Below are 56,669 nucleotides of genomic sequence, written 5' to 3' on the forward strand. Positions count from 1 at the left end.
AAAGCCTGGCAACGGCAGCCACCGAAATCCTTTTCCTTTTCATCGCACGAACGACACGGCTCGGGCATCCAGTCGTAGCCGCGAAAGCGGTTGAACCCGAAAGAGTCGTACCAGATGTGCTGCATGCTGTGGTCGCGCACATTGGGAAACTGCACCGGCATCTGTCGGGCGCCGTGGCAGGGCAGGGCGGTGCCGTCCGGCGTCACGGTCAGAAAGATACTGCCCCAGCCGTTCATGCAGGCCTTCGGGCGCTCCTCGTAGTAGTCCGGTGTCACGAAGATCAGCTTGCACGGATGGCCTTCGGCTTCGAGCTTGGCGCGGTATTCGTTGGTGATGCGTTCGGCGCGCACCAGTTGTTCCTTCGTCGGCAATAAACCCACGCGATTGAGTTGCGCCCAGCCATAGAACTGGCAGGTGGCAAGCTCGACAAAATCCGCTTCCAGCGCAATACACAGCTCGATGATGCGGTCGATCTTGTCGATATTGTGCCGATGGGTGACGAAGTTCAGCACCATCGGGTAGCCATGCGCCTTCACTGCGCGGGCCATTTCCAGCTTTTGCGCGAAGGCTTTTTTCGAACCGGCCAGCAGGTTGTTCACCTGTTCGTCGCTGGCCTGGAAGCTGATCTGGATATGGTCCAGGCCGGCTTTCTTGAAGTCGCTGATCTTCTGCTCGGTCAGGCCGATGCCCGAGGTGATCAGGTTGGTATAGAACCCCAGCTTGCGCGCCTCAGCGATCAACTCGGCCAGGTCCTGGCGCACCAGCGGCTCACCGCCGGAAAACCCCAGTTGCGCCGCGCCCATCTCGCGGGCCTCGCGAAATACCTTGATCCACTGCTCGGTGCTCAGTTCCTTGCCCTGCTCGGCAAAGTCCAGCGGGTTGGAGCAATACGGGCATTGCAACGGGCAGCGGTAGGTCAGCTCGGCGAGCAACCACAGCGGCAGGCCGATGGCGGGTTTTTCAGGCAAGGGTGATCCAGTGCTCAGCACGGGCGACCTCCATGAATTGCTCGATGTCGTCACCCAGCTCAGGTACGCCGGGGAACTGTTCTTCGAGCGCGGCAATGATCGCCGCCACGTCGCGCTCACCGTCAATCAGGCCACCAATCAGCGCGGCGCTGTCGTTGAGCTTGATCATGCCTTCGGGGTAGAGCAAGACATGGCCTTTTTGCGCGGGTTCGTACTGGTACCGGTAGCCCTGGCGCCAGGTTGGTTTTCTGCTGCGATCGAAGCTCATAGGGTGATCCCTTTATGCCACACCCGCTGCTCGGTCACGCTGTGATACGGCGGGCGTTTCAGTTCGTAGGCCATGCTCATGGCATCCAGCATGCTCCACAGGATGTCGAGTTTGAACTGGAGGATTTCCAGCATGCGCTCCTGGCCTTCACGGGTGGTGTAGTGCTGCAAGGTGATTGCCAGCCCATGCTCAACATCGCGCCGCGCCTGGCCCAGGCGGGTGCGGAAATACTCGTAGCCGGTGGGGTCGATCCACGGGTAGTGCTGCGGCCAGCTGTCGAGGCGCGACTGGTGGATCTGCGGCGCGAACAGCTCGGTGAGCGAGCTGCTGGCGGCTTCCTGCCAGCTGGCGCGGCGCGCAAAGTTGACGTAGGCGTCTACCGCAAAGCGTACGCCGGGCAGCACCAGTTCCTGGGAGCGCAGCTGGTCGGGGTCGAGGCCGACCGCCTGGCCCAAGCGCAACCAGGCTTCGATGCCGCCATCCTCACCCGGTGCGCCATCGTGGTCGAGCAGGCGCTGAATCCACTCGCGACGGATCTCGCGGTCCGGGCAGTTGGCCAGGATCGCCGCATCTTTCAGCGGGATGTTCACCTGGTAATAGAAACGGTTGGCGACCCAGCCCTGGATCTGCTCGCGGGTGGCACGGCCTTCATACATCGCCACATGGTACGGGTGATGAATATGGTAGAAGGCGCCTTTGGCCCGCAAGGCGGCTTCGAACTCGGCGGTGCTCAATGGTGTGTCAGTCATGTCGTCTGCTCCTACAATTCAATGCTCATGCCGTCGTAAGCGACTTCGACATTGCGCCGCACCAGTTCTGCGCGCTCGGGAGAGTCTTCATCGAGGATCGGGTTGGTGTTGTTGATGTGGATAAGCACCTTGCGCTGCTTGGGCAACTGCTCCAGCACTTCGAGCATGCCGCCGGGGCCATTCTGCGCCAGGTGGCCCATCTCGCGGCCGGTGCGGGTGCCGACGCCACGGCGCTGCATTTCATCGTCGTCCCACATCGTACCGTCCACCAGCAGGCAATCGCTGCCGGCCATGATCTCCAGCAACGGCGCGTCGACCTTGCCCAGGCCCGGGGCGTAGAACAGTTTGCCGCCGGTGCGCAGGTCTTCGACGATCAGGCCGATGTTATCGCCAGGGTGCGGGTCGAAGCGGTGCGGTGAGTAGGGCGGCGCGGCGCTGCGCAGTGGCAGCGGGGTGAAGCGCAGGTTGGGGCAGGCCGGGATGGTGAAGCTGGCATCCAGCTCGATGCGGTTCCAGGCCAGGCCGCCGTTCCAGTGGGTGAGCATGGTGAACAGCGGGAAGCCGGTGCTCAGGTCTTCGTGGACCATGTCGGTGCACCACACCTGGTGCGGGCAACCTTCGCGCAGGCTCAACAGGCCGGTGGTGTGGTCGATCTGGCTGTCCATCAGGATGATGGCACTGATGCCGGTGTCGCGCAGTGCGCGGCCGGGCTGCATCGGCGCAAAACCCTGGAGTTGCGCGCGGATATCCGGCGAGGCATTGCACAGTACCCAGTTCACGCCATCGTCGGAAATGGCGATGGACGACTGGGTCCGCGCCTGCGCCCGCAGGCTGCCGTCACGAAAACCTGCGCAGTTCACGCAGTTGCAGTTCCACTGCGGGAAGCCGCCGCCAGCGGCGGAACCTAGAATCTGGACAAACATGGCCGCTCCATCAAGCAAAGCTCAAAACAAAAACGCCCCGGGCGAACCGAGGCGTTGTATTACCCAGCGGCTTAGCGGCTGGCGAAGTACATGGTGACTTCGAAGCCGATGCGCAGATCAGTGTAAGCAGGTTTGGACCAGGTCATATTCTTACTCCTACGAAGGGATGGGACGTTTACTACCAAGTAATACATATAGTCCACCTCCAGTCGGAGATGTTCAGATGTGTGCGTGGGAATGTTACGCAATTCTTCTCAAGTTAGCGCTGTCTTGGTGGAAAAAGCCTGTTGCAGGGTTGGCAATGATCAGCTCGCTGGTTGCCAGCTCTCGTCGACAGGTGGGCCGTTGGCGATGCAGCGCCAGCCGCCGGTCGCGTCCTGCAGCTGTTGGGCCGCGTGTTGCAGGTCCTCCCGTGTGCGGGCCTGGATCAGCTGTTGAAGCTGGTACAGATAATCCGACGGATGGCCCGCCAGGCGCGCATGCCAAAGCAGTTCGGCGCTTTGGGTGATCGGTAACGTCGCGGTGCAGAACTGCTGTGCCAAGGCGTGATTGCCCGAGTCATCGCTGCTGTCGATCAACAACGGTAGGTGTTTCAGGAAGGCTTGCAGGTGATCGACGATACCTGCCAGTGAAACGCTGGGTGATTGCACACCCAACAGCAGGCCGGTTTGCCCGTTGATCTGTCGGACACCGCTGAATACGGCGTAGCCCAACTGCAACTCGACCCTCAGGCGTTGGTAAAACGGCCCTTGGAGCAGGTGCCCAAGCAGCCGCCATGAGGCTTCATCGGCCGGGGATTGGCTGGGTGCCGGGCAAAACAGCAGCACGGCGGCTTCGGTTGAGTCAGTTTTAACCGTATGCCACACACGTTGACCACCGAGGTGTTGAAGAGAAGGTTCGAAGTGTGCAGGTTGCCCAGGCAGACGGGCGGCGGCTGCCTTTATCAACGTTTCACATGCGGCGGGCAGACTCAGCCCCAGGCCGTGCCAGCGGGCAGTGGCCCAGGATCCAGGCTGTTCGCTGGCGTCGGCACGGCCGGTGGCGCAGCACGCGGGCAGGGCCTGGAGCAGTTCCCGGATAGCGATCATGGGCGCAGGTGCCGGGGCAGTTTCCTGCGGCAGGTTCAGGCGCTGCGCCAACGCCTCCAGCACGGCCGGCATCGGCTCGTGCAGCCCGGTCATCTTCACCAGCCAATCATGGCCGGTGGCTTCGAGAGATAATTCGACGCCCGCCTGGCGCGCATATTCACGCAATGGCTGCAAGGTGTTTTCCAGCCCGGCAGGCGCTGGCGCGTCGAAGCGCCACTGCACGTACAGCGCGCCTTCATCGCCGTCATCCGCCAAGGCCTGGCTGAAGGTCAGCGCCGATACGTCCCTTCGCCCCCGTGAACGATCCTGGGCAAACGTGCGCAAGCCTCGGTGAGCGCTGGTTTGGCCACGGATCAGGCCGGCGCGTTCTTCTTTGACCGGTGGGCGCAGGAACGGGTTGTTCGGGGGCAGTTGCCAACGGTGTTCGGCGGGCGGCAAGTGCAGTGAATCAAGCAGGGCCTTGAGCGCGGCGACGCCCAGTTCACTGAGGTCTTCGCTGTTGTTTCGAGCCAATGCCAGGGCGCCCTGGACCTGTTGTTGGCGAGCGTTCAGCAGGGCGAACTCTTCGCGCAGTGGCGTCCAATCGCTGTGTGCGAAAAAGCTCAGCCAGTCGTGCAGCAGCGCCTCAATGGGTGTGGTCGGTTCGTCCTTGCTGTCGAGTGTAAAGTCGATGTCCAGCACGGCTTGTCCGGCGAAGTGGTACAGCACCGATGCCTGCAGGGCGCTGGCCAAGTGTCGGGTTTTTAACTCGGCGAGCAGCCCGCCCGGCGCAGAGGCATTGAGCCAGGTGCAGAGGAAATCCAGGGCTTCACGGGGCGCGTCACAGGTGATGATGTGGTGCAGGTGGTTGTTGTCGATGTGTTGATAGCGCCGAGCCTGGCCTTGCATCAAGGCCGGTGGTGAGGCCTGCGGATGCAAGGGGCCAGCGATCAGTTGCGCGCTGAACCGCTGCGCCAGGGCTTCCAGTTCTTGCAGCGGTTGCGGGCCGGCGAGGCTCAGTGTCATCTGCCCGCTTTGATAGAAATGCGTGTGGAATTTCCGCAGTGCTTGCTGAAACGCCTCGCGCTCCACCGGCAGGCTGTCACGGTTGCCCGCGTGAAAACCGCGCAGCGGATGATCCGCTGCCAAGCCTTCGAGCAGTGCCACCTGCTGCTGTGCCTTGGCATCCTGGGACCACGCGACGTACTCAGCGTGCAGCACTTCGCGCTCGCGCCGTTGATCTTCCGGGGTCAGGCGCGGATGGGTCAGCATGTCCGCCAGCCGCTCCAGCCCGTGCGCAAAGACTGAAACCGGTAGTTCAAAGAAGAAGTCCGTGGTGCGTTCGCGGGTGCTTGCATTCACTTGGCCGCCGTGGCGCTGCACGTAGGCCATCAGCCCTTCGCCTGCAGGAAATCGCTCGGTTCCCAGAAACAACAAATGCTCAAGAAAATGCGCCAGCCCCGGCCAGGCCAACGGCACGTCGTGGCTACCGGCAGCCACCCGCAGCGCCGCCGCGCAACGTTTTAAGCGCGGTGCATGGCGCAGGGAAACCCGCAGGCCATTGGCCAGGGTTAGATGAACGGGATAAAGGTGGGCCGGGGCGGGCATGGGCACTTCCAGAACGGGGCAAGTGCCTATGCTAACAAACCCATTCAATCAGGGCTTGTGCAGCGGGCCGTAAAGCTCGGGACGCCGGTCTTGCAGGTAATGGTTGGCGGCGCGGGCGTCGAGGATCGATTGTCGATCCACTGTCCCGACAATCAAGGCTTCATCCAGGCCCGCTAGGGCGATTCGCTGGCCATCCGGTGCGGCAATGCTGCTTTGCCCGCAGTACTGGATATCGCCTTCGTGCCCGCAGTAATTGGCGTAGGCCACGTAGCACTGGTTCTCGAAGGCCCGCGCCCGCACGGTGACATCGGCGACAAAGTCGAACGGCACCATATTGGCGGTGGGCACCAGGATCAGCTCGGCACCGGCCAGGGCCAGGCGTCGGGTGTTTTCCGGGAACTCCAGGTCATAGCAGATCAGGAACCCCAGCTTCCATCCGTTGAGTTCCACCAGCGGGAAATCATCGTCGCCGGCACTGAACATCGAGTGATCCAGATCCCCGAACAGATGGGTCTTGCGGTAGTTGCACAGGCGCTGGCCGTGGGCGTCGATCAACTGCACGGCGTTGTATATCTGCCCGTCTTCGGTCCGCTCCGGGTAGCCGTACAGAATCGCCAGGCCGGCGCTTTGCGCCAGTTCGGCAATCGCCTGTGCAGACTCCCCGTCCTGAGCTTCGGCCAAGGCCCCCACGGCTTCGGCACCGATGTTGTACCCGGTGAGGAACATCTCCGGCAGCACCAGCACGTCGGCGCCGGACGCTTCATGCGCCAGTTGGTGCAGACGCTTGAGGTTGCCTGCGACATCCAGCGGCAGCGGTGGGCATTGGTACAGGGCGACGCGCATGTTCAACTCCTTAGTCAGCCAGGGCAATCGGCCCGATCTCATCGAACACATCACCCGGCCCCGGGTTCTCGGGGTGAGTGCTGCCACCAAAGTGGGTCATGATGCCCCATACCGCGTTCAGTGAGGTTTGTACCGCGCCCTCCACCCATGCTGGAGTCCAGGACACGTCGTCACCGGCGATAAAAATCCCGCGTTGTTCAGCGGGCATGTCCTTCTGCATGAAGTGCGCATACATGCGCTGGTTGTAGCGGTAATGACCTGGCAACGCGCCTTTGAAGGCCCCGAGGAAATGCGGGTCGGCCTCCCAGGACACAGTGATCGGGTCGCCGATGATGCGCGCCTTGATGTCGACTTTCGGGTAGATCTTGTTCAAGGCGTCCAGCGCCAGTTTCACCCGCTTGTCGATGGGCTGCGGGAGCATTTTCAGCGCGTCGCTCATCCACGAGTACGACAGGCAGATCACCCCTGGTTTGTCGTCGCCGTTGTCGAAAAGGTAAGTGCCGCGCGTGAGGCGATCGGTGAGGGTCATGCTCATCAGGTCGCGGCCGGTCTCCGGGTCTTTGTCTTTCCAGAATGGGCGGTCGACCATCACGAAGGTCTTTGACGATTGCATGTAGCGCGTACGGTCCAGGGCCATCCACATCTTTTGCGAGAACAGGGTTTCATCGCACTCGATCTGGGTGGTCAGCAGCCAGCTTTGGCAGGTGGTGAGCACGGCCGCGTATTCGCGGGTATCGCCGTAGTTGTCGGTCACCGCGAAACGGCCCTCGGCAGCATGGGCGATGCGTTTTACCCCGGCCCGTGGTGCACCGCGGTGCAGCGAGCTCAGGCTGGTACCGGCGGGCCAGTGGGCGCATCGTTCCGGCACATGGCGCCAGATGCCCATCGGCACCTGGGCTACGCCGCCGACCACCAGATGCTGGTGATCGTCACAGTTGGTCATGACCACGCGGAATATTTCCAGCATGGAGTTGGGGAAATCCGAGTCCCAGCCACCGGTGCCGAAACCTACCTGGCCAAACACCTCGCGGTGGTGGAACGATAACTGTGCGAAAGCCTTGGAGGTCGCGACGAAGTCGTAGAAGGTGCGGTCGTCCCACAAGGGCACCAGCTTGTTCCACAGCGCTTTGAGGCGCGGCACATCACGGTCGCGGATGGCTTGCTGGATATCGCCGAACTGCGAGCCGGCTTCCAGGGCGTCGGCCCAGGCGTCAGCCACTTCCTGGAACAGCGCAGGCAGATCGGACAGCTTTTGTGCGTAGTGGGTCTGGCCTTCGAGATCGATCACCGTACTGCCGGAAGCCGGCGTCAGCGGGTTGGGGAAGGGTTTGGTTTCCAGGCCCAGCTTGTCGACGTAGTGATAGAACGCGGTAGATGACACCGGAAAACGCATCCCACCCAACTCGGCGATGATGCCTTCGGCGCCTTCGAAGGCCTGGGAACGCAAACGGCCGCCCATCTTCGAGGCCTCATACACCACGGGCTTGAGGCCCAGCTTCATCAACTCGTAGGCGGCGACCAGCCCGGCGATACCGGCGCCGACGATGGCCACTTCTGCACCATGATTGGCGGCGGGGATACTGCCGAGTCCGGCGGGGTGTTCGATCCAGTCATCGAAGGCGAACGGGAAATCCGGGCCAAAGATGGTGATGGGTTTTTTACCGTCGGCAGGGTGGCGATTGGTCTTGCTGATAGTGCTGGACGGAATGCTCATGGCGGGCCCTTGCTGACGACTCGGCGGGAAGTAACCCGCTGAGTATAGGAAAAGATGGCAGCCAGTTTAGGGAGCGTTGCGTTCGTTAATAAGACGCAAAGTGTCGTCGGAATGAATTGTTTTTAGTCATAGTGACGAATTAGGTGGTCAGATTGGTTGGCCGCGGTCCAATTTGTTACTGAGGATGATCGATGTGGTGGTTTTCTCCACGCCATCGACACTGCCGATCTGGTCCAGTAATTGATCGAGCTGTTCCGGCGAATCGGTGCGCAACCAGGCCACGTAATCGAACTCGCCGCTGACCGCGCACAATTGTTGAACCTGGGCCATGGCGCTCAGCCTGCGCAGCACTTCTTTGCCCGACCGCGGTTGCACGGTGATCCCCACATAGGCCTGCAAGCCGCCATCTGCCACGCGTTGACCCAGGCGCACACCATAACCGGTGATCACCTGGGTTTTCTCCAGGCGCGCAAGGCGCGACGTCACCGTGGTGCGCGCAATGCCCAACTGCCGGGCGAGCATGGCCACGCTTTCGCGTGCATTGATCTGCAAGGCGGCGATCAACTGGCGATCGATTTCATCTAGAACAGGCACGTGGGGCTCCGTGACGGGCGGCAATGGGAACGCATGTTACAGGCTTGGATCGGCCAGCAGGCAGCGGGCAAACAGTTGTGGTACCGGCAGGTGACGTTGGCTGTAGCGGCCCAGCAGGATGATCTCGCGGAAAAAAGTCAGCTTGCCCAGCGGGATTATTCTTACTTGGGGCGAGCGCTCCAGCCACAAGCCTGCCTTTGGAATCAACGTTACGCCCAGGCCACACTCCACCATCCTGACGATGGCTTCGAGTTCATCCAGCTCCAGCGCCACTTGCACCTCAAGCTTCTGCTCGCGCAGAAACCGGCTCACGAGTCGGCCGCCAAACGAAGCACGGTCATAGCGCACATGGGGCTGGGTGTTGAGTAGGTGCAAAGGGTCGTCGCCCACCAATGTGTTCGGCACGACCAACACGAACGGCTCCTTGCGCAGCACCTGCACATACAACTCCTTGGGCAGGTCGAAGGGCGGTCGAATGATGATTGCCGAATCCAACTCTCCAGCGTCGACCTGGTTCAACAGTTCCAGGGAGACACCAGGCACCAACTTGCACTCAACCGTTGGCGCGGCCTGGCGCAAGCGCACCAACGCCTGGGGCAGCAAACCGGTTTGAGCCGTAGTGATAGCACCGACTTTCAACTCACCCCGGTATTCATTGGTATTCACCGGCACCGCCATGCGGTTGAAGGTTTCCAGAATCTCCTTGGCCAAGGGTAATGCGCGCAAACCGGCGGCATTCAGGGTGGCCTGGCGGCCGGTGCGGTCGAACAGCTGCACGCCCAGCGCTTGCTCCAACTGACGAATCTGGGCACTCACCGCTGACTGCGTCAGCCCGATATGCATGCCCGCTGCCGCAAACGTCCCGTGGCGCGTTACCGCAATAAAGGTCTTCAATTCACGCAGCATGGATGTCCCGATTCATCAAATTTTTTTGAGCTCGACGCAAAAACTATCGTCTTTTCATCGTTGGGAGCAAGGCTAAACTCGGCTTACTAACGCCCATAGAGGTTTGAACTGATGACACTCGCGCCCTTTCACCTGGCAATTCCGGTATTCGAACTCGCCGCTGCACGGCACTTCTACGGCGACGTCTTTGGGTTGGAGGAGGGCCGCTCCAGCGAACACTGGGTCGACTTCAACTTCTTCGGCCATCAACTGGTGATCCACGAACACCCGAAAACCGCCTCCCAGGAAGCCGCCCACACCAACGCCGTCGACGGCCACGACGTACCCGTGCCGCATTTTGGCGTGGTGCTGGGCTGGGAAGATTGGCACGCCCTGGCAGACCGTTTACAGGCGCGGCAGACGACGTTTGTGTTGGAACCGCATATTCGGTTCAAGGGACAGGTGGGGGAGCAGGCGACCTTGTTTCTGTTCGACCCGTGCGGCAATGCGTTGGAGTTCAAGGCATTCAGGGATATTGGGCAGTTGTTTGCGAAGTAAGGTTGTGGGCAACCCACCCACGCAAAACGTCTAGGCCAGACACACAAAAGCCGCGCAATGCGCGGCTTTGGAGTTGGTGGGCCCACACGGACTTGAACCGTGGACCAAAGGATTATGAGTCCTCTGCTCTGACCAACTGAGCTATAGGCCCTCAGTAGGTCGCGGATTATAACGATGGTTTCTCCACTGTGCTATCCGAAAAATCCTCAATGCTCCTGCGAAGGAAGGAAGCAGCAAAAAGCTCGGGCGGTAGCGGCAGGCTGACAATGTAACCCTGCATCTGTTCGCAGCCTTCAGCAGCCAGGAAGGCTTGCTGCGCGGGGTTCTCCACGCCTTCTGCGATGATGGTGAATTGCATGCTGTGGCCCAGGGCGATGATGGCGCGCACGATGGCGGCGTCGTGGGGGTCGTCAGGCAGGCCGCGGACGAAGGACTGGTCGATCTTCAGGAAATCCAGGGGCAGGCGCTTGAGATAGCTGAGGGACGAATAGCCGGTGCCGAAATCGTCGATCGCCAGTTGTACGCCCAGGCGCTTGAGTTGGTGCAGGACTGCCAGCGCTTCTTCGGCCTGGCTCATGATGAAGTTTTCAGTGATCTCCAATTGCAGGCAGCCCGGCTCGAGGCTGTAGTCGCGCAGTAACTGTTCGATACGAGCCAGTAAACCAGGGTGGCGCAATTGCGCGCCGGCGAGGTTGACCGATAGTGGGCCAAAGTCATCGAAAGTGGTTTGCCAGGTGTGCATTTGCAGGCAGGCCTGTTCCAGGACCCAATCTCCAATCTGCAGGATAGTGCCGTTCTCTTCGGCGAGGGCGATGAAGTGTTCGGGCGGGACCTCGCCAAACATGGGGTGCCGCCAGCGAATCAGCGCTTCGGCGCCGATCAGTTCCTGGGTCGCCAGGCTCAGTTTTGGTTGGTAATACAGGCTCAATTCATCACGCTCAATGGCGCGGCGCAATTCGTGCTCCAACGCTACGCGCTCATTGGCCTGTACAGTCAGATCACGGGTATAGCTTTCGACTCGGTTACGCCCCTTGGCCTTGGAGCGGTACATCGCGGCGTCGGCGTTCTTGACCAGGGTGGCCACGTCGGTACCGTCCTGGGGGTACAGGCTGGTGCCGATGCTGGCGCTGATGAAGAACTCGTGTTCGCCGGCCTGGAACGGTGGGGTGAAGCAGGCCAGCAGCTTGTTGGCCAGTTGCTCGGCGTCGCTGGCGTGTTGCAGGCCGGGCAGCAGGATGATGAATTCATCGCCGCCCAGGCGCGCGACGGTGTCGATGTCACGCAGTTGCTCCTTGAGGCGTACGGCGATGTCTTTGAGTAGCAGGTCGCCGATCGGGTGGCCGAGGCTGTCATTGATGTGTTTGAAACGATCCAGGTCGAGAAACAGCACCGCGCCTTGTTTGCCGGTTTCCTGATGGCCGTTGAGGGCCGCCTGCAGCCGACTTTCAAACAGCATGCGGTTCGGCAGGCCGGTCAGTGGGTCGTGGTGCGCCTGATAGTCGAGGCGCGCCTGGGCCAGCTTGAGGCTGGAGATGTCGGCAAACACCGCGACAAAATGCGTGATCAATTGATCGCGGTTGCGCACGGCGCTGATGGTCAGCCAACTGGGGTACAACTCGCCGTTCTTGCGGCGGTTGGAGATTTCGCCCTGCCAATGACCCTGGGCCGTCAACTGGTGCCACATGGCGGCATAGAAGGCGCTGTCATGCAGGCCGGAGGCGAGCAGGCGCGGTGTCTGGCCCAGGGCTTCGGCTTCACTGTAGCCGGTGATCTCGCTGAAGGCGCGGTTGACGGCGCTGATGTTCTGGCGCGTGTCGGTGATCAATACGCCCTCGGCGGTACTCTCGAATACCGTGGCGGCCTGTTGCAGTTTTTCCTGCATCAGCTGGCGCTCGGTGATGTCCCGGGCGATGGTGAGCATGCAGTCTTCACCGGCGATCGGCAGTGGGCGGCTGGAGACTTCGCACAGCCGGATCTGCCCGTCGCTGCGGCGTATATGGCAGATGAAGTCACGCACGTATCCATCTCGATGCATCAACTCCAGCATGTGCTTGCGTTCGTTAAGATCGACCCAGATGCCCAGGTCAAGGGTCGATTGGTCGAGGGATGTCGTACTGTTGAAGCCGGTGATGCGACTGAAACCATCGTTCACTTCAATCAGCAGGCCATCTCGCTGGCGGCTCAGCAGCAAGCCATCGGGAGAGGCGTGGAAGGCCTTGGCGAATTTCTCTTCGGAGATTTGCAGTTGTTGCTGGGTTTCCTTGAGCTGGGTGATATCGCGGACCACCACCACAATGGCTTCAGTGGTGTCGAGTTGAAACGGTTCGGCGGAAATCAGCCCGATAAAGGCCTGGCCATTGCTGCGCAGAAAGGGCATTTCCAGGTTGCGAATGCTAGTGGTTTGCACGCGTTTCAACAGATCGGTGCCGATACCGGGGATGCCCCAGATATTCAGGGCGGTCGCGGTTTTTCCGATCACCTGCGCGGCTTTCAGACCCACTTGGTCCTCAAATGCTTTGTTGACCTCAAGCAGGCAGCCATCGGACAGTCGCGCGATCACCAGGATGTCCGGGCATTGCTGAAACACGGAAGCAAACTTTTGCTCGGAAAGCTGCAGCGCCTCTTCAGTGCGTTTGGTTTCGCTGATGTCGATCATCAAGCCCCGTAACACTGGCTCATGGCCATGTTCGATCAGGCTGACAATGTCGCGCACCCAAAGGCAGCGGCCGTCCGCCGTGATCACCCGATAGTCGATGCTGTGGTCGCGGTTGGCGCGGGTTTCCCGGTAGCAATAGGCTTCGGCGCGGATGAGGTCGGCGGGGTGAATGATGTTGCGCCAGAAGCCCGGAATCAGCCAATGGGCGCGCGGGTAACCGAGCAGATCCTCGGCGTGGGGTGACACATAGCTGTAGGTGAAATCGGTAACGCTGGCTTCCCAGGCGATGGCGGACAGGCTCTCCACCAGGCCGCGATAATGGTATTCGCTGCTGCGCAGTTCCTGTTCGAGGGCGACGCGGCGGGAAATTTCCGAACTCAGCCGGCGATTGATCCGAATGACGATGGCCAAAACGGTGCTCAACAACAGCACGGCGGGCAGGCCGTACATCAGTAGGTCGGTCCAGAACGTACGGTGATCGGTGAGGCTGCCCACCCAGCGTTGCTGGATGGCTTCGGTTTCGGCCGGGCTGAGGTCGGCGAGAACCTTGTCCAGGATGCTCACCAGTATTTTGTTGTCCCGTGGTACACCCATCGCCAATTGATAGCGGTACGGCGTTTCGCCACTTACGTACAGGCCATCGAGCTTGAGCTGGCGCAGACTCCAGACGCTTGACGCGAGGTCGCCCACCACGGCGTCGACTTCGTCGGTGGCCAAGGCCTGCAGCGTCGAACTGACATTGGGCAGGGCCACCAGGTTGAGGTCTGGATGATGGGTGCGTAGCAGTTCATGGGGAGCATAATTTTCCACCACGGCAATCTTCAACCCATAAAGGTCTTTGAGGTTGCGTGGTCGGGCGCCGCCTTCATGGGCGAGGATGACAATGGGAAAGTCCAGGTAAGGGCGGGTGAATGCCATGAAGTCCTGGCGTTCGGGGGTAGACATGATGCCCGGCAGCAGGTCGAGTTGGTTGTGGCGTGCCTGCTCCAGCAAGGCACTCCAATTGACCGGCTCAATCAGTTTGATCCTGACCCCCAGGCGTTCCTGGATCAGGCGTACGTAGTCCGCCGCCAAGCCTTGGTAGCGGCCCTCTTCATCACGGTATTCGAAGGGTGGCCAGGAGGCGTCCACCCCCACGCGCAACTCCTGATGGTCCGCCAGCCAGCCACGCTCATCATCGCTAAGAGTCAACGCGCCAGCCGTTGCGGTCCAGGTCAGCAGCGACAGCAGTAACACAGTCGGCAATCTGGGCATAACGGTCTCGTTATGGCACGGGGAATGTTTCGAGTGTAGACGGGCATTGCGGGGGAGGGGATTTGCGCGGGATTTTATCTGTACAAAGCAAAACCCCCGGCCTGGGCCGGGGGTTCTGGTGTCACTCGTCGAGGAAGGAGCGCAGATGCTCGCTTCGCGTCGGGTGGCGCAACTTGCGCAACGCCTTGGCTTCGATCTGACGGATCCGCTCGCGGGTCACGTCAAACTGCTTACCGACTTCCTCAAGGGTGTGGTCGGTATTCATGTCGATGCCGAAACGCATGCGCAGTACCTTGGCTTCACGGGCAGTGAGGCCGGACAGTACGTCGCGGGTCGCTTCTTTAAGGCTCTCAACAGTGGCGACATCGATTGGCGACTGCATGGTCGAGTCTTCGATGAAGTCACCCAGGTGGGAGTCTTCGTCATCACCGATCGGGGTTTCCATGGAGATCGGCTCTTTAGCGATCTTCAATACCTTGCGGATTTTATCCTCAGGCATTTCCATGCGTTCGCCCAGCTCTTCCGGGGTCGGTTCGCGACCCATTTCCTGCAGCATCTGCCGGGAAATGCGGTTGAGCTTGTTGATCGTCTCGATCATGTGCACCGGAATACGGATGGTGCGGGCCTGGTCGGCGATCGAGCGAGTGATCGCCTGACGGATCCACCAGGTGGCATAAGTCGAGAACTTGTAGCCGCGACGGTATTCGAACTTGTCCACAGCCTTCATCAAGCCGATGTTGCCTTCCTGGATCAGATCGAGGAATTGCAGGCCACGGTTGGTGTACTTCTTGGCGATGGAGATCACCAGACGCAAGTTCGCTTCAACCATCTCTTTCTTCGCACGGCGGGCCTTGGCCTCACCGATCGACATGCGACGGTTGATGTCCTTGATCTCGGCAATCGTCAGGCCGGTTTCGGTCTCGAGTGCGGTCAGCTTCTGCTGGCAACGGATGATGTCCGGCTGCAGGCGACCAATGGCTTCAGCGTACTTCGCCTTGCCTTTGGCCAGGGCGTCGCTCCAGCTTTCGTCCACTTCGTGGCCCGGGAACTGGCGCAGGAAGTCGGTACGCGGCATGCGCGCATCACGGACACAGAGCTGCATGATCGCACGCTCTTGTGCACGCAGACGCTCAAGGGCGCTACGAACCCGTTCAACCAGGCCTTCGAATTGCTTCGGTACCAGCTTGATCGGCATGAACAGCTCAGCCAGCGCCAGCAGCTCGGCAATTGCCAGCTTGTTGGAGCGACCGTGCTTTTTCAGGGCCTTGCGGGTGATTTCCATTTGATCGGAAACCGCGCCGAAACGCTGGGCAGCAATGATCGGGTCTGGGCCGCTTTCGACTTCGTCTTCGTCGTCGGTGCTGGCTTCGGCATCGTCGTCTTCGGTGTCATCGTCCGCTTTCGCGGCTTTGGCATCGACAGGCGGCGGTACTTCGGCGGCAGGCGGCGCGATGCCGTCGTCCGGGTCGATATAACCGCTCAGGACGTCGGACAGGCGGCCACCTTCGGTGGTGACGCGAGTGTACTCGGAGAGAATGTGGTCAACCGTGCCAGGGAAGTGCGCGATTGCGCCCATCACTTCACGGATACCCTCTTCGATACGCTTGGCGATTTCGATCTCGCCTTCGCGTGTCAGCAACTCGACGGTACCCATTTCACGCATATACATGCGCACAGGGTCAGTCGTGCGACCGATGTCGGTCTCCACCGCGGCCAACGCGGCAGCGGCTTCTTCAGCGGCTGCCTCGTCGGTATCGGCGTCGGCCAACATAAGGGCGTCCGCATCCGGAGCACTCTCGTGTACGGGGATCCCCATGTCATTAATCATGCGGATGATGTCTTCCACCTGCTCTGGATCTGAAATATCCTCAGGCAGGTGATCGTTGACCTCTGCGTAAGTCAGATACTTCTGCTCACGACCAAGGGTGATCAACTCTTTGATACGAGACTGCTGTTGCGCTTTTCCGGACATAACACCCTATCCACTGAAGGTCTTGGCGGGCAAAAAACAAGCCGAGGATTATACCCGAGCTATGACCTCACACGCCAGCTGAGGTCGGGTTTGATGCGGAAACATTCTGTTTTAAGAGGTCGCGCATCTGTTTTGCTATCTGAATTTGCTCTTCAGCCGATAATCCCGGCTGTCTTGCTCTCTTGATGAGTTCATCGAGGGTCTGCGTGTGCTGGCCCGCGGATAACCTAGTAATGGTGTCTAAAAACTGTTGTTCAAGGTTATCGCCGTCAATTAGCCACTCCTTTTCCGCGAGCGCCTTCAACAAACGACCCTGTTCTGTGCCATGCCAGCGAGCCATCAGCTGAATGGAGTTTAGCTTAGGATTTTTCTGCACGGCCTCGATCAGTGCGATCAGCACCTGAGCGTAGGTATTGCTCGCGTTGGCAAAATGGTCGGCGCTTTCAACCTTGCTCGCTAATTGCGGGTGGTGGATAAGCGTGCGCAGGGCAATCAGCGTGGGAGCTTCTACGGCGACCGGTGTGCGAGGCGCGTAGGCCTCATCGCGATCACCGCGCTTGCCGTTTTTGCTCCAGGGTTTCTTGTCCCATTTCTTGCCGCCGGCACCGGGCTTCTTCGGCGTCCATTCCTGCTGGGGGGCATACGCCTCCTGGGGTTGATGGAAGTCGGCATAGTCCGGCATGGCGTCATAATCCATGCCTGGGTCGTAGGCGGGCGGCGCGTCCTGCGGTGCGCTGTGCACCAGCTGGCTGACGGCCTCGCCACTCAGTCCTGTAATTTCCAGCAGGCGTTGGCGCATCAGGGTGCGCAGGTTCGCGCCTGGAACCTTGTCGATCAATGGTGCCGCGAGGGTGGCCATGTGGGCCTTGCCTTCGAGGGAGCGTGGGTCGGCTTCTTCGGTCAGTTGCTGGAAGAAATAATCCGCCAACGGCTGCGCATGTTGATTGATGCGGGCGCGGAATGCGTCGGTGCCTTCGGAGCGCACCAGGGTATCCGGGTCTTCCCCTTCGGGCAGGAACAGGAAGCGCGCGCGGCGCCCATCCTGCAGGCTCGACAAGGTGGCTTCGAGCGCGCGCCAGGCGGCGTTGCGGCCGGCCTGGTCACCGTCGAAGCAGAACAGCACGCTTGGCACGACGCGAAACAGGCGCTTCAAGTGTTCTTCGCTGGTGGCGGTGCCGAGGGTGGCCACGGCGTTGCGCAAACCTTGCTGAGCCAGGGCGATCACGTCCATATAGCCTTCGACCACGATGATTTCATCGAGGTTTCGATTGTTCTTGCGCGCCTCGAACAGGCCATAGAGTTCCTGGCCCTTGTGGAATACCGGGGTTTCCGGGGAGTTCAGGTACTTGGGCTTGTCATCCCCCAGCACTCGGCCGCCGAAGGCGATGATGCGACCACGGCTGTCGCGGATCGGGAACATCACGCGGTCGCGGAAGCGGTCGTAGCGCTTGCCGGTCTCGGCGTTCTCAACCAGGAGGCCGGCGTCGATCATGGCTTTTTGCTGCAGGGTATCGCTGCTCAGGTGTTTGTAGAGGTTGTCCCAGCCAGGTGGGGCAAAGCCGAGGCCGAAGTCGCGGGCGATTTCGCCGGTCAGGCCGCGCCCTTTCAGGTAGTCGACGGCGGCCTTGCGCTGCGGATGGCTTTTAAGGGCCTGACGGTAGAAGTCGGCAGCGGCAGTCAGCAGCGGGTACAGCGGCGAGTCGGTGGGTTGCCGTGGTTTATGCGGGCGGCCACTTTCTTCGCGGGGGACTTCCATGCCGGCGGCTTTCGCCAGGTCCTCGATCGCCTGGGGAAAGTCCAGGTTGTCGTGGTCCATCAGGAAGCCGAGGGCGTTACCGCCTGCGCCGCAGCCGAAGCAGTAGTAGAACTGCTTGTCGGGGCTGACGCTGAATGACGGGGTTTTTTCCTTGTGGAACGGGCAGCAGGCTGTGTAGTTTTTGCCAGCTTTCTTCAATTGCAGGCGCGAGCTGACAACATCGACAATGTCGGTGCGGTTCAGAAGGTCGTCAATAAAGCTCTGGGGAATCAGCCCTGCCATGGCGTTCTCGTCATCACTGCGTGTAAATGAGTGCCCGTGAAGTGCTCAAGCGCACGTATCGAATGGCTTGACCATCAATCGTCTGCTTGGGCTGTCAGGAAGTGTATCTGCCGAACATTCACTGACGTTAGTTTCAATCAGTGTGTCGGCCTGGAAATGTTGCCCTCGAGTCCGGCGCTGGCCAATCGTGGCCTCGGATGCTCGTCGCTGGGCACAGCCGATACAGTTGATCGTCTGCTTACAAAATGAGTGTGCTCGTCAGTAGCCTTGTTAGGCTCGTCAGAAGAGACGTGCACCGCTGGCAAAAGAGCCAGTCCTGACGTTTGAAGCAGGTGTATCAGTCGCGTGTGCGGCGTCAACGATGAAGCATCAAGCGATATCCGCAAATGCCAACAGCCCGGCTGAGGGCCGGGCTTGGCAGAAGCTTGCTACGTACGTCTGTGTATTAGTACAGACGAACGGCGCGGCGCTGTTCGCGCTGAACTTTCTTGGCGTGACGCTTAACAGCGGCTGCTGCTTTACGCTTACGCTCAGAAGTTGGCTTCTCATAAAATTCGCGGCTACGAACTTCAGCCAGAACACCGGCTTTTTCGCAGGAGCGCTTGAAACGACGCAGAGCTACGTCGAAGGGTTCGTTCTCTTTTACTTTGACGGCTGGCATCCAGAGCTACCTTCTTTCATTACCGGGAATCAACGTTCTCGTCGCAAAAAATTCGCGGCTGAGGTCGTCGGTTTTTAAGGGTTGCGGATGTTAACCCCTCATTGGCAGGAATGCAAAGCCTCTGATCGAAAACCGCTAGTCGGGAGGGGGAGTGGCGACTATTATGCGCGCCTTCGAATTCAGCCTCTACAAGGCGCAAACCCATGCTAGTACTGGGACTTGAAACCTCCTGCGACGAAACCGGTGTCGCACTTTACGACAATGAACGCGGGCTTTTGGCCGATGCGCTGTTCAGTCAGATCGACTTGCATCGGGCCTATGGCGGCGTTGTGCCGGAGCTGGCCAGTCGTGATCACGTCAAACGTATGCTGCCGTTGATTCGCCAGGTGTTGGACGAGGCCGGTTGCGTGCCGACCGAGATCGATGCGATTGCCTATACGGCGGGCCCCGGATTGGTCGGAGCCCTTCTGGTTGGCGCCTCTTGTGCCCAGGCGCTGGCTTTTGCCTGGGGCATTCCGGCCCTCGGCGTGCACCATATGGAAGGCCATTTACTGGCGCCGATGCTGGAAGAAAACCCGCCGCAGTTCCCGTTCGTCGCTTTGTTGGTTTCGGGCGGGCATACGCAGCTGGTCCAGGTTGACGGAATCGGTCAATACACGCTGTTGGGCGAGTCCTTGGACGACGCCGCCGGCGAAGCTTTCGACAAGACCGCGAAGATGATGGGCCTCAATTACCCGGGTGGGCCGGAAATCGCCCGCCTGGCCGAAAAAGGCGTTGCCGGCCGCTATACCTTCCCGCGCCCGATGTGCGATCGCCCTGGCCTGATGTTCAGCTTCAGCGGCTTGAAAACCTCCGCGTTGAATACCTGGCAGCACAGTGTCAGCGCCGGGGACGACAGTGAGCAAGCCCGTTGCGACATCGCGCTGGCGTTCCAGCAGGCCGTGGTGGAGACTTTGACCATCAAGTGCAAGCGCGCCCTGAAACAGGCCGGCATGAAGCGCCTGGTGATCGCCGGTGGCGTCAGCGCCAACAAGGCGTTGCGCAGCTCATTGGAAAAGATGCTCGGTGATATGAAGGGGGATGTGTTCTACGCCCGCCCTGAGTTCTGCACTGACAACGGCGCGATGATCGCCTATGCCGGTTGTCAGCGCCTGCAGGCGGGGCAGCACGAAAGCCTGGCGATCAGCGTGCAGGCGCGCTGGCCGATGGAGCAACTGCCGCCCTTGTAAGTGTGCAACGTGAGTCGGGCTCATTGGCGGTATTTAAAAATGCCGTTCGCGCCCGGCAAACAGGTCGCGTAGATTGCCCCGGTGTCGCCAGACGATCAGCAGTGTCAGCACACTCATCGGCAGCAGCGCCGCCGGTTCCTGCCAGGCCAGCAACGGCAGGGTTAGCGGTGTGGCGATCAGCGCCGCCAGCGAGCTGGTGCGGGTCAGGTAGAACGTCAGCAGCCAGGCGAGCACGGCCAGCAACGCCGCCGGCGGGTAGATCCCCAGCAGCATGCCGGCTGCCGTGGCGACACCTTTACCGCCGCGAAAACGGAAGTACAGGGGAAACAGATGGCCGAGGACGGCGCACACGCCCACCCAGGCCTGCTGTTGCAGGGTCAGGCCGGCGAGGTTGGCGATCAGTACGGGCAACAGGCCCTTGCATAAGTCGCCCAGCAGCGTCAGTACGGCGAGCTTCTTGCCGGCCAGGCGCAACATATTGGTGGCGCCGGCATTGCCTGAACCACTCATTCGCGGGTCGGGATTTCCCGTCAGGCGGCTGAGCAAAATGGCGAAGGAGAGCGAGCCGAGCAGGTAGGCGAGAATCGCCAGTGACCAAAACATGCTAACTATTCCGGGCGAGGACGCCCTGATTCTAACGGGGCATCGCGCCCTTGTCGTGCTGCGGAGAAGAGCTTGGACAGAGTGTTTATCGAAGGCCTGGAAGTCGACACCGTGATCGGGGCCTACGACTGGGAGCGCGGGATCCGTCAATGTCTGCGCCTGGACCTGAGCTTCGCTTGGGATAACCGCCCGGCTGCGGCTGGCGACGACCTGGCCCTGGCGCTGGATTACGCCAGCGTGTCCGCGCGGATCCAGGCCTTTGCCGAGCAGTCCCAGTACCAGCTGGTCGAGACCTTTGCCGAACGCCTGGCCGAAGTGCTGATGAGCGAGTTCCAGATTCCCTGGCTGCACCTCAAGCTGACCAAACCCGGCGCAGTGCCGGCTGCCAAGGGTGTAGGCGTGGAGATTGAGCGCGGATGTCGCTGACTCAGGTTTACCTTGGCCTCGGTAGTAATATCGAGCGCGAGCCCCACCTGCGCGCCGGGCTCGACGCGTTGGCGAGTTTCCTGACGGATATGCGCTGCTCGGCGGTGTTCGAGAGCCAGCCGGTGGGCATCAAAAGCGGGCCATTCTTCAATCTGGTGGTGTCGGCCTATACCGACCTGTCATTGATGGAGTTGGATCGTCGGTTGAAATCCATCGAGGCTGACAATGGCCGCTATGCGCCGGATCGCAAAGGCCTGCCGCTGGATATCGACGTGCTGCTGTACGGCGAGTTGGTGGGTGACTTCGATGGTTTGATCCTGCCGCGGGCGGAGATCCTGAAAAATGCCTTTGTGCTGTGGCCGTTGTCGATGATGGCGCCGGACCGGGTGCACCCTGAAGCGGGCAAGACGATGGCTGCGTTGTGGCGTGACGCTCAGATTGATCAGGTGCTGGCGCCTGTCGGGTTTGAATGGCAGGGCCAGCAACTCACCCCGGACTCGCTCCTACAAGGGTTTGTGTAGTTCCTTGTAGGCTTTGAGTGCCCTGAGTCGTTCACGCTTGAGCGCCTCGCCCAACTCCGGCCCCTTGAATCCCTGCTCAAGCAGTGGCGCCACGGCAACCTCGCGCGCTGCTTTCGCCGCGCCGCGTAAGTAATCCGCCTGTGGATAACTTCTTTGCTCCAGTCCCTTGCGGCCTCGGGCATCCATTTCGCAGGCGACCACAAACTCCTCAAAGCGCTGTGGCCTGCGGTATACGTCAAAACTTTGCAGCAACTCCAGCAGCGTCGAGGCTTTCAGCTCCTGCGCACGATGACCATGGGTGTGATATTGGCCCACCAGCAGCGCCAATTCCTGGCAGTCCCTCGGCACTTTGAAGCGTTCATTGACGAGCGTGATGAGCTTCAAGCCTCGATGCTCATGAGCAATGTGCTGCGGTAACTTATCCACAGGCGTCAGGCCCTTGCCCAGGTCATGCAGCAGGCAGGCCCAGCGTACGGTCAGGGGCTGTTTGTGCAACGCAGCTTGTTCCAGCACGCTCAAGGTGTGCACGCCAGTATCTATCTCGGGGTGATGGGCTTCGGGTTGTGGCACGCCAAAGAGTGCATCCACTTCCGGCATCAAGATCTTCAGCGCATTACAGTCCCGAAGTACCTGGATAAACACCTGGGGCTGATCTTCCATCAACGCCCGAGAGATTTCTTTCCAACTGCGCTCCGGCGTCAGGGCTTCCAATTCGCCGGACTCGCTGAGTTGACGCATCAGCTCCAGCGTCTCCGGTGCTACCGTAAAACCCAGGTGTGCATAGCGCGCGGCAAAACGGGCGACACGAAGAACTCGGAGGGGATCTTCGGCGAATGCAGGGGAAACGTGACGAAGTATGCGGGACTCAAGGTCGCGCTGGCCGTGATACGGATCAGTCAGGTTACCGTCGTCGTCTTCGGCCATGGCGTTGATGGTCAGGTCGCGACGGATCAGGTCTTCTTCCAGCGTCACCTCGGGGCTGGCGTGAAACACAAAACCACTGTAACCCCGACCACTCTTGCGCTCGGTGCGGGCCAGGGCGTACTCATCGCCGTTTTTCGGGTCCAGGAACACCGGGAAGTCCGAACCCACTGGCTTGAAACCCTTGGTGAGCATTTCTTCGGTGCTCGCGCCGACGACCACGCGGTCGACATCGGTGACCTTGATGCCCAGCAGGCGGTCACGCACGGCGCCGCCGACTTTGTAGATTTTCATGAAAAAGCCTCCATTAGCGGCACAGGATACCGCCTGTGCCTGGCCAATGGAGGCTTTGCTGTTTCAGAGATGAACGACGGCCAGGTCCAGGCGGCCGTAGTCGTTGTCATTGTGATCGTTGCGCGGTGGTACATGGTGGGTCTTCATCACTTGGTCGCCTTGCAGGGTTTCCAGGTGGATGTCGAAGCCCCAAAGCCGATGCAGGTGCTTGAGCACTTCCTCGGTGGATTCGCCCAGGGGTTTGCGGTCGTGCTGCTGGTGGCGCAGGGTCAGCGAGCGGTCGCCGCGCACATCGATACTGTAGATCTGCACGTTGGGTTCACGGTTGCCCAGGTTGTATTGCGCCGCCAGGGTTTCACGGATGGTGCGGTAGCCGGGCTCATCGTGGATGGCCGGCACCACCAGGTCGTCCTTGAGGTCATCATCCAGGATGCTGAACAGTTTGAGGTCGCGGATCACCTGGGGTGACAGGTACTGCAGGATAAAGCTCTCATCCTTGAAGCTGCTCATGGCGAACTTGATCGTCGACAGCCAGTCACTGCCGGCGATTTCCGGGAACCAGCGGCGGTCTTCATCGGTGGGGTGTTCGCACATGCGCCGAATATCGCGGTACATGGCAAAACCCAGCGCGTAAGGGTTGATCCCGCTGTAATACGGGCTGTCGAAGCCGGGTTGGAACACCACGCTGGTGTGGGACGTCAGGAACTCCATCATGAAGCCGTCGGTGACCAGGCCTTCGTCGTACAGGTCGTTCATGAGCGTGTAGTGCCAGAACGTCGCCCAACCTTCGTTCATCACCTGGGTCTGGCGCTGTGGGTAAAAGTACTGGGCGATCTTGCGTACGATACGCACGATTTCCCGTTGCCACGGTTCCAGCAGCGGTGCGTGCTTTTCCAGGAAGTAAAGAATGTTTTCCTGGGGTTCGGCGGGGAAGCGCGCATTGTCCTTGTCGCTGTTCTTGCCGGCGCGTTTGGGAATGGTGCGCCACAGGTCGTTGATCTGCTTCTGCAGGTGCTCCTCGCGCTCCTTCTGGCGCAGGCGCTCTTCCTCGGCAGAAATAGGGTATGGGCGCTTGTAGCGGTCGACGCCATAGTTCATCAGGGCATGGCAGGAGTCGAGCAAGTCTTCCACGGCGTCGATACCGTGGCGCTCCTCGCACTGCATGATGTACTGCTTGGCGAACACCAGGTAATCGATGATCGAGCTGGCGTCGGTCCAGGTGCGGAACAGGTAGTTGCCCTTGAAGAAGCTGTTGTGCCCATAGCAGGCATGGGCCACCACCAGCGCCTGCATGCAGATGGTGTTTTCTTCCATCAGGTAGGCGATGCATGGGTCGGAGTTGATCACGATTTCGTAGGCCAGGCCCATCTGGCCCCGGGTGTACGACTTTTCGGTACTGAGGAAATGTTTGCCGTAAGACCAGTGGTGGTAACCCAGGGGCATGCCGACGGAAGCATAGGCGTCCATCATCTGCTCGGCCGTGATCACTTCGATCTGGTTGGGGTAGGTGTCCAGGGCATAACCCGCCGCGATGCGGCTGATTTCCCGGTCATAGGCCTGGATCAGTTCAAAGGTCCACTCGGAGCCGGTGGAAATGGGTTGGCGCTTAGTCTCTTTTTTGGCGGTCATGTCACTAACCTGCGCTGGAAGAGTTCACGGAAGACCGGATAGATATCGCCGGCCGAGACCAGTTGCTGTTGTGCGAACGTGTCGGCAAAGGCTTCGCCGATGCGCTCGTATTCAAACCACAGGGCCTGGTGCTCACGGGGGGTGATTTCGACGTAAGTGTAGTACTGCACAAACGGCATGATGTGGTTGATCAGGATGTCGCGGCAGATCGGCGAATCGTCGTTCCAGTTGTCGCCGTCGGAGGCCTGGGCCGCGTAGATATTCCACTCGTTGGCCGGGTAGCGCTCGGCCATGATCTCCTGCATCAGCTTCAAGGCGCTGGACACGATGGTGCCGCCGGTTTCCCTCGAGTAGAAGAACTCCTCCTCATCCACTTCCCGTGCGCTGGTGTGATGGCGGATGAACACCACGTCGATCTTGTCGTAGTTCCGCTTCAGGAACAGGTACAGCAGGATAAAGAAACGCTTGGCGATGTCCTTGGTCGCCTGGGTCATCGAGCCTGACACGTCCATTAGGCAAAACATCACGGCTTTTGAGCTGGGATTGGGCTGCTTGACCAGCAGGTTGTACTTGAGGTCAAAGGTATCGAGGAACGGCACGCGGTGGATACGCGCGCTGAGTTTCTCTATTTCCGCCTCGATTTCCTGGATATCGCCGAAGTTGTCTGGCTCTTCGCGCTTTAAACGCGCCAACTCTTCCTTTGCCGTCCTCAATTTGGCACGACTGCTGCCCGAGAGGGCGATACGCCTCGCATGGGCTGAGCGCAGCGTGCGGATGATGTTGATTCGAGAGGGGTTGCCTTCGTTGCTGATCCCGGCGCGTACGGTCTTGAAGGTATCGGTGCCGGTCAGGTTACGCTTCACCAGATTGGGCAGTTCCAGGTCTTCGAACATGAACTCGAGGAATTCTTCCTGGGTGATCTGGAACACGAACTCGTCCATGCCTTCGCCGGAGTTACCGGCCTTGCCCGGGCCTTTGCCACCGCCACCGCCCTGCGGGCGCTGGATATGCTCGCCGGTGGTGAACTCTTTATTGCCGGGGTGCACGACGGTCTGCTTGCCGCCCCGGCCGTGGTGCAGCACCGGTTCGTCGATGTCGCGTCCGGGAATGCTGATTTGTTCGCCATGCTCCATGTCTGTAATGGAACGGCGGCTGACGGCCTCTTCAACGGCCTTTTTGATGTGGTCACGGTAACGCCGCAGGAAACGCTGGCGGTTTACCGTGCTCTTGTTCTTGCCATTAAGGCGTCGGTCGATCACATAGCTCATGAGGAGCCCTCCGGGCAGCTTCACGTTACAAGCTTCAAGCGGCGAGCTGGAAGCTTAGAGACAAGCGGTCCACTGCCAGGCCCATGACCTGGCAGTGGACGCCCATCGCTGCCTTACTGCGATTTGCGTACCCGCAGGTACCACTCGGAGAGCAGTCGTACCTGTTTGTCGGTGTAGCCGCGCTCGACCATTCGTGTGACGAAGTCGTTGTGTTTTTGCTGGTCCTCCTTGCTGGCCTTGGCATTGAAGCTGATGACCGGCAGCAGATCCTCGGTGTTGGAGAACATTTTCTTCTCGATGACCACCCGCAGCTTCTCGTAGCTGAGCCAGGTAGGGTTCTTGCCGTTGTTGTTGGCGCGGGCACGCAGTACGAAGTTGACGATTTCGTTGCGGAAATCCTTCGGATTGCTGATGCCGGCGGGTTTTTCGATCTTTTCCAATTCTTCGTTGAGGGCTACGCGGTTGAGGATTTCGCCGGTTTCCGGGTCGCGGTATTCCTGGTCCTGGATCCAGAAGTCCGCATACAGCACGTAGCGGTCGAAGATGTTCTGGCCGTACTCGCTGTAGGACTCCAGGTACGCGGTCTGGATTTCCTTGCCGATAAACTCGATGTAGCGCGGCGCGAGGTATTCCTTGAGGAAGCGCAGGTAGCGTTCGCGGGTTTCGGCCTGGAATTGTTCCTGTTCGATCTGCTGCTCCAGCACATACAGCAGGTGCACCGGGTTGGCGGCGATCTCATGGGGGTCGAAGTTGAAGACCTTGGACAGGATCTTGAACGCAAAGCGCGTCGACAGGCCGTTCATGCCTTCATCCACGCCCGCTGTGTCGCGATATTCCTGGATCGACTTGGCCTTGGGATCGGTGTCCTTGAGGTTCTCGCCGTCGTACACGCGCATCTTCGAATAGATATTCGAGTTTTCCGGCTCCTTGAGACGCGACAGCACAGTGAACTGGGCGAGCATTTTCAGGGTGTCGGGTGCGCAGTGGGCTTTGGCCAGCGAGCTGTTGAACAGCAGCTTGTCGTAGATCTTGATTTCATCGCTGACCCGCAGGCAGTACGGCACTTTGACGATGTAGATCCGGTCGATGAAGGCTTCATTGTTCTTGTTGTTGCGGAAGGTGTGCCATTCCGATTCGTTGGAGTGGGCCAGCAGGATCCCGGTGAACGGAATCGCGCCCAGGCCTTCGGTACTGTTGTAGTTGCCTTCCTGGGTGGCGGTGAGGAGTGGGTGCAGCACCTTGATCGGCGCCTTGAACATTTCCACGAATTCCATCAGGCCCTGGTTGGCCCGGCACAGGGCGCCCGAGTAGCTGTAGGCGTCGGCGTCGTTCTGCGGGAATTCCTCCAGTTTGCGGATATCGACCTTGCCCACCAGCGCCGAAATGTCCTGGTTGTTCTCATCGCCCGGTTCGGTCTTGGCCACGCCGATCTGGTTGAGGATCGACGGGTAGAGTTTTACCACGCGGAACTGGCTGATATCGCCGCCGAACTCGGCCAGGCGCTTGGTGGCCCAGGGCGACATGATGGTGTTGAGGTAGCGTCGTGGGATGCCGAAGTCTTCTTCGAGGATCGCGCCATCTTCCGTGGCGTTGAACAGGCCCAGGGGCGACTCGAAGACCGGTGAGCCCTTGATGGCGTAGAAGGGCACCTTCTCGATCAGTTGCTTGAGTTTTTCGGCCAGGGACGATTTACCACCGCCCACGGGGCCGAGCAGGTAGAGGATCTGTTTCTTCTCTTCCAGGCCTTGGGCGGCGTGGCGGAAGTAGGAGACGATCTGGTCGATGCATTCTTCCATCCCATGGAAGTCTTCAAAGGCCGGATAGCGGCGGATCACCTTGTTGGAAAATATTCGCGACAGGCGCGAATTATTGGCGGTTTCCACCAGCTCCGGCTCGCCAATCGCCAACAATAGGCGTTCGGCGGCAGATGCGTAGGTGCTGCGGTCCTGCTTGCACAGCTCGAGATACTCTTGCAGCGTGAGTTCTTCCTGCTGTGTGGACGCGAAGCGTTGTTGGAAGTGGCTGAAAATACTCATGACGTCGTCACCTCGCTCGATACGTGGAGCCGACGCCGGATCTATCAGTCGATGCTGGCAGTCATTGACGAACGCCAATGGCTGTTTTCCCCCCAGAACACCCTGAAACGCTACCGATGACCCGTACGCCGGTGTACCGGCTCTCCCCTGATTCGGATGGCCTGCGCTTAAGGATAGTTCGGAATCTGAGAGGGCAAGGCGCGATGCGCAATTAGTTTGGTTGCGCCGTTCGTCAGAAACGGCGCGAGCCCAAGCATCACGCGGGGTAGCGGGGTGTGAAAAAAATTATTGCGAATCGCCGGAGGCAATTTCTGCAGGATACGTCGTACGCCACAGCTCAAAGCCGCCGTCCAGGCTGTAGACGTCGGAGAAGCCCTGGCTGACCAGGTAGGCGGCTGCGCTCTGGCTGGAATTACCGTGGTAGCAGGCCACGATCAGCGGTGCATCAAGGTCGGCGGCACGAATGAAGTCGGCGATGTTGACGTTGTCCAGATGCTGGGCGCCAGCGATATGGGCGGCGGCGTAAGTAGGCTGGTCGCGGATATCGACCACCACTGCACCTTGCTCGCGCAGGGCCTGGGCTTGTTCGGGAGGGATACGTTTGAATTCGCTCATGGCGGGCTCCTATGGCCTGGCTGCAGCCGGCAGGGTAACGGGAAGAGTGGGTGGGCACTGGCAGCCGTGACGCTCGCCGGTGTCGATGTTCATCAGGGTCATGGCGCCGCCCCATACGCAGCCGGTGTCGAGGGCAAACACGCCAGGTTCCTCGCACTTGCCTTCAAGGGCTGCCCAGTGACCAAAGATGATCCTGGTGTCGCGGGTCTTGCGTTCCTTGTGGGCAAACCATGGTTTGTAGCCGGGCAGTGCCGTGTCGGCGCCTTCCTTGCTCTTGAGGTCCAGCTTGCCCTCGGCGGTGCAGAAGCGCATGCGTGTGAAATAGTTGGTAATCACCCGCAGGCGGGCGACGCCAGTGAGGTCGTTGTCCCACTTCACTGGCTCGTTGCCATACATGCCGTCGAGGTAGGCGGTGTACAGGCTGTCATCGGCCAGGGCGTTTTCGACTTCGGCGGCGCACTTGAGGGCTTTTTTCAGCGTCCACTGCGGCGGGATACCGGCATGGACCAAGGCCATATTGCGGCTTTCGTCGTAATGCATGATCTTTTGCCGACGCAGCCAGTCAAGCAGTGGCGCGCGATCTGGCGCTTCGAGGATTTCGCGCAGGGTATCGCCCTTTTTCAGACGCTCGATGTTATTGCCGGCGGCCAGCAGGTGCAGGTCATGGTTGCCCAGTACGCACACCAGGGAGTCCCTCAGGCTATACAGGTAACGGAGCGTCTCCAGGGACTCGGGGCCGCGATTGACCAGGTCGCCGACCAGCCACAGGCGATCGTTCGCCGGATCGAAGGCCACCCGTTCAAGCAGGCACTTGAGGGGCTCCAGACAGCCTTGCAGGTCGCCGACCGCGTACGTTGCCATCAGTGCAGGGCGCCTGGTACGGCGAGGCGGAAAGGCTTGATGATGGCGTCGAACAGTTTGCCATCAGTGGCTTTCATCTGATACGAGCCTTGCATGGTGCCGACCTTGGAAGTCATTACCGTGCCGCTGCTGTAAGTGTGGCTGGCGCCAATGTCGATCAACGGTTGTTGGCCGACAACGCCTGCGCCGCGAACTTCCTCGACCTGACCGTCACCGTCGGTGATCACCCAGTGGCGTGACAGCAGCTTGGCCGGCACCTGGCCGTTGTTTTTCACCGTGATGGTGTAGGCAAAGGCGAAGCGGTTCTGTTCAGGTTGCGATTGGTCCGCGAGGAAGCGGGTGACGACGCTGACGTCGATCTGGTAGCGAGGATCGGACATGCAAGAGGCCTTAAAAGCAAAAGCGGAGGACAGCAGATGCGGATCAGTCTAGGCCAAGAGGTGGGCACTAGGCCAGACATGTGTCTGGCCATGCCTGGGTGTTTCAGTCGGCGACTGGCGCAGGCTGGATGGCAAGCTGGTCGGCCAGGCGCACGAACGCGGCCAGGTCCAGTTGCTCGGGGCGCAGGCTGCCGTCGACGCCGGCTGCTTCGATCTCGGCGTTGCTCAGCAGGGCCTTGAGTGTGTTGCGCAGGGTCTTGCGGCGCTGGTTGAACGCCTCACGCACCACGCGTTCCAGCAATTTGTGATCCTTGGCCGGGTGTGGCAGCACGGCGTGAGGCACCAGGCGCACGATGGCCGAGTCGACCTTCGGTGGTGGGTTGAACGCACCCGGGCCGACATTGAACAGGTGTTCGACGCGGCAGTGGTACTGAACCATGATCGACAATCGGCCCCAATCACCACCACCAGGGCCGGCAGCCAGGCGTTCCACCACTTCTTTTTGCAGCATGAAGTGCATGTCGCGGATGATCCCGGCGTTGTTCAGCAGGTGGAAAATCAGCGGTGTGGAGATGTTGTACGGCAGGTTACCCACCACACGCAGGCTATTAGGCGCGGCGTTGAGGGTATTGAAGTCGAACTTCAATGCATCGCCCTGATGCAGGTTGAAGTTGGGCTTGCCGGCGAACTGCTGGTTGAGGATCGGGATCAGGTCCTTGTCCAGTTCCACCACGTCCAGTTGGCCGCCACTGGCGAGCAAGCCTTGGGTCAGTGCGCCCTGGCCCGGGCCGATTTCCAGCAGGCGGTCTTCTGGCTTGGCATGGATGGAGCGCAGGATACGGTCGATCACGCCAGCGTCGTGCAGGAAGTTTTGCCCGAAGCGCTTGCGCGCCCGGTGTTGGTAATGCTCGGTCATATACGGGTCTCGGCCATCTGATAGGCGGTTTCCAGGGCCACGTGCAGGCTGCCGGTATCGATCTTTCCGCTGCCTGCCAGGTCCAGGGCGGTGCCATGGTCGACGGAGGTGCGGATGATCGGCAGGCCCAGTGTCACGTTGACTGCGGCGCCGAAGCCTTTGTACTTCAGCACGGGCAGCCCCTGGTCATGGTACATCGCCAGCACTGCGTCGCAGTGCTCCAGATATTTGGGGGTAAACAGAGTGTCTGCTGGCAGTGGGCCACGCAGGTCCATGCCTTCTTGGCGCAGACGCTCCAGGGTTGGTTCGATGATGTCGATTTCTTCATGGCCCAAGTGGCCGCCTTCGCCGGCGTGGGGGTTGAGCCCGCAGACCAGGATGCGCGGTTGGGCGATGCCGAATTTCTGTTGCAGGTCGGCATGCAGGATGCGCGTAACGCGTTCCACGCGCTCGGCGGTGATGGCGTCGGCAATGTCGCGCAATGGCAGGTGCGTGGTCACCAGGGCGACCCGCAGGCCGCGTGTGGCCAGCATCATGACGACTTGAGCGGTGTTGGTCAGCTCGGCCAGGAACTCGGTGTGGCCGGAAAACGCAATCCCCGATTCGTTGATCACGCCCTTGTGGACCGGCGCGGTGATCATGCCGGCGAAGTCGCCGTCGATGCAGCCTTGCCCCGCGCGGGTCAGGGTTTCCAGGACGAACGCCGCGTTGGCCTTGTCGAGTTGCCCGGCAACGACCCTGGCTTGCAGCGGGGTGTTCCACACATACAAGCTGCCGGCGGGCGCCGGCAGGTCGGGCCAGTTGCCCGGTGCCACGTCCAGCAGATTGACGACCACACCCAGCTGCGCGGCCCGCTCAAGGAGCAGGTCGCGGCTGGTAATGGCAATCAGGGGGTGCGGCTGGGGGTGCGAGGCGAGCAGCAGGCACAGGTCTGGACCAATGCCGGCCGGCTCGCCGGGTGTCACGGCGAAACGCTGGGGTTTCACGGAGCTGCCTGGTCGGTGCCTGTTTGCTCGGCGCCTGGCAGCTTGTTTTCCACGTAGGCTTCGTCACGGATCTGACGCAGCCAGGTTTGCAGCTCTTCGTCGTATTTGCGGTTACGCAGTACGTTCAGCGCCTGCTGCTCGCGGGCCTGGCTGGTGTTGTCGGTGGCGCGACGACCAAGGACTTCCAGTACATGCCAGCCATATTGGGTCTTGAACGGCTTGGACAGTACGCCTTGCGGAGTATCGGCCATTACCTGCTGGAACTCGGGCACCAGGGCTTTGGGGTCGATCCAGTTCAGGTCGCCGCCGTTGAGGGCGGAGCCCGGGTCTTCCGAGAAGCTCTTGGCCAGGGTGGCGAAGTCTTCACCGCTTTCGATGCGGTCATAGATCTTCTGGGCCAGTTCCTTGGTTTGGGCTTCGGTGCGGATTTCACTTGGTTTGACCAGGATATGACGAACATGCACTTCGTCTTTCAGCGAGGTCTCGCCACCGCGACGTTCCAGCAACTTCAGGATAATGAAGCCGCCTGGGGTACGGGCTGGCTGGGTGATGCCACCCACTTCCATGGCGCTCAGTTCACGGTCGAACGGAGGTGGCAGTTGAGCCGCTTTACGCCAGCCCATATCACCACCTTCAAGGGCGTTGTCGCTGCCGGACTGGGCAATGGCCATCTGGGCAAAGTCAGCACCGGCTTTCAGGCGATCATAGATAGCCTGGGTTTTCGCCGCTGCCGCATTCAGTTGCTCGGAGTTGGCACTGTCCGGGGTCGGGATCAGGATATTAGCCAGGTGCAGTTCTTCGGAAAGCTGCATCTTGCCCAGGTCCGAGGCCAGGAAGTTCTTCACTTCCTGCTCGGATACCTGGACCCGCTCGGCAACGCGACGCTGGCGCACACGGCTGATGATCATTTCGCGGCGGATCTGGTCACGGGCGTCTTCATACGAAAGACCGTCGTGGGCCAGGGCCGCGCGGAATTGATCAATGCTCATGTTGTTGCGCTGAGCGATGGTGCCGACCGCCTGGTTCAGTTCTTCGTCCGAGATACGGATGCCGGAACGCTCGCCGATCTGCAGTTGCAGGTTTTCGACGATCAGGCGTTCCAGTACCTGCTGGTCCAGCACGCTGGTAGGTGGCACGCCACCGCCACGCTTGGCGATGGTTTGCTGCACTTCCTTGACGCGCTGGTCCAGTTGGCTTTGCATGATCACGTCGTTATCGACGATGGCCACTACTTTATCCAGTTGCTGAACCGCAGCGTGAGCCGATACGGTGCCCAGGAACAGCGCGCCCAGCACTAGCGGGCGCAGACAATCAGAAAGCTTGGTCTTCACGTTCACGATAACCTTCAATGCCTTTGTCGAGGAAGCTCTCTACCTTGGCGCCGGTCAGGCCGCCGAGTCCTTTGAGGACGATCTGCAGGAAGAGCCCGTGGTCACCCTTTTCGTTAAGCGGGGCGATCTGGCTGTATTCGTCGTTGGAAACCCAGTAACGGTTGATGACGCGCAGTTTCCAGCAGCAGTTGTCGTACTCGAAACCACCGAAGGCTTCCAGGGTACGGTTGCGAGCGTAGTCATACTGCCAGCGGGTGATCAGGTTCCACTGGGGAATGATCGGCCACATCATCGAGAAATCGTGTTGTTGGATTTTGTAGTAATCCTTCACGTAGTTCGCCGAACCCGGGGTGCCGTAGTCGCCACCGAACTGCCATTTGCCGGTCAGCTGGTTGTAGACGACCTGGTCGTTACGATAGCGATAACCGACGTTGATGATCTTGTTCGGGTCGTTCTCCGGCTGGTAGTGAAGCATCGCACTGCCGGAGCGAGGGCTGTGCTCCTCGGTGTCCCAGTTGTAACCGGCAGTGGCGCGCCAGTCACGGTTGAAGCGGAACTCGTAGTCCAGGGCAACCGGGGATACGTCGGACTGCGAATCGGCACGGTCGGCGGCGAGGATGCCCGGCAATTGAACTTCACGATCCTTGAAGTACAGCGCCTGGCCCACGGATACGCGCTGACGCTCGAAGCCGTTTTCTTCGATCCAGCGGCTGGTCAAGCCAAGGGACAGCTTGTTTTCGTCGCCGATACGGTCCGTACCGCTGAAGCGGTTGTCGCGGAACAAGGACGCGTAGCTGAACGCATACTCGCTGCTGTCGAAGATCGGGATATCGGACTGGTCCTTGTTCGGCACGTACAGGTAGAACGCGCGCGGCTCAAGGGTCTGGCGATAGTTTGTGCCGAACCAGTTGGTATCGCGGTCGAAATACAGTCCGCTGTCGAGGCTGGCCACCGGAATCGCACGGTCCTGGGAGCTCTTGAAGGAGCCGCCTGCGTACTGGGTGCCGGCATTCGCTGCTGCTGTCTGTGCAGCGATGATGTCGTTCTTGCCCTTGTTGTCCAGGTCGAGATCGTACTTGGTGTAGACGTACTTGAGCTTCGGCGTCACAAAACCGTAGGTCCAGTTCATCGGGTATTCGACGGCGGGTGCTACGTTCAGGCGAGTACCGTTTGCACGGGTCAGGCCGGTTACGTAGGTGTCCAGGCGGCGCTCGGTACCACCATCTTCATTGATGAAGTTGCCGGTTTCCAGGCTTCGTTCAAACCGAACTGCTTCGGTATCGTAGGTAAACTTCAATCCACCTGGGCGGAACGGCAACTGCCCATTTAAAGTGATCTGCGGCAGGCGGTCATAAGGTGTGGTTTGGGAAATCGTCGCCAGCTGATAAGCCTGGACATTCAAGCGCGCCTGGAACGAGTCGCCGCGATAGGCCACCGAGCCCTGCTGGTTGACGAAGTCCCGACTCTCGACACCTTCCTGATAGGACTTGAGGTCCTGGAAGTAGTAGGGGTCGCTGATCTTGGTGTAGTCGACCTGGGTCAGTACACGCGAATCCAGCCCGCCCTTGTGCTGCCAATTGAGCATGTAGCGGGTTTTTTCGTAGTCGGTCTGCTTCGTGCGTTCGTCGTTGTCGTCGTTCAGGTACGCGCCGCCAAACTGGCCTTCGCTGGACTTGGTGAGGTAGCGGAATTCGCCTTCCATCATCATGCCGCGCTTGGTCATGTATTGCGGGTACAACGTGGCATCGTAGTTTGGTGCCAGGTTGAAGTAGTACGGCGTGACCAGGGTGAAGCCGGTTTCGCCGCCGGTGCTGAAGCTCGGTGGCAGGAAGCCGGACTGACGACGGTCGTCGATCGGGAAGTAGATGTAAGGGGTGTACAGGATCGGAATGTTCTTGATCCGCAACGTCGCGTTGGTGGCCGTACCGAAACCGGTGGCCGGGTTCAACGTGATGTTGTTGCCCCTGAGCTGCCAGGCGTTGCTGTCCGGCTCGCACGTGGTGTACGTACCGTCCTTGAGACGGATGATCGCGTTTTCGGCGCGCTTGGCGTACAGCGCGTTACCGCGGATACGCGACTTGTGCAGCACGTATTCGGCGTTGTCGATCTGCGCCGCGCCGGTGTCCAGTTGAACCTGGGCATGGTCGCCGACGATCAATGCACCGTTGTCGCGCAGTCGCACGTTACCGTTCAGCTCACCACGGTTCTCGGCCTGGTACAGGCTGGCTTCTTCCGACTCCAGCTGCATGCTGCCCTGGCGCATGACGACGTCACCGGCCAGGGTTGCGACTTGTTGTTCCTGCTCGTAACGAGAGGCCTTGGCACCGATGAAAGTGGGCGCATCGCTCTTGTTCGTCTTGTCGTTCATGCCAGGACGCGTTGGCTCGATGTACGCACCGCCGCAGTAAGGACCGGTTTCCGCCAGCTGGGCTGCGGTCAACTTTTCACGAGGCACCCAGTCCAAGTGGCTGTAGTCGGCGCTGCGCGAACGCAGGCCACGGCCCTTGGACTCGGTGACCAGTGCGGTCTTCGGCTCGGCTTCGGCACTGCCGCCAGCGTCGGCCTGCGCCGTGCTGTTGGCCGAGCTGACGGCTGCACCGTCATGCACTGGGCGCGGTGGCAAGGGGGCTGCGGCGGTCTTGGGCGCGCAGTCCCAGGCACCCGAAGCAGAGACTGAGCAGTCATACTGTTCCGCGGCGACCACGAATGAGGTGGCGAAGGGTTGCATGACCAGCAGACTGCCGGTTACCAGCAACGGAAATTTTCTACGAAACGCGGGGGATTTCAATGCCATCTTATTAGTCCGGGCTTCCTGCGTGCCATCTGCCCGCGGTTTGGGCCGCACGCCTCTCGATGGTCTGAAAAAGATGCGTGATAATAAAGCATGCCCCGCTTGACGGCTAGCGCCGTCGGAGACCCTTGTAATGCCCGAGCAAGATCTACGTTTACAACAGCTGGAAGTCTGGCTGGATGAGCAGTTGCCGATCCTTTTCAACGCTCAAGGCTGGGGTGCCGTACCCCCGGCCACATTGACCGCGGCCAGCAGCGACGCGAGTTTCAGGCGCTATTTCCGTTGGGACGGCGGCGGTCGTACGTTCGTGGTAATGGACGCTCCGCCTCCCCAGGAAAACTGCAAACCTTTCGTCGATACCGCGTATTTGCTCTCCACTTCGGGAATAAATGTTCCGAAAATTTATGCACAGGACTTGCCGCGAGGCTTTCTTTTGCTCAATGACCTGGGCAGAAAAACCTACCTGGACGTGATAACCGACGAAAACGCCGATCAATTGTTTGCCGATGCCATCGACGCCTTGCTGGCTTTTCAGCAGTTGCCGATGGACGCACCACTGCCCAGCTATGACGTCGCCTTGCTGCGCCGTGAACTCGAATTGTTTCCCGAATGGTACGTGCGCCGACACTTGGGTATCGAGTTGGATACTCGGCAGCAGGCACTTTGGCAGCGTGTCAGCGATCACCTGATCGACAGTGCCCTGGCGCAACCCAAAGTGCTGGTGCACCGCGACTATATGCCACGCAACCTGATGATCAGCGAGCCGAACCCTGGCGTGCTGGATTTCCAGGATGCGGTGTATGGTCCGGTCACCTACGACATCACCTGCCTGTTCAAGGATGCCTTCCTCAGTTGGCCCCAGGCCCGCGTGCGCGAATGGCAACGCGGCTATTGGGAGCGTGCGGCCCAGGTCGGCATTCCGGTACAGCCGGATTTCGAAGACTTCCTGCGCGCCAGCGATCTCATGGGCGTGCAGCGCCATCTCAAGGTCATCGGCATCTTTGCGCGCATTTGCCATCGCGACGGCAAGCCACGCTACCTGGCCGATGTACCGCGCTTCTTTGCTTATATAGAAGCGGTGCTGGCCGATCGTCCGGAGTTGAGCGAGCTGGCTGAGTTACTGACCAGCCTGCGCCAACCTGCAGAGGTCAGCCTATGAAGGCCATGATCCTGGCCGCCGGTAAAGGCGAGCGGATGCGTCCGCTCACCTTGCACACCCCCAAGCCGCTGGTGCAGGCCGGCGGCAAGCGCCTGATCGAGTACCACCTGGAGGCGCTGGCCAAGGCCGGCTTTACCGATGTGGTGATCAACCATGCCTGGCTCGGCCAGCAGATCGAGCGCTACCTGGGGGATGGCGCGCAGTTCGGCTTGCGTATCCGCTACTCCCCGGAGGGCGAACCGCTGGAAACCGGCGGCGGGATTTTCCAGGCGCTGCCGTTGCTGGGGGATGAGCCGTTCCTGGTGGTCAATGGCGATATCTGGACCGACTACGACTTCACCCGCCTCAAGCAGCCGCTCAAGGGCCTGGCTCATCTGGTGATGGTCGACAACCCGGCACATCACCCCTCGGGCGGTGATTTCTACCTTGATCAGGGCTTGCTTCATGATGCGGCGCCCGGTGCCGATAACCTGACCTTCAGTGGCATTTCAGTGCTCGACCCCCGGCTGTTCGAGGGTTGCAGCGCCGGTGCCTTCAAGCTGGCGCCGCTGCTGCGTGCGGCCATGGCGAAAGGTTTGGTAACGGGGGAACACATGGCGGGACGCTGGATTGATGTCGGCACGCTGGAGCGCCTGGCGCACGTCGAAACCCTGCTGACAGCGGGGCAGTAGCATGTTGTGGCCAGGGACGCTGATCGGCGCCGGGGCTGGCTTTGCCATTGCCAGTATTCCGGGGGCCTTGTTGGGGGCGCTGTTGGGGCAGGCGCTGGATCGCCGCCTGCAACTGCACAGTTGGGCACAGTTGCGCGAGCGCTTGGGCGGGCGTCCGGCTTTACGCAATGACGAGTTATTGTTTGTGTTGCTCGGGCGCCTGGCCAAAAGCAACGGGCGTGTGGTGGACGGGCATATTCAGCAGGCGCGGCAGGAAATGCGCTCACTGGACATGACCGAGTCGGCCCAGCGCCGCGCGATTGCGGCGTTCAACCGCGGCAAATCCGGTTCCGACCGTGTACGCCGCTACCTGCGTGTGCTCAAGGCCCAGCCCCATGCGGCGGAAGGGGTGTTGCGGGCGTGCTGGCGGATGGTCTGGGCGGACGGCAAGGCGGACGCCGCCGAGCGTGATTTGATCGACCTGTGGGGGAAGTGGTTGGGCTGGACGCCGCAACAGCTCCAGGCGTTGGCGGCCGATTACACACCTGAGCGCAAGCCGCTGGTCAATCGTGGCACGACCTACCAGGAAGCGCTGCGCTTGCTCGGCGTGACCGCTACCACCGAGCCGTCGGTCATCAAGCGTGCCTATCGCCGCTTGCTGAGCCGTCATCACCCGGACAAGGTGGCCGGCAGTGGTGCCAGCCCCGCGCAAGTGCGTGAGGCGACCGAGCGCACCCGTGAATTGCACAATGCCTATTCATTGATTCGCGAGCGCCGGGATTTTCGTTAGAGGTCACTATTTTCACGGATAAACACATTCCAATGTGGGAGGGGGCTTGCCCACGATTAGGGTGGGTCAGCTACCTATCTGTCGACTGACACACCCCTATCGGGAGCAAGCCCCCTCCCACATTGGTTCGGTGCTTATCCTCAATCGGCGCTGGCCTGCGGGCTCAACCAGCCGCGAACCCGGCGATACAACTGTTCCTGCTCGGCGGCGCTGTTGCCGGGCAGGGTCTTCAATGACACCTGCTTATAGCCGTCATTCTTCAAGCGCTTCGCGGCCTGGGCGCGTTCCAGGGCGTTGTTGCGTGCTTGAGCGGTGTCTTGATAGAAGACGTCCGCCGTCGGCAGCTTCAGCGCCGGCGCCAGTTGCTGCACATCCGGATGACGCCCGGCAGGCGTCTGGGCGGCAACCATCACGAGCTTCTGCACCTGGGAGGGTTGTTTTTCAGTCAGGTAACGCGCCGCCCACCAGGCGCCGGTGCCATGGCCCACCAGCACCACCGTGCGTGCGCTCTGGGTCTGGGCAAAAGCCACGGCGGCATCGATACGCGCAAAGATGCGCGAGGCGTCGGTCTTGTCCTGCTCGTCGGCGCCCGGGACCACCGCCGGGTCGGTGCCTTCCGCCTCGGCGCTGGCGGCTTGTTCGATCGGCTTGTCGGCGGTGCTCGCGTCTTTACTGCTGGTGTCGACGGTGGCGTTGGGCGCTTCCATGACGCGCGGCGGCAGGGTGTCCATGCTCACGTCCGGTAACGACAGGCTGAGGCTGCCCCAATTGGCATCCGGCAATTTACGTCGTAACGGGCCGATTGCTTGTGGCCAGTCAGCATTTTCGCCGGCGCCGGGTACGATAATCACCACGCCTTCGGGTTCGGCGCTGTTGGCGGGTTTCCACAGGGCAAGGAAGGAATCGCTGCCGGCCTGCAACTGTTGCTGCTCTTGCTGCGGGATTTTGCGTTCCAGGGCGGCGGCCTCTTCCTGGCTACGCTCGGGCAGGGGTTGGCGTTCGACGGGTTTTTCGGCCACCGGTGCCGGTGCGTCTTCAGCCTGCACAGAAAAGGCACTGGTAAACAGCAGTGACAGGCACAATGCTGGCAGTGCCGAACGGTTTCGATAGGACATCGTTGATTTCCGGCCAGAAGTGATTCCAGCAGCCTAATGGGTTGGTCAGTATTTGTCAGTGATGTGAGACGTGGATCATGGGTTTTCGCTGTCTGCTGGTTATCGGCTGTTTGTGCCTTGCCTTGATGGCAAACGCTTCCCCCGCGCCCGCCACACCGCAGGCGCAGCTGAATGCGCCGCAGCGCGAATGGCTGGCCCGGCACCCGGAGCTGCGGGTGGGCGTGGTGTTGCAGGCGCCTTACGCGCAATACGACCGACGCCTGCAGCGCTTGTCCGGGGCGAATGTCGAGTTGATGCAGTGGCTGGCCAAGGCGCTGAACATCGAGCTGACCTGGCGCAACTTCCCTGATCAGGAGCAGTTGGAGGCGGCCGTACGCGATGACGAGGTGGACATTGCCCCTGGCCTGCAGCAAACCCCGGCCGGTTTGCGCCTGTGGCAGTTCACCGACCCGTATATGCGTGTGCCTCAACACATTGTCGGCATCCGCGAGGGCGGTGGTGCCGTGGAGCTGGAGAAGCTCGACGATCAATCCCGGGTTGCCGTGCGCATGCCCAGCGCCGTGGCCGATTACCTGCGCAGTACCTATCCCGGCCTCAACCTGCAAGGCGTGCCCATGGAGCGCCAGGCCTTGCAGCTGTTGGTCAGCCAGCAGGCGCGTTATGCCGTGGTGGATGAAGCGCAATTAAGCCGCTTGTCCGCAGAGGTCGAGTTCAGCGGGCTGGCGGTGGTCGGGGACATCGGCCTGCCGCAATTGCTGCGGGTTGCCACGCGCCGGGACTGGCCGGAACTGGCCGGCATCATGGAAAGTGCCCTGAGCGCGATCCCGGCCCGCGACCTGGATCAACTGCACAGTCGCTGGCTGCAACCCAAATACCCACGTTTATCCGAATCCAAAGGCCTCTGGCAGAACCTCAGCCTGCTGCTCGGCCTGTTGCTGCTCGCCAGCCTGGCCGTGGTGTTCTGGCAGCGCCGCCAGCAACGTGTGCTGGAGCATGGCCTGCTGGCCGCCCGCGAAGAAAGCGCGGCCCGTGCCGCCGGTGCCGAAGCGCTGCGCTTGACGCAGTTCTCCATCGACCAGAGCACCGTCGGCATCCTCTGGGTCAACTGGGACAGCCACGTGCGCTACGCCAATCGTGCGGCCGAGAGCATGCTGGGTTACGAGCCCGGTGCACTGATCGAACGGCCGCTGGTCGACCTCGACCCGACCCTGGATATGGACCGCTGGCTCAATTTGTGGAAGCGCGCACGGGCCAGCGAGGAGGGGCCGCAGAATTTCGCCACCGATTGTTTGCGCGCCGATGGCAGCATCCTGCCGGCCAACGTGTCCTTGAGCTTTGTGCGATTTGCCGAGGCTGAATACCTGGTTGTCTACCTGAACGATGTCACCGAACTGCGCCGCACCCTGGCCGCCCTGATGCAAAGTGAGGCGCAACTGCGCGAGTTGTCCGCCCACCTGGAAACCGTGCGCGAAGAAGAAAAGGCCCGCATCGCCCGGGAAGTGCACGACGAACTCGGGCAAATGCTCACGGTGCTCAAGCTGGAAACCTCCATGTGCGAGCTGTCCTATGCGCAACTGGATCCTGGCCTGCACGAGCGCTTGAACAGCATGAAGCGCCTGATCGCCCAACTGTTCCAGTTGGTGCGGGACGTGGCGACGGCGCTGCGCCCGCCGATTCTCGACGCCGGGATTGCCTCGGCCATCGAATGGCAGGCGCGGCGTTTCGAAGCGCGCACGCAGATTCCCTGCCTGGTGCAAGTGCCGGATAACCTGCCGGCCTTGAGCGATGCCAAGGCCATCGGCCTGTTCCGTATCCTGCAAGAGGCGCTGACCAATGTGATGCGCCATGCCCAGGCGCATACTGTCGAACTGACCCTGGCGGTGGAAGGCACCGACCTGCGCCTGACCATCAGCGACGATGGCGTCGGTTTCGTCCAGGCCCAGGGGCGCCCGGTGTCGTTTGGCCTGGTGGGGATGCGCGAGCGGGTGCTGATCATGGGCGGGCAACTGAGCCTGGACAGTCAATTGGGCGAGGGCACCACCCTGAGTGTCACGGTGCCGTTGGATGCATGACGATAAGAGGAAGCCCTTGTGATCCGTGTACTGGTAGCCGAAGACCACACCATTGTTCGTGAAGGCATCAAGCAATTGATCGGCCTGGCCAAGGACCTGCTGGTGGTGGGGGAGGCGAGTAATGGCGAGCAGTTGCTCGAGACCTTGCGCCATGTGCCTTGCGAGGTGGTGTTGCTGGACATCTCGATGCCTGGCGTCAATGGCCTGGAAGCAATCGCGCGCATTCGGGCGCTGAGCAATCCGCCGGCGATCCTGGTGCTGTCGATGCACGATGAGGCGCAAATGGCCGCCCGCGCCTTGAAGGTGGGCGCGGCGGGCTACGCCACCAAGGACAGCGATCCCGCGCTGCTGCTGATGGCGATTCGCAAGGTCGCGGCCGGCGGGCGCTACATCGACCCGGACCTGGCGGATCGCATGGTCTTCGAGGTCGGGCTGACGGATTCAAGGCCCTTGCATTCGCTGCTGTCTGAGCGGGAGTTCTCAGTGTTCGAGCGCCTGGCCCAGGGCGCCAACGTCAATGACATCGCCCAGCAACTGGCGTTGAGCAGCAAGACCATCAGCACCCACAAGGCGCGGCTGATGCAAAAGCTCAATATCACCTCCCTGGCCGAGCTGGTGAAGTACGCCATGGAGCACAAGCTCCTCTAACCACATACCCAATAACGACACCCCCAAAACACCGCCGAACCCATTCTTGCCGCGTGCAGCTCGCCTCTTGCAGCTGCCCTGTCCCATCCCCGCCATCCGTGTAGGGCGATCCCTACCCCAAACCTTCCATCCGGCTGATGCCATTCTCTCCTGGCCCCCGATTTCCGGGGTCTCGCGCCTGGACTACGCTTGTGCCACAGCAGTCCAAAATACAAAGGTGCGGGTATGAGCGAGGTGGATTCAAATGATGTGCTGGTCAGCTTTCGTGGCGTGCAGAAGAGCTACGACGGCGAGAACCTGATCGTCAAAGACCTCAACCTGGAGATTCGCAAGGGCGAGTTCCTCACCTTGCTCGGGCCTTCCGGTTCGGGCAAGACCACCAGCCTGATGATGCTGGCCGGCTTCGAAACGCCGACCGCCGGTGAAATCCAGCTGGCCGGACGCTCGATCAACAACGTGCCGCCGCACAAGCGCGACATCGGCATGGTGTTCCAGAACTACGCGCTGTTCCCGCACATGACGGTTGCGGAGAACCTCGCGTTCCCGCTGTCGGTGCGGGGCTTGAGCAAGACCGATATCAGCGAGCGGGTCAAACGCGTGCTGAGCATGGTCCAGCTCGACGCCTTCGCCCAGCGCTACCCGGCGCAACTGTCCGGCGGCCAGCAACAGCGTGTGGCCTTGGCCCGGGCGCTGGTGTTCGAGCCGCAACTGGTGCTGATGGACGAACCCCTCGGTGCCCTCGACAAGCAACTGCGCGAACACATGCAGATGGAGATCAAGCACCTGCACCAGCGACTCGGCGTGACCGTGGTGTACGTGACCCACGACCAGGGCGAAGCCTTGACCATGTCCGACCGCGTGGCGGTGTTCCACCAGGGCGAGATCCAGCAGATCGCCGCGCCACGTACCTTGTATGAGGAGCCGAAGAACACCTTCGTCGCCAACTTCATCGGTGAAAACAACCGCCTCAATGGCCGCCTGCACAGCCACACCGGCGAGCGCTGCATGGTGGAGCTGGCGCGCGGCGAGAAGGTCGAGGCGCTGGCGGTGAACGTCGGCCAGGTCGGCGGCCCGGTGACCCTGTCGGTGCGCCCTGAGCGTGTCAGCCTCAATGGCTCCAGTGAAAGCTGCGTCAACCGTTTCTCCGGGCGGGTGGCGGAATTCATCTACCTGGGCGACCACGTGCGTGTGCGCCTGGAAGTCTGCGGCAAGGCCGATTTTTTTGTGAAACAACCGATCGCCGAGCTGGACCCGGCCCTGGCGGTCGGCGACGTGGTACCGATTGGCTGGCAAGTCGAGCACGTTCGCGCACTCGACCCACTTCTAGAGGCGAATTGATCGCCCCATGGCTTCACCAACCCTGCACGTGGAGAGAACAACAATGTTGAGATCCCTGAAATATTCCGTCCTGGCCCTGAGCTTGATGGGCGCGACACAGGCCATGGCTGGCCCGGACCTGACCGTCGTGTCCTTTGGCGGTGCAAACAAGGCTGCACAGGTCAAGGCTTTTTATGCACCGTGGGAAAGCGCGGGCAACGGCAAGATCGTCGCCGGCGAGTACAACGGTGAGATGGCCAAGGTCAAAGCCATGGTCGACACCAAGAGCGTGTCCTGGGACCTGGTGGAGGTGGAGTCGCCGGAACTATCCCGTGGCTGTGACGAAGACATGTTCGAGCCGCTGGACCCGAAACTGTTTGGCAACAGCGCCGACTACGTGAAGGGCGCGATCCAGCCGTGCGGCGTGGGCTTCTTCGTATGGTCGACCGTTCTGGCCTACAACGCGGACAAACTGGCGTCTGCGCCAACCAGTTGGGCGGATTTCTGGGACACCAAGAAATTCCCGGGCAAGCGCGGCCTGCGCAAGGGCGCCAAGTACACCCTGGAATTCGCCTTGATGGCCGACGGTGTTGCACCGAAGGACGTGTACAAAGTGCTGGCCGGCAAAGATGGCCAGGACCGTGCGTTCAAGAAACTCGACGAACTCAAGCCCTCGATCCAATGGTGGGAAGCCGGCGCACAACCGCCGCAATACCTTGCCTCGGGTGACGTAGTGATGAGTTCGGCCTACAACGGCCGCATCGCCGCGGTGCAAAAAGAAAGCAACCTGAAAGTGGTGTGGAACGGCGGCATCTACGACTTCGACGCTTGGGCCATCCCTAAAGGCCTGTCCAAGGAGCGTGCCGAAGCGGCGAAGAAATTCATCGCCTTCTCGGTGCAGCCGCAGCAGCAGAAGACCTACTCGGAAAACATCGCCTACGGCCCGGCCAACACCCAAGCCGTACCGTTGCTGGCCAAGGACATCCTCAAGGATATGCCGACTACGCCGGAAAACATCGCCAACCAGGTGCAGATCGACGTGAGCTTCTGGGCGGATAACGGCGAGCAGCTGGAGCAGCGCTTCAACTCCTGGGCTGCCAAGTAACACTGCATAACCCTGTGGGAGGGGCTTGCCCCCTCCCACAAGGGATTTCTTGTGTGTGAAAGATTGCATTCATTTTCAAGATTCGGAGTCAGCCATGGCCATCGCCGTTCCCTCGAACGAGGTCAACAGCCCCACCCTCAAGCAGCGCCTGGCGCGTGCCGAGCGGCTCAATCGCTGGAAGGCCCAGGCCTTGATTGCGCCGCTGGTGCTGTTTTTGCTGCTGGTGTTCCTGGTGCCGATCGTTGCGCTGCTGTTTAAAAGCGTCGGCAACCCGGAAGTGGTGGGCGGTTTGCCGCGTACTGTGGTGGCGGTGACGGCCTGGGACGGTCGTGGTTTGCCGGGTGAGCCGGTGTACCAGGCCCTCAGTGAAGACCTGGGCGAGGCGCGCAAAAACCAGACCCTGGGCGATCTCTCCAAACGCTTGAACATGGAACTGGCCGGCTATCGCAGCCTGCTGACCAAAACCGCGCGGGCGCTGCCGTTTACCGAAGCGCCTGCCTCTTATAAAGAAGCGCTGGAAAACCTCGACGAACGCTGGGGCGACCCGGCGTACTGGCAAGCGATCCGGCGCAATACCAGCAGCCTGACACCGTTCTACCTGCTGGCGGCCGTCGATCACCGCATCGACGACCTCGGCGAAGTGGCGCCGGCCACCCCGGACCAGGCGATCTACCTGGACATCTTCGCCCGCACCTTCTGGATGGGCCTGGTGATCACCGCCATCTGCCTGCTGCTGGCTTATCCGCTGGCGTATTTGCTGGCCAACCTGCCGGCGCGCAAAAGCAACCTGCTGATGATTCTGGTGTTGCTGCCGTTCTGGACCTCGATCCTGGTGCGGGTGGCGGCGTGGATCGTGCTGCTGCAATCCGGCGGGCTGATCAACAGTGCGCTGATGGGCATGGGCCTGATCGACAAACCCCTGGAGCTGGTGTTCAACCGTACCGGGGTCTACATCTCCATGGTGCATATCCTGCTGCCGTTCATGATTTTGCCGATCTACAGCGTGATGAAAGGCATTTCGCCCACCTACATGCGTGCGGCGATCTCCCTGGGCTGTCACCCGTTCGCCAGTTTCTGGCGCGTGTACTTCCCACAGACGTATGCCGGTGTCGGCGCCGGCTGCCTGCTGGTGTTCATCCTGGCGATTGGTTACTACATCACCCCGGCACTGCTGGGCAGCCCGAACGACCAGATGGTCAGCTACTTCGTGGCCTTCTACACCAACACCAGCATCAACTGGGGCATGGCGACGGCGTTGGGCGGCTTGCTGCTGCTGGCGACCGTGGTGCTGTACCTGATCTATAACCGGCTGGTGGGCGCCAGCCGCCTGCGCCTGAGCTGAGGAGACCTTGCGATGCTGAGCCCTTATATGTCACCGGTGGAACGGGTGTGGTTCTACAGCTTGCGGATCCTCTGCGGCTTGATCCTGTTGTTCCTGATCTTGCCTGTGCTGGTGATCATCCCGCTGTCGTTCAACAGCGGCAGTTTCCTGGTGTACCCGTTGCAAGGCTTCTCGCTGCACTGGTACCAGGATTTCTTCGCCTCGGCGGAATGGATGCGTGCGTTGAAGAACAGCATCATCGTCGCCCCGGCCGCCACGGTATTGGCCATGGTGTTCGGCACCCTGGCGGCGATCGGCCTGACCCGTGGGAATTTCCCCGGCAAGGCGTTGGTGATGGCCCTGGTGATTTCGCCGATGGTGGTGCCGGTGGTGATTATCGGTGTGGCCAGCTACCTGTTTTTTGCGCCACTGGGCCTGGGCAACAGTTTCTTCTCGCTGATCGTGGTGCATGCGGTGCTTGGGGTGCCGTTTGTGATCATCACCGTGTCGGCGACCTTGCAGGGTTTCAACCATAACCTGGTACGGGCCGCGGCCAGCCTGGGTGCCTCGCCCTTGACGGCGTTTCGCCGGGTAACCTTGCCGTTGATTGCACCGGGGGTGATCTCCGGCGCGCTGTTTGCCTTCGCGACGTCGTTCGATGAGGTGGTGGTGACGCTGTTTCTCGCCGGCCCCGAGCAAGCGACCCTGCCGCGCCAGATGTTCAGCGGCATCCGCGAAAACCTCAGCCCGACGATTGCGGCGGCAGCGACCTTGCTGATCGCCTTCTCGGTGTTGCTGTTGCTGACCCTGGAGTGGCTGCGTGGGCGTAGCGAGAAACTGCGCACGGCCCAGGTCTAAAGACCAGTACAGCCCCCCTCCCACAGGGGGGCTTTGACCATTCAGCGCCTGAATGGAAGACAACCCGATCCAGTCAGCTACTCTTGTGCCAGCCCATCACCGATAAGAGGCCGCGCACATGAGTACTTCCTCATTCAAGATCGCCCACAAACTGCTGACCGGCGCTGGCGCCATTGAGCAACTTGCCGCCGAGCTGACGCGCCTGGATGTGGATAACCCGTTGATTGTCACCGATGCGGCGCTGGTCAAGTCCGGCACGGTGGCGCTGGCACTCGAACACCTGGGTGAGCGCCCTTACGAGATTTTCGACCGCGTGCTGCCCGACCCGGAAATCTCCATCGTCGAAGACTGCATGCAGGCCTATCGAGACGGCGGCCACGACGGCCTGATCGGCCTGGGGGGCGGCAGTGCCATCGATATTGCCAAAAGCGTTGCCGCCTATGCCGGTTACCACGGCGCCCTGGCGGACTTATTTGGCGTCGACCAGGTGCCGCGCAAGGGCCCGCCGCTGATCGCCATCCCGACCACGGCCGGCACCGGCTCGGAAGTGACCAATGTGGCGATCCTCTCCGACAAGGTCGCGCAGTTGAAGAAAGGCATCGTCAGCGACTACCTGCTGCCGGACGTCGCGCTGATCAGCCCGCAAATGACCCTGACCTGCCCGCGCAGTGTCACCGCCGCCAGTGGCGTGGATGCGCTGGTGCATGCCATTGAGTCCTACCTTTCCCTGAACGCCTCGCCGATCACGGATGCCCTGGCCATTGGAGCGATCAAGCTGATCGCCAAGGCGCTGCCCAAGGCCTACGCCAACCCGGCCAACCTGCAGGCCCGCGACGATATGGCCACCGCCAGCCTGATGGCCGGCATGGCCTTCGGCAATGCCGGGGTGGGCGCCGTACATGCGTTGGCCTACCCGTTGGGCGGGCGGTTCAATATCGCCCATGGCGTCAGCAATGCGTTGTTGCTGCCCTACGTGATGCACTGGAACAAACTGGCCTGTGTCGAGCGCATGCAGGACATTGCCCAGGCCATGGGCGTGAATGTCAGCGGCCTGAGTGTCAACGATGCCGCCGACCAGGCGGTCGAGGCGATGACGCGATTGTGTGCCGCCGTGGAGATTCCTTCCGGCCTGCGCAGTTTCGGGGTTCCCGAGGACGCCATCCCGGCCATGGCCACGGAAGCGGCGGGTATCGAGCGCCTGATGCGTAACAACCCGCGCAAGCTCAGCGCGGCCGATATCGAGAAAATCTATCGGGCGGCGTACTAGCCGTTGAGTTAGGTCACGGTGCGCAGGGCAAAGCATGAGGTATACAATGCGCGCCATCGTGATTTAGCTCAAAAAAGGTGCGTCATGCAGCCCTTCGTTATTGCTCCATCGATTCTCTCCGCCGATTTCGCCCGCCTGGGTGAAGAAGTGGACAAGGTGTTGGCCGCCGGTGCCGACTTCGTGCACTTCGATGTCATGGACAACCACTACGTGCCCAACCTGACCATCGGTCCGATGGTCTGCGCGGCGCTGCGCAAGTACGGCATCACCGCGCCGATTGATGCGCACCTGATGGTCAGCCCGGTGGATCGCATCATCGGTGACTTCGTTGACGCCGGCGCGACCTATATCACCTTCCACCCGGAAGCCTCGCTGCACGTCGACCGCACCTTGCAACTGATCCGCGAGGGCGGTTGCAAGGCCGGCCTGGTGTTCAACCCGGCCACCCCGCTGGACGTGCTCAAGTACGTGATGGACAAGGTCGACATGGTGCTGCTGATGAGCGTCAACCCGGGCTTCGGCGGGCAGAAGTTTATCCCCGGTACCCTCGACAAGCTGCGTGAAGCCCGTGCGCTGATCGATGCGTCGGGCCGTGACATCCGCCTGGAAATCGACGGTGGGGTCAACGTCAACAATATCCGTGAAATCGCGGCTGCCGGCGCCGACACCTTCGTGGCCGGCTCGGCGATCTTCAACGCCCCGGACTATCAGGAAGTCATCGCCAGGATGCGCGCCGAATTGGCGCTGGCGCGTCCATGAGCGGCTTTGAGCAGCTGTTCCCCGGCAAACTGCCACGGCTGGTGATGTTCGATCTGGACGGTACCTTGATCGACTCGGTGCCAGACCTGGCGGCGGCGGTGGACGAGATGCTGCTCAAGCTGGGACGCAAGCCGGCGGGGCTTGCGTCGGTACGCGAATGGGTCGGCAATGGCGCGCCGATGCTGGTGCGCCGGGCCCTGGCCAATCACATCGATGCCGACGGTGTCGATGAGGTTGAGGCCGAGCACGCCCTGGAGCTGTTCAACGCAGCCTATGAGCGCAGCCACGAACTGACCGTGGTCTACCCCGGCGTACGCGACACCCTCAAATGGCTGAGCAAGCAGGGCGTGGAAATGGCCCTGATCACCAACAAGCCGGAGCGCTTTGTCGCGCCGCTGTTGGACCAGATGAAAATTGGCCGTTATTTCCGCTGGATCATTGGTGGCGATACCTTGCCGCAGAAGAAACCCGATCCGGCAGCACTGTTTTTCGTGATGAAAATGGCCAATATCCCGGCGTCCCAGTCGCTGTTTGTCGGCGATTCACGCAGTGACGTGCTGGCGGCGAAAGCGGCTGGCGTGCAGTGCGTGGCCCTGAGTTACGGCTACAACCATGGCCGTCCGATCACCGAAGAGTCGCCGTCGCTGGTGATTGATGATCTGAGACTGCTAATCCCCGGTTGCTTGGGAGCTGGCGCTGAGATAACGTTGCCCGACATCGATCCGTCCCCTTCTGGAAATTCCATCGTGGTGGTCACTCGCAAACTCTGGATGAAAGTCATCAAGGCCCTGGCCCGCTGGCGTTGGCGCGCCTGACTGATCCTGGCCGCACCCTGCGGCACGTTTGCATACCTGACTGTTAGACCCTCACGCCACGAGGCACCTCATGATCCGCGAAGAATTCCTGCGTTTGGCCGCTGCCGGCTATAACCGTATCCCCCTGGCCTGCGAAACCCTGGCCGACTTCGACACGCCGCTGTCGATCTACCTGAAGCTGGCCGACCAGCCCAACTCCTACCTGCTGGAATCGGTACAGGGCGGCGAGAAATGGGGCCGTTACTCGATCATCGGCCTGCCATGCCGCACTGTGTTGCGGGTGCACGACCATCATGTGAGCATCACCCATGATGGCGTCGAGATCGAAAGTCATGACGTCGAAGACCCGCTGGCCTTCGTCGAAGCCTTCAAGGCGCGCTACAACGTGCCGACCATCCCTGGCCTGCCGCGCTTCAACGGCGGCCTGGTGGGGTACTTCGGCTATGACTGCGTGCGCTATGTGGAAAAACGCCTGGGCAAATGCCCGAACCCGGACCCCCTGGGCGTGCCGGACATTCTGCTGATGGTCTCCGACGCGGTGGTGGTGTTCGACAACCTCGCCGGCAAGATGCATGCGATCGTGCTCGCCGACCCGTCCCAGGCCGACGCCTTCGAGCAGGGCCTGGCCAGCCTCGAAGCGCTGCTGGAAAAGCTGCGCCAGCCGATCACCCCGCGTCGTGGCCTGGACCTCAGTCGTCCGCCGGCGGCTGATCCGGTGTTCCGCTCCAGCTTTACCCAGGATGACTACGAGCGTGCGGTCGACACCATCAAGGAATACATCCTCGCCGGTGACTGCATGCAGGTGGTGCCGTCGCAACGCATGTCCATCGATTTCAAGGCTGCGCCCATTGACCTGTACCGGGCGCTGCGCTGCTTCAACCCGACGCCGTACATGTACTTCTTCAACTTTGGCGACTTCCACGTAGTGGGCAGCTCGCCGGAAGTGCTGGTGCGTGTCGAGGACAACCTGATCACCGTGCGCCCGATTGCCGGCACACGCCCGCGTGGCGCGACCGAAGAAGCGGATCTGGCGCTCGAAGAAGACCTGCTCAGCGACGACAAGGAAATCGCCGAACACCTGATGCTGATCGACCTGGGCCGCAATGACACCGGGCGTGTCTCGGAAATCGGCTCGGTGAAGTTGACCGAGAAGATGGTCATTGAGCGCTATTCCAATGTGATGCACATCGTGTCCAACGTCACCGGCGAGTTAAAAGCCGGGCTGACCGCAATGGACGCCTTGCGGGCGATTCTGCCGGCGGGCACTTTGTCGGGGGCGCCGAAGATCCGTGCGATGGAAATCATCGACGAACTGGAGCCGGTCAAACGCGGTGTCTATGGCGGCGCCGTGGGGTATTTCGCCTGGAACGGCAACATGGACACCGCCATTGCGATTCGCACGGCGGTGATCAAGGACGGGGAGCTGCACGTGCAGGCCGGTGGCGGGATTGTCGCCGACTCGGTGCCGGCCCTCGAATGGGAAGAAACCCTGAACAAGCGCCGCGCGATGTTCCGCGCCGTAGCGCTGGCTGAACAGACCCCCAATTCTTGAGGTTTCCCCATGTTGCTGATGATTGATAACTACGATTCCTTTACCTACAACGTTGTGCAGTATCTGGGGGAGCTGGGCGCCGAGGTCAAGGTGGTTCGCAACGACGAACTGACCGTGGCCGAAATCGCCGCCCTGAACCCGGAGCGCATCGTTGTTTCGCCGGGCCCCTGCACGCCGACCGAGGCGGGTGTCTCTCTCGAGGCCATCAAGTACTTCGCCGGCAAGCTGCCGATCCTGGGCGTCTGCCTGGGCCATCAATCCATCGGCCAGGCCTTTGGCGGTGATGTGGTGCGCGCGCGCCAGGTGATGCACGGCAAGACCAGCCCGGTATTCCATAAAGACCTGGGCGTATTCCAGGCACTCAACAACCCGGTGACCGTGACTCGCTACCACTCGCTGGTGGTCAAGCGCGAAACCCTGCCGGAATGCCTGGAGCTGACCGCCTGGACCCAACTGGAAGATGGCACCGTCGACGAGATCATGGGCCTGCGTCACAAGACACTGAATATCGAAGGGGTGCAGTTTCACCCTGAATCGATCCTGACCGAGCAGGGTTACGAGCTGTTCGCCAACTTTCTCAAGCAGAGCGGCGGCACGCGCTAAGGACTTTCCATGGATATCAAGACTGCCCTGAGCCGTATCGTCGGCCATCTGGACCTGAGCACCGCTGAAATGAGCGATGTGATGCGCGAAATCATGACCGGTCAATGCACCGACGCGCAGATTGGCGCCTTCATGATGGCGATGCGCATGAAGAGTGAAAGCATCGACGAGATCGTCGGTGCCGTATCGGTGATGCGTGAGCTGGCGGACAAGGTCGAGCTCAAGACCCTCGACGGCGTGGTCGACGTGGTCGGCACCGGCGGTGACGGTGCGAACATCTTCAACGTCTCGACGGCCTCTTCCTTTGTGGTGGCGGCGGCGGGCTGCACCGTGGCCAAGCACGGTAACCGCGCGGTGTCCGGCAAGAGCGGCAGTGCCGACCTGCTGGAAGCGGCCGGCATCTACCTGAACCTCACGCCGGTACAAGTGGCGCGCTGCATCGACAACGTCGGCATCGGCTTTATGTTTGCCCAGTCCCATCATGGTGCAATGAAGCACGCCGCCGGCCCACGCAAGGACCTTGGCCTGCGTACCCTGTTCAACATGCTCGGCCCGCTTACGAATCCGGCCGGTGTGAAGCACCAGGTGGTAGGCGTGTTCAGCCAGGCGCTGTGCCGGCCATTGGCTGAAGTACTCCAACGCATGGGTAGCAAGCATGTGCTGGTGGTGCATTCCAAAGACGGCCTGGACGAGTTCAGCCTGGCGGCGCCAACGTTTGTGGCGGAGCTGAAGAATGACCAGATCACCGAATACTGGGTCGAACCTGAAGACTTGGGCATGAAGAGCCAGAGCCTGCACGGCCTGGCGGTGGAAAGCCCGGCGGCGTCCCTGGAGCTGATTCGCGATGCCCTGGGGCGTCGTAAGACCGAGAACGGTCAAAAAGCTGCGGAAATGATTGTTCTGAATGCTGGCGCGGCACTTTACGCAGCCGATCATGCCTATAGTCTTAAGGAAGGTGTCGAATTGGCCCACGATGCGCTGCACACCGGTCTGGCTCGTGAAAAGCTCGAAGAGCTGGGAGCATTCACCGCTGTATTCAAGATGGAGAATGAAGGATGAGTGTGCCGACCGTTCTGGAAAAAATCCTGGCCCGCAAGGCTGAAGAAGTCGCCGAACGCCGTGCCCGTGTGAGCCTGGCCGAGTTGGAAGCCCAAGCGAAAGCCGCGGACGCACCGCGTGGATTTGCCAAGGCACTGATTGCCCAGGCCAAGCTCAAGCAGCCGGCCGTGATCGCCGAGATCAAGAAAGCATCGCCGAGCAAAGGCGTGATTCGCGAAAACTTTGTACCGGCGGAAATCGCGGTCAGCTACGAGAAGGGTGGGGCGACTTGCCTGTCGGTACTCACTGACATCGATTTTTTCCAGGGTTCCGACCTGTTCCTGCAGCAGGCCCGCGCGGCCTGCAAGTTGCCGGTGATCCGCAAGGATTTCATGGTCGATCCGTACCAGATCGTCGAAGCCCGTGCCTTGGGCGCCGACTGTGTGTTGTTGATCGTCTCCGCATTGGATGACGTGAAGATGGCCGAGCTGGCGGCCGTGGCCAAAAGCGTTGGCCTGGATGTGTTGGTGGAAGTGCACGACGGCGATGAGCTGGAGCGCGCGCTGAAAACCCTCGACACCCCGCTGGTGGGGGTCAACAACCGTAACCTGCACACCTTCGAAGTCAGCCTGGAAAACACCCTCGACCTGCTGCCGCGTATTCCGCGCGACCGCCTGGTGATTACCGAGAGTGGCATCGTCAACCGTGCCGATGTGGAGCTGATGGAAATCAGTGACGTTTATTCGTTCCTGGTGGGTGAGACCTTCATGCGTGCCGAGAGCCCGGGGGCGGAACTGCAGCGTCTGTTCTTCCCGGAGCGTGGCGTGGCGGTCAGTGGTTCCACTCTCGATTGATTTGAAATGCGATCAACGTGTGGGAGGGGGCTTGCCCCCGATAGCGGCGATTCAGTTGGAGCATCCTTGACTGACACACCGCTATCGGGAGCAGGCCCCCTCCCACATTTGGGTTTGTGTTTATTCAGATAGGTAGGTGCCCATTGATCCAGCCAGTGTCGATGCGTGTTGAAGCAGGCCTTGCCGCCGAGCAAGCCTTGTTGGCCGCCGTTTGCGCGGGTGAGCAGGCGTTTGGGTTGTTGTTCTGGCAGCCCAGCGATCAGGCACTGGTGATGCCACGCCGCTTGAGCCGATTGCCTGCTTTCGATGTCGCCAGCCGCGTGTCTGCGGATGCCGGTTGGCCGGTGCTCTTGCGCGAAACCGGCGGCGAACCGGTGCCGCAGTCCAGCGCCACGGTCAATATCGCCTTGGTCTACGCTCCGCCGCGCAGTGAGGGTGATCAAGGTCGCATCGAAACCGGCTACCAGCGTCTATGCCAGCCGATCTGCGATTTACTTATCGAGTTGGGCGGCGATGCCTCCGTCGGGGAAATCGACGGTGCATTTTGCGACGGTCGTTACAACGTCAACCTCAACGGGCGCAAAATGGTCGGCACTGCCCAGCGCTGGCGGCAAAGCGGGGGCCGCCCGGTGGGGTTGGTGCACGGTGCGTTGTTGCTGGATAACGATCGTGAAGAACTGATCGCGGCGGTCAACCGCTTCAACCAAGCCTGCGGCCTGGAGCAACGGGTTCGCGCCGACAGCCATATTGCCCTGCACGAAGCCTTCCCCGCGCCGGACGCAATCAGCCGGCTGGACACCTTGTACCGTCAGATGCTGGCCAGCTTCCTGCCGGCTTAACGGGTACCGAACACCACCATCGTCTTGCCTTTGACGTGCACCAGGTTGCGCTCTTCAAGATCCTTGAGCACGCGGCCGACCATTTCCCGTGAACAACCGACAATGCGCCCGATTTCCTGGCGTGTGATCTTGATCTGCATGCCGTCGGGGTGAGTCATTGCATCGGGCTGCTTGCACAGCTCCAGCAGGCAGCGGGCCACGCGACCGGTGACATCGAAGAACGCCAGGTCGCCGACCTTGCGCGTAGTGTCTCGCAGGCGCTGGGCGATCTGACCGCTGAGGGCGTAGAGAATATCGGGGTCCTGCTGGGCGAGTTCGCGAAACTTTGCGTAACTGATTTCGGCCACTTCGCACTCGACCTTGGTCCGCACCCAGGCGCTGCGCTCCTGCTCCTTGCCTGCTTGTTCAAACAGTCCCAGCTCGCCGAAAAAATCCCCGGTGTTCAGGTAGGCAATGATCATTTCACGGCCGTCTTCATCCTCGATCAGGATGGTGACTGAGCCCTTGATAATGAAAAACAGTGTTTCGGAGCGCTCACCGGCGCAGATGATGTTGTGCTTGGCGGGGTGGCGCCGGCGCTGGCAGTGCATCAGCAACTTGTCGAGATTCTTGATCTTGGGTATGGGCGTAAGAGCAACCATGGTTGTATCCCGAAAGGCAGCGCGAGGTGGTTGGAGTTGTTGTACTCAGCGGTATCGGCATTGATACACGTTGTATAAAGGGTGGCAATACGCCACTCCTTTGGCGCCAGCTTAACAGACACATTCTGACTCGATTAGCGAATTTTCCGAGTCGGCGCCGTTATTGATCGCTTTGATGGGAAGCGCGGTTGCGCCCGGGCCCTGTGCTAAGCTGGCGACCCTTTTTTAGCAGTGGAGTCTGGGCGATGAAGGCACGCATCCAATGGGCGGGCGAAGCCATGTTCCTCGGTGAGTCGGGCAGTGGCCATGTTGTGGTCATGGATGGCCCGCCCGAAGCCGGTGGCCGTAACCTGGGCGTACGCCCGATGGAAATGCTCCTGCTTGGTGTGGGCGGTTGCAGCAATTTCGACGTGGTCAGCATCCTGAAAAAATCCCGCCAGGCCGTGGAAAGCTGCGAAGCCTTCCTGGAAGCCGAGCGCGCCACTGAAGATCCCAAGGTGTTCACCAAGATCCACATGCATTTCGTGGTGAAGGGCCGGGCGTTGAAAGAAGCCCAGGTCAAGCGCGCCATCGAGCTGTCGGCGGAGAAGTATTGCTCGGCGTCGATCATGCTCGGCGCGGCCGGTGTGGCCATCACCCATGATTACGAGATCATCGAATTGGGTTGATCGCCAATAGGCAAAAGAAAAGGGCGCTTCGAGAGCGCCCTTTTTTGCAGCCGCAGGTTTAGTCAGATGCGGTAGGTGCTTTTGGTCATGACCTTGGCCAGCAGGCTCATGCCGAATCGCACTGGCGCCGGGAAGCGGAAACCGCCGGCATCCAATGCACTTTCGGCGTGGTGCTCCTCATCGATACGCATCTGCTCAAGAATCGCCCGGGACTTTTCGTCATCGGCCGGCAGTTGCTCCAGATGTTCATCCAGGTGCTTGCACACTTGATGTTCCGTCGCGGCGACAAAGCCGAGGCTGACCTTGTCGCTGATCAGGCCGGCAGCCGCGCCGATGCCGAATGACAAACCGTAGAACAGCGGGTTGAGCACGCTGGGATGGCTCCCCAACTGGCGAATACGTTGCTCGCACCAGGCCAGGTGATCAATTTCTTCCTCGGCCGCATGCTCCATGGCTGCGCGCACCTGCGGCAGCTTGGCGGTCAGGGCCTGGCCCTGGTACAGCGCCTGGGCACAGACCTCACCGGTATGGTTGATACGCATCAGGCCTGCGACATGGCGGGTCTCGGTCTCGCTCATCTGCGCGTCAGGCTGCACGATGGCGGGCGACGGGCGGTACGGTTGGCCGCTGAAGGGCAGCAGTGTGCGCATGGCCATGTCGGCTTGCAGCAACAGACGGTCAATGGGCGAGTAGTGACGTTGGGTAGTCATGCTGACCTCCGGGAAGAATCTCGGCGGCCAGTTTACCGCAAGAGAGAGGAGCGCGTTTGCCCTGAGTCAAGGGCATGGAGTCGCAGCCTTGGGCTGCGCCCCTTGTAGCGGGCTATTTCAGCCCGGCGGCCAGTTCATCTGGCGCTGGCCCAGCACATGCATATGGATGTGGTAAACGGTCTGCCCGCCGTCTTCGTTGCAGTTCATCACTACACGGAAACCTTTCTCGCAGCCTTGCTCCACCGCCAAGCGCTGGGCGGTGAACAGAATATGGCCGGCCAGGGCCTTATCCTCTTCGGTCAAGTCATTCAATGTACGGATAG

52 protein-coding genes and 1 tRNA gene (2 of these 53 running past the window's edge) are annotated in these 56,669 nt (G+C 60.9%); 22 read left to right on the forward strand and 31 right to left on the reverse strand.

What is annotated here, in order from left to right; genetic code table 11:
• From pqqE to BB029_RS03310, 10 genes are all read right to left on the reverse strand, one after another.
• A protein-coding gene (pqqE, locus tag BB029_RS03265; RefSeq protein WP_065938222.1) for a pyrroloquinoline quinone biosynthesis protein PqqE crosses the window boundary here: on the reverse strand, positions 1-968 show its 5' portion. 163 nt of this gene lie to the left of the window's left edge; only the first 968 of its 1,131 coding nucleotides appear in the window; the start codon lies at positions 966-968; its stop codon lies beyond the left edge, outside the window.
• Positions 961-1,236 carry a pyrroloquinoline quinone biosynthesis peptide chaperone PqqD gene (gene pqqD / locus BB029_RS03270; protein ID WP_027605935.1) on the reverse strand — a complete coding sequence of 92 codons (276 nt, stop codon included), beginning with the start codon at positions 1,234-1,236 and terminating at the stop codon, positions 961-963. The genes pqqE and pqqD overlap by 8 nt, the downstream gene beginning before the upstream one ends.
• Positions 1,233-1,985, reverse strand: a complete 753-nt coding sequence (gene pqqC / locus BB029_RS03275) for a pyrroloquinoline-quinone synthase PqqC (RefSeq protein ID WP_065938223.1) — start codon at positions 1,983-1,985, stop codon at positions 1,233-1,235. Before pqqC ends, pqqD begins: the two co-directional genes overlap by 4 nt.
• 11 nt (positions 1,986-1,996) lie before the next feature.
• The gene (gene pqqB, locus BB029_RS03280) at positions 1,997-2,908 is read right to left on the reverse strand and encodes a pyrroloquinoline quinone biosynthesis protein PqqB (RefSeq protein ID WP_010207003.1); all 912 of its coding nucleotides are present in this window, start codon (positions 2,906-2,908) and stop codon (positions 1,997-1,999) included.
• Between the two features lie 71 nt (positions 2,909-2,979).
• Positions 2,980-3,054 (reverse strand): pyrroloquinoline quinone precursor peptide PqqA, encoded by a 75-nt coding sequence (gene pqqA / locus BB029_RS03285; protein ID WP_003194766.1) that lies wholly within the window; start codon positions 3,052-3,054, stop codon positions 2,980-2,982.
• A 159-nt stretch (positions 3,055-3,213) separates the two neighbouring features.
• On the reverse strand, positions 3,214-5,583 hold the full coding sequence (gene pqqF, locus BB029_RS03290; protein ID WP_065938224.1) for a pyrroloquinoline quinone biosynthesis protein PqqF: 2,370 nt from the start codon (positions 5,581-5,583) through the stop codon (positions 3,214-3,216).
• A gap of 48 nt (positions 5,584-5,631) precedes the next feature.
• On the reverse strand, positions 5,632-6,426 hold the full coding sequence (locus BB029_RS03295; protein ID WP_065938225.1) for a carbon-nitrogen hydrolase family protein: 795 nt from the start codon (positions 6,424-6,426) through the stop codon (positions 5,632-5,634).
• A gap of 10 nt (positions 6,427-6,436) precedes the next feature.
• Positions 6,437-8,119: an NAD(P)/FAD-dependent oxidoreductase gene (locus tag BB029_RS03300; RefSeq protein ID WP_065938257.1), complete on the reverse strand. Its 1,683-nt coding sequence runs from the start codon at positions 8,117-8,119 to the stop codon at positions 6,437-6,439.
• A 168-nt stretch (positions 8,120-8,287) separates the two neighbouring features.
• A complete protein-coding gene (locus BB029_RS03305; protein WP_032883895.1) occupies positions 8,288-8,734 on the reverse strand; it encodes an Lrp/AsnC family transcriptional regulator in 447 nt (148 codons plus the stop codon).
• Positions 8,735-8,770: 36 nt separating this feature from the next.
• Positions 8,771-9,640, reverse strand: a complete 870-nt coding sequence (locus BB029_RS03310; protein ID WP_065938226.1) for a LysR family transcriptional regulator — start codon at positions 9,638-9,640, stop codon at positions 8,771-8,773.
• 111 nt (positions 9,641-9,751) lie between these two features.
• Between BB029_RS03310 and BB029_RS03315 the strand changes: the two genes are divergently transcribed.
• Entirely contained in the window at positions 9,752-10,177 is a 426-nt protein-coding gene (locus tag BB029_RS03315) for a VOC family protein (RefSeq protein WP_065938227.1), read from the forward strand.
• Between the two features lie 74 nt (positions 10,178-10,251).
• Here the strand turns inward: BB029_RS03315 and BB029_RS03320 are convergent.
• From BB029_RS03320 to rpsU, 5 genes are all read right to left on the reverse strand, one after another.
• A tRNA-Ile gene (locus BB029_RS03320) sits at positions 10,252-10,328 on the reverse strand.
• Between the two features lie 15 nt (positions 10,329-10,343).
• The gene (locus BB029_RS03325) at positions 10,344-14,087 is read right to left on the reverse strand and encodes an EAL domain-containing protein (protein ID WP_065938228.1); all 3,744 of its coding nucleotides are present in this window, start codon (positions 14,085-14,087) and stop codon (positions 10,344-10,346) included.
• Between the two features lie 121 nt (positions 14,088-14,208).
• Positions 14,209-16,059: an RNA polymerase sigma factor RpoD gene (gene rpoD, locus BB029_RS03330; protein ID WP_027605925.1), complete on the reverse strand. Its 1,851-nt coding sequence runs from the start codon at positions 16,057-16,059 to the stop codon at positions 14,209-14,211.
• A gap of 67 nt (positions 16,060-16,126) precedes the next feature.
• Complete coding sequence (dnaG, locus tag BB029_RS03335) at positions 16,127-18,097, reverse strand: DNA primase (protein ID WP_027605924.1); 1,971 nt, start codon at positions 18,095-18,097, stop codon at positions 16,127-16,129.
• A 445-nt stretch (positions 18,098-18,542) separates the two neighbouring features.
• Positions 18,543-18,758 carry a 30S ribosomal protein S21 gene (gene rpsU, locus BB029_RS31785; protein WP_002551877.1) on the reverse strand — a complete coding sequence of 72 codons (216 nt, stop codon included), beginning with the start codon at positions 18,756-18,758 and terminating at the stop codon, positions 18,543-18,545.
• Positions 18,759-18,961: 203 nt separating this feature from the next.
• Between rpsU and tsaD the strand changes: the two genes are divergently transcribed.
• The gene (gene tsaD, locus BB029_RS03345; RefSeq protein ID WP_065938230.1) at positions 18,962-19,987 is read left to right on the forward strand and encodes a tRNA (adenosine(37)-N6)-threonylcarbamoyltransferase complex transferase subunit TsaD; all 1,026 of its coding nucleotides are present in this window, start codon (positions 18,962-18,964) and stop codon (positions 19,985-19,987) included.
• Positions 19,988-20,020: 33 nt separating this feature from the next.
• Here tsaD and plsY read toward each other — a convergent pair whose 3' ends face one another.
• Positions 20,021-20,590, reverse strand: a complete 570-nt coding sequence (gene plsY / locus BB029_RS03350; RefSeq protein ID WP_065938231.1) for a glycerol-3-phosphate 1-O-acyltransferase PlsY — start codon at positions 20,588-20,590, stop codon at positions 20,021-20,023.
• A 72-nt stretch (positions 20,591-20,662) separates the two neighbouring features.
• On the opposite strand from plsY, the gene folB reads away from it, so the two are divergent.
• Positions 20,663-21,016 (forward strand): dihydroneopterin aldolase, encoded by a 354-nt coding sequence (folB, locus tag BB029_RS03355; protein WP_046069798.1) that lies wholly within the window; start codon positions 20,663-20,665, stop codon positions 21,014-21,016.
• Positions 21,007-21,537, forward strand: coding sequence for a 2-amino-4-hydroxy-6-hydroxymethyldihydropteridine diphosphokinase (folK, locus tag BB029_RS03360; protein ID WP_027605919.1), 531 nt, complete (start codon positions 21,007-21,009; stop codon positions 21,535-21,537). The genes folB and folK overlap by 10 nt, the downstream gene beginning before the upstream one ends.
• On the opposite strand, the gene BB029_RS03365 is transcribed toward folK, so the two are convergent.
• The 11 genes from BB029_RS03365 to BB029_RS03415 form a co-directional block, all read right to left on the reverse strand.
• A complete protein-coding gene (locus BB029_RS03365; RefSeq protein ID WP_065938232.1) occupies positions 21,520-22,752 on the reverse strand; it encodes a multifunctional CCA addition/repair protein in 1,233 nt (410 codons plus the stop codon). The two genes, folK and BB029_RS03365, sit on opposite strands and share 18 nt — an antisense overlap.
• A 63-nt stretch (positions 22,753-22,815) precedes the next feature.
• A complete protein-coding gene (locus tag BB029_RS03370) occupies positions 22,816-24,381 on the reverse strand; it encodes a SpoVR family protein (RefSeq protein ID WP_027605917.1) in 1,566 nt (521 codons plus the stop codon).
• Entirely contained in the window at positions 24,378-25,649 is a 1,272-nt protein-coding gene (locus BB029_RS03375; RefSeq protein WP_065925392.1) for a YeaH/YhbH family protein, read from the reverse strand. The genes BB029_RS03370 and BB029_RS03375 overlap by 4 nt, the downstream gene beginning before the upstream one ends.
• A gap of 113 nt (positions 25,650-25,762) precedes the next feature.
• Positions 25,763-27,685, reverse strand: a complete 1,923-nt coding sequence (locus tag BB029_RS03380) for a PrkA family serine protein kinase (protein WP_003194732.1) — start codon at positions 27,683-27,685, stop codon at positions 25,763-25,765.
• Positions 27,686-27,970: 285 nt separating this feature from the next.
• Positions 27,971-28,300, reverse strand: coding sequence for a thiosulfate sulfurtransferase GlpE (gene glpE / locus BB029_RS03385; RefSeq protein ID WP_065925391.1), 330 nt, complete (start codon positions 28,298-28,300; stop codon positions 27,971-27,973).
• 9 nt (positions 28,301-28,309) lie between these two features.
• Entirely contained in the window at positions 28,310-29,161 is an 852-nt protein-coding gene (locus BB029_RS03390; RefSeq protein ID WP_065938233.1) for a symmetrical bis(5'-nucleosyl)-tetraphosphatase, read from the reverse strand.
• Positions 29,161-29,541, reverse strand: a complete 381-nt coding sequence (gene apaG / locus BB029_RS03395) for a Co2+/Mg2+ efflux protein ApaG (RefSeq protein ID WP_027605913.1) — start codon at positions 29,539-29,541, stop codon at positions 29,161-29,163. Before apaG ends, BB029_RS03390 begins: the two co-directional genes overlap by 1 nt.
• Positions 29,542-29,644: 103 nt before the next feature.
• Positions 29,645-30,457: a 16S rRNA (adenine(1518)-N(6)/adenine(1519)-N(6))-dimethyltransferase RsmA gene (rsmA, locus tag BB029_RS03400; RefSeq protein ID WP_065925389.1), complete on the reverse strand. Its 813-nt coding sequence runs from the start codon at positions 30,455-30,457 to the stop codon at positions 29,645-29,647.
• Complete coding sequence (gene pdxA / locus BB029_RS03405; RefSeq protein WP_065938234.1) at positions 30,454-31,443, reverse strand: 4-hydroxythreonine-4-phosphate dehydrogenase PdxA; 990 nt, start codon at positions 31,441-31,443, stop codon at positions 30,454-30,456. The genes rsmA and pdxA overlap by 4 nt, the downstream gene beginning before the upstream one ends.
• A complete protein-coding gene (locus BB029_RS03410; protein WP_027605910.1) occupies positions 31,440-32,780 on the reverse strand; it encodes a peptidylprolyl isomerase in 1,341 nt (446 codons plus the stop codon). The genes pdxA and BB029_RS03410 overlap by 4 nt, the downstream gene beginning before the upstream one ends.
• Positions 32,755-35,568: an LPS-assembly protein LptD gene (locus BB029_RS03415; protein WP_065938235.1), complete on the reverse strand. Its 2,814-nt coding sequence runs from the start codon at positions 35,566-35,568 to the stop codon at positions 32,755-32,757. The genes BB029_RS03410 and BB029_RS03415 overlap by 26 nt, the downstream gene beginning before the upstream one ends.
• A 130-nt stretch (positions 35,569-35,698) precedes the next feature.
• Between BB029_RS03415 and BB029_RS03420 the strand changes: the two genes are divergently transcribed.
• The 3 genes from BB029_RS03420 to BB029_RS03430 are packed head-to-tail and all read left to right on the forward strand — an operon-like array spanning position 35,699 to position 38,164.
• On the forward strand, positions 35,699-36,724 hold the full coding sequence (locus BB029_RS03420; protein WP_065938236.1) for an aminoglycoside phosphotransferase family protein: 1,026 nt from the start codon (positions 35,699-35,701) through the stop codon (positions 36,722-36,724).
• Positions 36,721-37,395, forward strand: a complete 675-nt coding sequence (gene murU / locus BB029_RS03425; protein WP_027605907.1) for an N-acetylmuramate alpha-1-phosphate uridylyltransferase MurU — start codon at positions 36,721-36,723, stop codon at positions 37,393-37,395. Before BB029_RS03420 ends, murU begins: the two co-directional genes overlap by 4 nt.
• 1 nt (position 37,396) lies before the next feature.
• The gene (locus BB029_RS03430; protein ID WP_027605906.1) at positions 37,397-38,164 is read left to right on the forward strand and encodes a TerB family tellurite resistance protein; all 768 of its coding nucleotides are present in this window, start codon (positions 37,397-37,399) and stop codon (positions 38,162-38,164) included.
• Between the two features lie 140 nt (positions 38,165-38,304).
• Here BB029_RS03430 and BB029_RS03435 read toward each other — a convergent pair whose 3' ends face one another.
• A complete protein-coding gene (locus BB029_RS03435) occupies positions 38,305-39,279 on the reverse strand; it encodes an alpha/beta hydrolase family protein (protein ID WP_065938237.1) in 975 nt (324 codons plus the stop codon).
• Between the two features lie 77 nt (positions 39,280-39,356).
• On the opposite strand from BB029_RS03435, the gene BB029_RS03440 reads away from it, so the two are divergent.
• From BB029_RS03440 to BB029_RS03505, 14 genes are all read left to right on the forward strand, one after another.
• The gene (locus BB029_RS03440; RefSeq protein ID WP_065938238.1) at positions 39,357-41,351 is read left to right on the forward strand and encodes a histidine kinase; all 1,995 of its coding nucleotides are present in this window, start codon (positions 39,357-39,359) and stop codon (positions 41,349-41,351) included.
• Positions 41,352-41,369: 18 nt separating this feature from the next.
• Positions 41,370-41,999, forward strand: a complete 630-nt coding sequence (locus tag BB029_RS03445) for a response regulator transcription factor (RefSeq protein WP_027605903.1) — start codon at positions 41,370-41,372, stop codon at positions 41,997-41,999.
• Between the two features lie 225 nt (positions 42,000-42,224).
• Complete coding sequence (locus tag BB029_RS03450) at positions 42,225-43,337, forward strand: ABC transporter ATP-binding protein (RefSeq protein ID WP_065938239.1); 1,113 nt, start codon at positions 42,225-42,227, stop codon at positions 43,335-43,337.
• Positions 43,338-43,380: 43 nt separating this feature from the next.
• Positions 43,381-44,421, forward strand: coding sequence for an ABC transporter substrate-binding protein (locus BB029_RS03455; protein ID WP_065925381.1), 1,041 nt, complete (start codon positions 43,381-43,383; stop codon positions 44,419-44,421).
• A 94-nt stretch (positions 44,422-44,515) separates the two neighbouring features.
• Positions 44,516-45,763, forward strand: coding sequence for an ABC transporter permease (locus BB029_RS03460; protein ID WP_053131178.1), 1,248 nt, complete (start codon positions 44,516-44,518; stop codon positions 45,761-45,763).
• Positions 45,764-45,775: 12 nt separating this feature from the next.
• The gene (locus BB029_RS03465) at positions 45,776-46,600 is read left to right on the forward strand and encodes an ABC transporter permease (protein WP_017739612.1); all 825 of its coding nucleotides are present in this window, start codon (positions 45,776-45,778) and stop codon (positions 46,598-46,600) included.
• Positions 46,601-46,718: 118 nt separating this feature from the next.
• The gene (locus BB029_RS03470; RefSeq protein WP_065925379.1) at positions 46,719-47,867 is read left to right on the forward strand and encodes an iron-containing alcohol dehydrogenase; all 1,149 of its coding nucleotides are present in this window, start codon (positions 46,719-46,721) and stop codon (positions 47,865-47,867) included.
• 84 nt (positions 47,868-47,951) lie between these two features.
• Complete coding sequence (gene rpe, locus BB029_RS03475; RefSeq protein WP_065938240.1) at positions 47,952-48,626, forward strand: ribulose-phosphate 3-epimerase; 675 nt, start codon at positions 47,952-47,954, stop codon at positions 48,624-48,626.
• Positions 48,623-49,441 (forward strand): phosphoglycolate phosphatase, encoded by an 819-nt coding sequence (locus BB029_RS03480; RefSeq protein ID WP_065938241.1) that lies wholly within the window; start codon positions 48,623-48,625, stop codon positions 49,439-49,441. The genes rpe and BB029_RS03480 overlap by 4 nt, the downstream gene beginning before the upstream one ends.
• Before the next feature lie 70 nt (positions 49,442-49,511).
• Complete coding sequence (trpE, locus tag BB029_RS03485) at positions 49,512-50,993, forward strand: anthranilate synthase component I (RefSeq protein ID WP_065938242.1); 1,482 nt, start codon at positions 49,512-49,514, stop codon at positions 50,991-50,993.
• Between the two features lie 9 nt (positions 50,994-51,002).
• Entirely contained in the window at positions 51,003-51,596 is a 594-nt protein-coding gene (locus tag BB029_RS03490) for an aminodeoxychorismate/anthranilate synthase component II (RefSeq protein ID WP_065938243.1), read from the forward strand.
• 9 nt (positions 51,597-51,605) lie between these two features.
• Positions 51,606-52,655 carry an anthranilate phosphoribosyltransferase gene (gene trpD, locus BB029_RS03495; RefSeq protein WP_065938244.1) on the forward strand — a complete coding sequence of 350 codons (1,050 nt, stop codon included), beginning with the start codon at positions 51,606-51,608 and terminating at the stop codon, positions 52,653-52,655.
• Complete coding sequence (trpC, locus tag BB029_RS03500) at positions 52,652-53,488, forward strand: indole-3-glycerol phosphate synthase TrpC (protein ID WP_065938245.1); 837 nt, start codon at positions 52,652-52,654, stop codon at positions 53,486-53,488. The genes trpD and trpC overlap by 4 nt, the downstream gene beginning before the upstream one ends.
• 143 nt (positions 53,489-53,631) lie before the next feature.
• On the forward strand, positions 53,632-54,327 hold the full coding sequence (locus BB029_RS03505) for a lipoate--protein ligase family protein (protein ID WP_065938246.1): 696 nt from the start codon (positions 53,632-53,634) through the stop codon (positions 54,325-54,327).
• Here BB029_RS03505 and crp read toward each other — a convergent pair.
• Positions 54,324-54,968, reverse strand: a complete 645-nt coding sequence (crp, locus tag BB029_RS03510; RefSeq protein ID WP_027605892.1) for a cAMP-activated global transcriptional regulator CRP — start codon at positions 54,966-54,968, stop codon at positions 54,324-54,326. The genes BB029_RS03505 and crp overlap by 4 nt on opposite strands.
• A gap of 245 nt (positions 54,969-55,213) precedes the next feature.
• Here crp and BB029_RS03515 point away from each other — a divergent pair, with 245 nt between their 5' ends.
• The gene (locus BB029_RS03515; RefSeq protein ID WP_005792019.1) at positions 55,214-55,636 is read left to right on the forward strand and encodes an OsmC family protein; all 423 of its coding nucleotides are present in this window, start codon (positions 55,214-55,216) and stop codon (positions 55,634-55,636) included.
• Positions 55,637-55,698: 62 nt separating this feature from the next.
• Here BB029_RS03515 and coq7 read toward each other — a convergent pair whose 3' ends face one another.
• Both coq7 and BB029_RS03525 read right to left on the reverse strand, forming a co-directional pair.
• The gene (gene coq7, locus BB029_RS03520; RefSeq protein ID WP_027605891.1) at positions 55,699-56,346 is read right to left on the reverse strand and encodes a 2-polyprenyl-3-methyl-6-methoxy-1,4-benzoquinone monooxygenase; all 648 of its coding nucleotides are present in this window, start codon (positions 56,344-56,346) and stop codon (positions 55,699-55,701) included.
• Positions 56,347-56,463: 117 nt separating this feature from the next.
• Positions 56,464-56,669 carry the 3' portion of a histidine triad nucleotide-binding protein gene (locus tag BB029_RS03525; RefSeq protein ID WP_005792015.1) on the reverse strand. Its footprint extends 133 nt past the window's final position, so only the last 206 of its 339 coding nucleotides appear in the window; its start codon lies off the right edge, out of view — the gene reads right to left on this strand; it ends in the stop codon at positions 56,464-56,466.

The sequence above is a fragment of the Pseudomonas sp. S3E12 genome, from assembly GCF_001702295.1.
GTDB lineage: Bacteria > Pseudomonadota > Gammaproteobacteria > Pseudomonadales > Pseudomonadaceae > Aquipseudomonas > Aquipseudomonas marginalis.

Excerpts from the sequence above, each read along its gene's own strand:
- pqqD (WP_027605935.1), bottom strand. The coding sequence starts at position 1,236 with ATGAGCTTCGATCGCAGCAGAAAACCAACCTGGCGCCAGGGCTACCGG.
- pqqC (WP_065938223.1), bottom strand. The coding sequence starts at position 1,985 with ATGACTGACACACCATTGAGCACCGCCGAGTTCGAAGCCGCCTTGCGG.
- pqqB (WP_010207003.1), bottom strand. The coding sequence starts at position 2,908 with ATGTTTGTCCAGATTCTAGGTTCCGCCGCTGGCGGCGGCTTCCCGCAG.
- pqqF (WP_065938224.1), bottom strand. The coding sequence starts at position 5,583 with ATGCCCGCCCCGGCCCACCTTTATCCCGTTCATCTAACCCTGGCCAAT.
- BB029_RS03295 (WP_065938225.1), bottom strand. The coding sequence starts at position 6,426 with ATGCGCGTCGCCCTGTACCAATGCCCACCGCTGCCGCTGGATGTCGCA.
- BB029_RS03310 (WP_065938226.1), bottom strand. The coding sequence starts at position 9,640 with ATGCTGCGTGAATTGAAGACCTTTATTGCGGTAACGCGCCACGGGACG.
- BB029_RS03315 (WP_065938227.1), top strand. The coding sequence starts at position 9,752 with ATGACACTCGCGCCCTTTCACCTGGCAATTCCGGTATTCGAACTCGCC.
- BB029_RS03325 (WP_065938228.1), bottom strand. The coding sequence starts at position 14,087 with ATGCCCAGATTGCCGACTGTGTTACTGCTGTCGCTGCTGACCTGGACC.
- rpoD (WP_027605925.1), bottom strand. The coding sequence starts at position 16,059 with ATGTCCGGAAAAGCGCAACAGCAGTCTCGTATCAAAGAGTTGATCACC.
- dnaG (WP_027605924.1), bottom strand. The coding sequence starts at position 18,097 with ATGGCAGGGCTGATTCCCCAGAGCTTTATTGACGACCTTCTGAACCGC.
- rpsU (WP_002551877.1), bottom strand. The coding sequence starts at position 18,758 with ATGCCAGCCGTCAAAGTAAAAGAGAACGAACCCTTCGACGTAGCTCTG.
- tsaD (WP_065938230.1), top strand. The coding sequence starts at position 18,962 with ATGCTAGTACTGGGACTTGAAACCTCCTGCGACGAAACCGGTGTCGCA.
- plsY (WP_065938231.1), bottom strand. The coding sequence starts at position 20,590 with ATGTTTTGGTCACTGGCGATTCTCGCCTACCTGCTCGGCTCGCTCTCC.
- folK (WP_027605919.1), top strand. The coding sequence starts at position 21,007 with ATGTCGCTGACTCAGGTTTACCTTGGCCTCGGTAGTAATATCGAGCGC.
- BB029_RS03365 (WP_065938232.1), bottom strand. The coding sequence starts at position 22,752 with ATGAAAATCTACAAAGTCGGCGGCGCCGTGCGTGACCGCCTGCTGGGC.
- BB029_RS03370 (WP_027605917.1), bottom strand. The coding sequence starts at position 24,381 with ATGACCGCCAAAAAAGAGACTAAGCGCCAACCCATTTCCACCGGCTCC.
- BB029_RS03375 (WP_065925392.1), bottom strand. The coding sequence starts at position 25,649 with ATGAGCTATGTGATCGACCGACGCCTTAATGGCAAGAACAAGAGCACG.
- BB029_RS03380 (WP_003194732.1), bottom strand. The coding sequence starts at position 27,685 with ATGAGTATTTTCAGCCACTTCCAACAACGCTTCGCGTCCACACAGCAG.
- glpE (WP_065925391.1), bottom strand. The coding sequence starts at position 28,300 with ATGAGCGAATTCAAACGTATCCCTCCCGAACAAGCCCAGGCCCTGCGC.
- BB029_RS03390 (WP_065938233.1), bottom strand. The coding sequence starts at position 29,161 with ATGGCAACGTACGCGGTCGGCGACCTGCAAGGCTGTCTGGAGCCCCTC.
- apaG (WP_027605913.1), bottom strand. The coding sequence starts at position 29,541 with ATGTCCGATCCTCGCTACCAGATCGACGTCAGCGTCGTCACCCGCTTC.
- rsmA (WP_065925389.1), bottom strand. The coding sequence starts at position 30,457 with ATGACCGAGCATTACCAACACCGGGCGCGCAAGCGCTTCGGGCAAAAC.
- BB029_RS03415 (WP_065938235.1), bottom strand. The coding sequence starts at position 35,568 with ATGGCATTGAAATCCCCCGCGTTTCGTAGAAAATTTCCGTTGCTGGTA.
- BB029_RS03420 (WP_065938236.1), top strand. The coding sequence starts at position 35,699 with ATGCCCGAGCAAGATCTACGTTTACAACAGCTGGAAGTCTGGCTGGAT.
- murU (WP_027605907.1), top strand. The coding sequence starts at position 36,721 with ATGAAGGCCATGATCCTGGCCGCCGGTAAAGGCGAGCGGATGCGTCCG.
- BB029_RS03430 (WP_027605906.1), top strand. The coding sequence starts at position 37,397 with ATGTTGTGGCCAGGGACGCTGATCGGCGCCGGGGCTGGCTTTGCCATT.
- BB029_RS03435 (WP_065938237.1), bottom strand. The coding sequence starts at position 39,279 with ATGTCCTATCGAAACCGTTCGGCACTGCCAGCATTGTGCCTGTCACTG.
- BB029_RS03440 (WP_065938238.1), top strand. The coding sequence starts at position 39,357 with ATGGGTTTTCGCTGTCTGCTGGTTATCGGCTGTTTGTGCCTTGCCTTG.
- BB029_RS03450 (WP_065938239.1), top strand. The coding sequence starts at position 42,225 with ATGAGCGAGGTGGATTCAAATGATGTGCTGGTCAGCTTTCGTGGCGTG.
- BB029_RS03455 (WP_065925381.1), top strand. The coding sequence starts at position 43,381 with ATGTTGAGATCCCTGAAATATTCCGTCCTGGCCCTGAGCTTGATGGGC.
- BB029_RS03460 (WP_053131178.1), top strand. The coding sequence starts at position 44,516 with ATGGCCATCGCCGTTCCCTCGAACGAGGTCAACAGCCCCACCCTCAAG.
- BB029_RS03465 (WP_017739612.1), top strand. The coding sequence starts at position 45,776 with ATGCTGAGCCCTTATATGTCACCGGTGGAACGGGTGTGGTTCTACAGC.
- BB029_RS03470 (WP_065925379.1), top strand. The coding sequence starts at position 46,719 with ATGAGTACTTCCTCATTCAAGATCGCCCACAAACTGCTGACCGGCGCT.
- rpe (WP_065938240.1), top strand. The coding sequence starts at position 47,952 with ATGCAGCCCTTCGTTATTGCTCCATCGATTCTCTCCGCCGATTTCGCC.
- BB029_RS03480 (WP_065938241.1), top strand. The coding sequence starts at position 48,623 with ATGAGCGGCTTTGAGCAGCTGTTCCCCGGCAAACTGCCACGGCTGGTG.
- trpE (WP_065938242.1), top strand. The coding sequence starts at position 49,512 with ATGATCCGCGAAGAATTCCTGCGTTTGGCCGCTGCCGGCTATAACCGT.
- BB029_RS03490 (WP_065938243.1), top strand. The coding sequence starts at position 51,003 with ATGTTGCTGATGATTGATAACTACGATTCCTTTACCTACAACGTTGTG.
- trpD (WP_065938244.1), top strand. The coding sequence starts at position 51,606 with ATGGATATCAAGACTGCCCTGAGCCGTATCGTCGGCCATCTGGACCTG.
- trpC (WP_065938245.1), top strand. The coding sequence starts at position 52,652 with ATGAGTGTGCCGACCGTTCTGGAAAAAATCCTGGCCCGCAAGGCTGAA.
- crp (WP_027605892.1), bottom strand. The coding sequence starts at position 54,968 with ATGGTTGCTCTTACGCCCATACCCAAGATCAAGAATCTCGACAAGTTG.
- BB029_RS03515 (WP_005792019.1), top strand. The coding sequence starts at position 55,214 with ATGAAGGCACGCATCCAATGGGCGGGCGAAGCCATGTTCCTCGGTGAG.
- coq7 (WP_027605891.1), bottom strand. The coding sequence starts at position 56,346 with ATGACTACCCAACGTCACTACTCGCCCATTGACCGTCTGTTGCTGCAA.